The following is a 57,671-nucleotide window of genomic DNA, read 5'->3' on the forward strand; positions in this document are numbered from 1 at the left end:
TACCCCTTCATATTTTACTTCTCGGTCACTATAAAGCTCTTATAGTTACCCATATCCCTCCATACTTTACTTCTCCGTAACTATGAAGCCCTCATAGTTACCCATACCTCTCCATATTTTACTTTTCGGTCACTATAAACCCCTCATAGTTCACCAAATATAAAAAAAGAGTCTGACCGATTTTAAGGTCAAACTCTTTCAATGTTTAATGTTCATTTTGAACAAAATTAGACAGTGCTTCCACTGCTCTCTCTGCATCATCGCCCTCAGCGAGAATATTAACAGCCACACCTGAACCAACGGCTAAACTCATCAGCCCCATGATGCTTTTTGCATTTACTTTTTTACCATCTTTCTCTAAAAAGATATCGCATGAAAACCGGTTAGCTTCCTGTACAAATAATGCTGCAGGTCGTGCCTGAAGACCCGTTTTCAATTTTACTTCCACTTGTTTTTCTACCATTATAAAATCCTCCTCAATTTATTCCTCTATTTTCTTGAAGCCACTTCACCTAAACGTAATTTGTCTGCAATTTCATCTATCTTTCTTAACCGATGATTGATTCCAGATTTACTAATCGTACCGCCAGAAACCATCTCCCCCAATTCTTTAAGGGTTACATCCGTGTAATGCAATCGGAGTTCAGCAATTTCTCTTAACTTATCAGGTAGAATATGCAACCCGACTGTATTGTTGATATAACGGATATTCTCTACCTGACGAATGGACGCTCCGATGGTTTTATTTAAGTTCGCAGTTTCACAATTAACCAGACGATTAACTGAATTTCGCATATCGCGGACAATTCTTACGTCTTCAAACCGCAGAAGAGCATTGACCGCACCAACAATATTTAAAAACTCAGTAATTTTTTCTGCTTCTTTTAAGTACGTAATATAGCCTTTTTTTCGCTCAAGTGTTTTGCTATTTAGACCAAATTTATTCATCAATTCGCATAAGGAGTCATTATGTTCTTTATATAGCGAAGCAATTTCCAAATGATAAGAAGATGTCTCCGGATTATTAACGGAACCTCCTGCAAGAAAAGCACCACGTAAATAAGAACGTTTACAACATTTCTTTTTTACAAGATCACTTGCAATATCATGAATGAAGGTAAATCCTTCACCAAGGATTTTCATATCCTCGAGTATTACCTTAGCCTGTTGCGTTAAGCGGACAATGTAAACATTGTTCTTTTTTAAACGCATTTTTTTCCGAACAAGCAGTTCGACTTGAACATCATAGCTCTTTTTTATTAACGTATAAATCCTTCTTGCAATCGCTGCGTTTTCAGTTTGAATATCAACGATAAGCTTCCGGTTAGAAAAGGACATGGAACCATTCATTCGTATAAGTGCAGAAAGTTCTGCTCGAACACAGCAAGGCTTTAGTTCCAGATTCGTCAATTCTTTTTTCGTTTCCGAAGCGAAAGACATCCCTTCACCCCCTTTACAACCCAGTATTAAGTATTACGCTTCGTAACGCCTTTTGGTTTCACTTATTAGCAAATTATATAAAATCTGGGCAACCTTTTTTGGATCATGTCTTAGTGCTCCATTTTCTTGTATGGCAATGTCTGCATGAACCACTTCAAGACCCAGTTCAAAAATCTGTGTTAAATCATAATGAACAGGATTAGCAAATTCTTCATTGTAGCGGAGTTGGATGTCTTCCGGTATTTCTTGATCGTTAATTAATATTGTATCCATAAAAGCACAGGCCATATGTTCATATATCGCTTTTACATGCTCACTGGCTGTATATCCGTGCGTTTCACCAGCTTGTGTCATTAAATTGCAAATATACACCTTTTTTGCTTGAGAGCGGCAAAGTTCTTCCCCTAATCTAGGTACGAGCAAGTTAGGCAAGATACTAGTATATAAACTTCCTGGACCAATAATAATTAAATCGGCTTGTCTAATCGCTTGTATCGATTCTGGCAGAGGTGTGATCACTTCGGGTGTCAAAAAAACTTTTTTTATTTTTTTCCCTGAAAAGGGAATTTTTGATTCACCTGATACTACTGTACCATCCTCCATCTCCGCATGAAGGACAACACTTTGATTCGCGGCAGGGAGAACCTTCCCGCGAACGTTTAACACCTTACTCATTTCTTGAATAGCGTGAACAAAGTTTCCCGTTATCGATGTCATTGCCGCCAATATCAAATTACCTAGTGAATGCCCAGATAATTCATTAGAGGTCTTAAACCGATGTTGAAACATTTCTTCAACAAGGGGTTCAACATCTGATAACGCAGCTAACACATTTCGGATATCCCCTGGTGGTGGGATTTGCAGGTCATCACGGAGCCTTCCTGAACTGCCTCCATCATCCGCAACTGTCACAATGGCGGTAATATCAACTGGATAATGTTTTAATCCCCGTAATAAAACCGGCAAGCCTGTGCCTCCACCAATGATGACGATTCTTGGTTGTCCTAACTCCCTCATGTAGTCTGATCCTTTCTCCTCTCAATGTCACGGTGTGAAACAAGTGTCTTGTAATCATTCGCAAAAAATTTAGCAAGATATTCTGCCAAAGTAACGGAACGGTGCTGCCCTCCCGTACATCCTATTGCTATCACGAGCTGTGATTTGCCTTCCCGCTTATAATGCGGCAGCATAAAGCTTAGCAAATCAGTAACCTTCTCAATGAATTTTTGCGTTTCGTTCCATTTTAGAACATAACTAGAAACATCTTCATCTAATCCTGTTTTTGGCCTCATGTGATCGATATAATGAGGGTTTGGCAGAAAGCGTACATCAAAAACAAGATCGGCATCAATAGGGATTCCATACTTGAATCCAAATGACATGACATTGACAGTAAAAATTGATTTTTTATTCGTCGTAAATTCCGTTATAATCTTTTCACGTAACTCCCGTGGTTTCATTTGTGATGTGTTGTAAATGAGCTGGGCTCTACCTTTCAATTCATCAAGAAGCTCTCTCTCTAGATTTATTCCTTCTAAAGGCAATCCAGATTGTGCAAGTGGATGAAATCTCCTAGTTTCCTTATATCTTCTAACTAAAGTAGCGTCATCAGCATCCAAGAACAAAATCTGCGGATTTACCCAAGAGGTTTCAGCTAGTTCATCCAGTGCTTTAAATAAATGGTCAAAGAACTCCCTTCCCCTTAAATCCATAACCAATGCTACCTTATTCATTTTATTCCCTGATTCCTTCATTAGTTCGAGGAATTTTGGCAGCAACGTTGGCGGGAGGTTATCTACACAGAAAAATCCTAAGTCCTCTAAACTTTGGATGGCAACTGTCTTGCCGGCCCCAGACATCCCTGTAATGATGACCATTTGCGTTTCGCTCGTTGATCCGGTACTCATCTATCTATTCCCCCTCTAGTTAACTTGGATCTAATCGATAACTGATTAGTTGAAAATCTTTTGTATAAGTAAAAGTACCGTAAATGATCCCTTTTCCATGAATCATATAATCGATAATATGGTAGTCTCCAGCCGCCATTGGCAGATTTTTCAGATTATCGAGCGGCTGCCATTCAAGCATACCCTCTTCTGATTCGTCTAACTGCATTCCATCAGAATTCGTAGCAAAAAAGGAAAACATCATCCATTCAGATAAAACTTGATCGTTTTCTTTTATAATGAACGTAAAAATCCCCTTCAACTGTGGGCTTTTTAAATAGATTCCAGTTTCTTCACGATACTCACGGATACATGAGTCTCTAACAGATTCACCAGGTTCCATTTTACCACCAGGTGCTACCCACCAGCCACGGCGCGGTTTCTTCAGCATCAAAACTTGATTATCTTTAATTAATACACAATTGGTGACTCGCTGCACAACATTCACCCTCTATATAACAAGCTAATTACTGTATATTTATTCTATTTATTATACTCCTTTTGGTAAGCGGTCACAATGAAACAAACATGTTAAAAATATGTAAAATCGAAAAGCGGAAGCGCTCGTTTAGCGACGTATGGACTGGAGCTAGACAAAAAAATAGCACAGGCTCACTGAGCCTGTGCACCATGTGAATATTTTAAAGGGGGTCAATTCTTAATTCTTATTTTACCTTATTAATATTTCATCATTGTTACAGAAGAATTAAATCAGGATTACGTTTATGAAAATTTTGTAAACTTATTGCTTGATTTTTAATTCCTCTTTTATTTCTTCTACATAGTGTTGCGCACTTTGAGCAGCGATACTGCCGTCGCCTGTAGCTGTTACGATTTGCCTTAATGTTTTTTCGCGAATATCACCAGCAGCAAATATTCCTTTTACCTTCGTTTCCATAAGCTCATTTGTTTCAATATAGCCATTTTCATTTGTGATACCTAGGCTTGTAAATGGTTTAGAAAGAGGAATCATCCCGATATAAATAAACACACCGTCTGCTGGAAGCTCTTGTTCCTCGCCATTTTGCGTTGAAACAAGTGTCACGCTGCCAACTTTACCGTCCTTGTCATTTATCGACTTAATCGTATGGTTCCAAATAAAATCAATTTTTTCATTTGCAAACGCGCGGTCTTGAAGTATTTTCTGAGCACGAAGCTCATCACGTCGATGCACAATCGTTACCTTTGAAGCGAAGCGAGTTAAATAAACGCCTTCTTCAACTGCAGAATCTCCGCCGCCAATGACATATAATTCTTTTTGTTTAAAAAATGCACCATCACATACGGCACAATAGGATACACCACGGCCGCTAAGTTCCTTCTCGCCCGGTACTCCAACTTTTTTATATTCAGCACCAGCAGAAATAATAACGGAATAGGCTTTATACTGCTTTGAGCCTGCAACAACAGTTTTTACATCGCCATTGTCGATAATTTCTTTAATATCACCGTAAGCATATTCAGCACCAAACTTTTTTGCATGATCAAACATTTTTGTTGATAAGTCCGGACCTAAGATGCTTTCAAAGCCTGGATAGTTTTCTACATCCTCGGTATTAGCCATTTGACCGCCAGGCATTCCACGCTCGATCATGAGGGTAGATAGATTTGCACGAGATGTATAAACAGCAGCTGTCATCCCAGCAGGGCCGGCACCAGCAATTATAACGTCATAAATTTTTTCTTCAGACATGTGGTTCACTCCTTATATAAAAAAAACGATTAAGTGTAGTATTACCAACTTAATCGTATAAAACAATTGGATTGAAGTCCATTTATCTGCTTATTTCATATGTTTTATTTCATATGCTTATTCACTAGTTTTACATATTTTCCAATGGTTGCTGGTGAAGTATCATAGCGTCTGGCAATTTCTTGCTGTGATATCTTTTCATTGCTAGCCTTATACCAGACATATTCCATTGCTCCAGCCCAGGCACGTTTATTGGTCAAGTTCAGCCCAGATTTGGATATTTCTACAAACACGGAAAACCACATTAAATATAATCCTGACTCAACCGTTCCGATAGGTTGATGACTTTCATAAAGGACCTCAGCAATTTCCTGTGCACCTTTTATTATTGAAGGTGTCCCTGACTTCAGGAATGAGACATAATTCTTTTCCATTGTGGTGAGCTTTTGATTTTCATAAAAACGTTTAGAAATAAAGATTTCTCCTGCTTTTCCTGAAATAGAAGCCAAGAATATCGCAAATAAACGTTCTTCAATATACTCACTTTCTAATTTTTGGAAAATAGAACCAGAGTAATCTTCGAATCCAATCGCAATAGGTTTATTCACACCCCATGGTTCAAAGTCCTCTTTATCAGGGCTATGTTTAAGGACTAGTTTCCAAATGCTTTTTGCAAAGGCTTCATGACCTGTATAATAGGAAGAATAGCTGAGCCAATAATAGAATGGACCGTCACCATCAAAACCATTTTTATATAATTTTTTCAACCAAAAGTATGCAGATTCATATTCACCCACTAAAGCAAAGGTTGCCCCCAACTTAAACTGGTGATCAATGAACATTGGCTGAATTTTCTTTAAGGACTCCATTAAACGAGAGACTGCTTTTGTTTTTCCTTGATAATGCGCAAAAACGAGCCGATTACACAAGGCATGAAGATTTCCTGGATTCCTATCTAGGACATCATCGAGTATCGATTCTGCTTTTTTCGTTTTACCTAAATAGAAATAAGCAAGAGCTAAGTTGTTATAAGCAGACCAATATTCAGGGTATGTTTCAACAACATCATTTAACAGCTCAATGGCTTTTGGAAAATATCCAGATTCCAATAAATCGCGAGCCTGCTCCTGTTTCATGATCAGATCGTCCTGTTCATAAAGTTCATCTTCCAACCCCTCCGCCTCAAACGAAAGAAGCTCGAGAAGATCTTCTGTATCTTCAATAAAATCACCATTTGGATCCAATTCTATATACATCATTGCATGATGATAGGCATCTTTAAAGAAGCCCATATGCGCATAATTATTTGCTAAAAAATAATGGCACTCTGCCATTTCTTGATCAAGATCTTCAAGGATTAAATGCAAGAGTCGATTAGAATTTTCAAACTCACCAAGCTCTGTTGACACGATAGCAAGCTGACAGATTATCATTGGTTCACCCGGCTCCAGCTGCATCGCCCGCCCGAGATACTTTTTAGCTTTTTTAAAATCACGGCGATGGTATGCCTTAATACCCTTCGTGAAATAATATTCTCCAGTCGGAACAAACGACAGGATTTTTCCTTTTTGAATTCTAGCCTTCGCGTCTTTACCCATGGAGACCTCCATCTTTTACAATAAACTAACTTATGTAGTATACCATAACCACAGCTTGTGCGAGAAGAAAATCAACATAATTGAACAAGTTGGAAATAATAAACATACAAAAAACGCTGCATAAACAGCGTTTTTTGCATAAATGGTGACAGGCACCGTTTTATCGACAACGTATTATCGCTTATGTCTTTCTTCTAACGTAGTCAAAACTTCTTTAAATGGCAGGCCTTGTTCGACTAGTAATACTTGCAAATGGTAGAGCAGGTCGGCGGCTTCCCATTTGAGTTCTTGTTTGTCGCGGTTTTTGGCTGCGATGATTACTTCTGCGGCCTCTTCCCCGACTTTTTTCAAAATTTTATCGACGCCTTTTTCAAATAGATAGGTGGTATAGGCACCTTCAGGACGGTCTTTTTCTCTCTCGATGATCAACTTCTCTAATGATTGTAAAATCTGATAGTCCGCAAGACTAGAAGTTCTTTCGGTAATGCCTTCAGAGAAGCAGCTAACTGCGCCCGTATGACATGCTGGTCCCTTTGGCTCCACGAGCACTAGGATCGCATCCTGATCACAGTCATATTTCAAGCTAACAACCGACTGAGTGTTTCCACTGGTTGCCCCTTTATGCCAAAGCTCTTGACGGGAGCGGCTGAAAAACCATGTTTCCCCAGATTCAATTGTTTTTGTCAGTGATTCCTGATTCATGTACGCTAATGTTAATACTTCTTTCGTGTCGGCATCTTGAACAATTGCAGGTACAAGCCCTTTTTCATCAAAACGAATATTCACCGAACACTCACTCCTCTCTCTAGCAAATAGCTTTTCACCTCGTGTACGGATGTTTCTTTATAGTGAAAAATAGAAGCGGCAAGAGCGGCATCTGCTTTGCCGTCTACAAATGCTTCTTCAAAATGACGAGCATTTCCTGCACCGCCTGAAGCAATCACTGGAATCGTCACAGCCTCACTTACCGCTGCAGTCAATTTGAGATCAAATCCGTTTTTCTCGCCGTCACTATCCATGCTTGTCAGTAAAATTTCCCCTGCGCCTAGGTCTGCTGCTTCTTTTGCCCACTCAATGACTTTCCGCTCTGTTGGTGTCCGGCCGCCATGTGTATAAACACGCCATGTTCCAAGGTCGTCATCATACTTCGCGTCAATCGCCACAACGATGCATTGTGTCCCAAAAAAGCCTGCTCCCTCAGAAATGAGGTCCGGATTCAATACAGCTGCCGTATTTAATGACACCTTATCAGCACCAGCACGGAGAATTCGTTTCATATCCTCTAATGAATTAATTCCGCCTCCAACTGTAAAAGGGATGGCAAGCTCTGAAGCCACAGCCTTTACGACTTCTACCATGGTTTTTCTACCCTCAACAGATGCTGAAATATCAAGGAAGACGAGTTCATCCGCTCCTTGCTCATCATAAAATCTTGCTAATTCAACCGGGTCACCTGCGTCCCGAAGCTGAACAAACTGAATACCCTTCACAACTCTTCCTTCTTTTACATCAAGGCAGGGAATGATTCGTTTGGTCAGTGTCATTTTCTCACCTCATTAATAGCAAGTGCTTGTTTCAATGTAAAGCGATTTTCATAGAGGGCTTTCCCGACAATGGCCCCTCTTACACCCTCGGCATGAAGAGCACGCAAATCAGCTAAGCTGCTCACTCCCCCAGAAGCGATGACATCTTTTCCCGTAACCTCAGCCATTTCACATACAGCCGCTATGTTAGGTCCTGAAAGTGTTCCGTCCGTAGCTATATCAGTAAAAATAAATGTCTCGGCACCTGCATCTGCAAACCGTTTACTCAACTCAACAGCTTTCACTTCGGAAGTGGTAAGCCAGCCATGTGTTGCCACATACCCATTTTTCGCATCAATCCCAACAACGATTTGCTTGCCGTATTTCCGAATCATTTCAATCGCAAACTCTGGATTAGAAACAGCGATGCTCCCAATAATTACCCGCGTTATACCATTTTCCAAATAATGAAGGATGTCCATCTCAGAACGAATGCCCCCGCCAATCTGGACATTTACCTTTAGTTGCTTCGCAGCTTCAATAACAAAGGAGTCATTCACCCGTTTTCCATCCTTTGCCCCATCAAGGTCAACCATATGAAGAAAGGAAGCTCCGTCTGCAGCAAACGCTTGTGCCATATCAAAAGGTGAGTCACCATAAATCGTTTCCTTATCATAATCCCCTTGAAGAAGGCGGACACAATTCCCGCCGCGCATATCGATTGCCGGATAAATCGTAATGGTCATAGTACCGTCTTCCTTTCTTCAACGATTTGTAAAAAGTTATTCAGCAATGCCATTCCCAGCTTGCTGCTTTTTTCAGGATGAAATTGCATTCCAAATATATTATCCCTGCCGACAATGGCAGTAACTTCTTCATGATAATCGGCTTTTGCCAAGAGTACTTCTGAGTTATCGGCAGTGACATAGTACGAATGAACAAAATACACATAATCTTCTTCTAACCCATCCAAAAGGGGAGAAGGTTTCGTGAATTCTAGTTTATTCCAGCCCATATGTGGAACCTTGTAGGTTTCTCCAGCAACCGTCTTACCTGTGAAGCGACGAACCTTACCAGGTAATAATCCAAGCCCTTTAGTCAATCCATTCTCATCACTATTTTCAAACAACAGCTGCATACCTAGGCAAATGCCAAGCAAAGGTTTTCCTGTTGCCGCAAACTCCTTAATCGTATCAGCCTGCAAAACTTCCATCGCATCACGGAAGGAGCCAACCCCTGGCAGTAGCAGGGCGTCCGCACTAAGGAGCTCTTCTCGGTCGCCGGAAATAAAATATTCTGCGTTTAACCTTTCTAGTGCCTTACTGACACTAAACAGATTGCCCATGCCATAATCGACAATTCCAATCATCTATAACATCCCTTTCGTTGATGGAACCCCTTTAATGCGAGGGTCGATTGTGGTCGCTTCGTCAAGCGCTCGACCGAGGGCTTTGAAAACAGCCTCAATCATGTGATGCGTATTATGTCCATAATGAACAATGACATGAAGGTTCATACGCGCCTCAAGGGCAAGCTTCCATAGAAATTCATGAACGAGTTCCGTATCAAAGGTACCAACCTTAGCATTAGGGAACTCAGCCCTCATTTCAAGATGCGGGCGATTACTAAGATCAACAACGACCTGTGCCAAAGCTTCATCCATCGGGACAAAGGCATTTCCGTAACGCTTTATTCCCCGTTTATCACCTAGAGCTTCTCGCAATGCCTGTCCAATACATATTCCGATATCTTCGGTTGTATGGTGATCATCTACCTCAATATCCCCTTTTGCATCTACGGTAAGATTAAAATGCCCGTGTTTTGCAAATAAATCAAGCATGTGGCTAAGAAATGGAACCCCGGTTTCAAGTTCGGACTGTCCTTGGCCATCAATGTCTAAGGTTAAGCTAATTTGAGTTTCATTTGTTTTTCGTTCAATGCTTGCGTATCTTTCCATGAAAACGACCCCCTGGCATTAAAATTATTTATTTTCCAGCCTTAACTCCACTGCACGCGCATGGGCTTCAAGACCTTCCATACGGGCAAATTTGGCAATCTTTTCTCCATTATCCATTAAAGCTTTTTCACTGTATATAATGACACTTGATTTCTTTTGAAAATCATCCACATTTAGCGGACTTGAAAATCTAGCCGTTCCATTTGTCGGCAGCACATGATTGGGACCGGCAAAATAATCACCTACTGGCTCCGAACTATAACGGCCGATAAAAATAGCACCGGCATGTCTGATTTTCCCCAGCAGCTCAATCCCATTCTCAGTCAGGATTTCAAGGTGCTCTGGAGCAAGCTGATTCACCGTCTCTACAGCCTCGTCAATGGAGGAGGTAACATAGATGACACCAAAATCTGCAATCGACTTTGAGGCAATTTCCTTCCTTGGCAATAACGCCAGCTGTTTTTCCACTTCAACAGCAACTTCTTCCGCTAATGTAATAGATGGTGTAACCAGGACGCTGCATGCACGTGGGTCGTGTTCAGCTTGTGATAACAAATCAGCGGCAACCTCATCGGCTCTGGCAGAGTCATCGGCAATGATAGCTATCTCGCTTGGACCGGCAATCATATCGATATCGACATCCCCAAAAACCTCACGCTTTGCCAACGCAACAAAGATGTTGCCCGGTCCGGTAATTTTATCAACTGGGGCAATCGATGCTGTTCCATAAGCCAATGCACCAATCGCCTGCGCTCCACCAACTTTGTAGATTTCTTCCACACCTGCTTCTTTCGCTGCCACCAGCACGGCAGCTGGTAGTTTACCGTTACTGTTAGGAGGTGATACCATCACAATTCTCTTCACACCTGCTACCTTTGCAGGGATAACATTCATTAGCACGGAAGAAGGATAGGCAGCCGTTCCTCCTGGAACATAAACACCTACTGAATCGAGCGGAGTTATTTTTTGCCCAAGAATACTACCGTTTTCTTCGGTTGTCATCCATGAAGGTCGAAGTTGTTTTTCATGAAAACGTCTAATATTGTCTGCGGCTTCTCGAACAATGGAAATAAACTCTGAGTCAACTTGTCCATAGGCTTCATCGATCTCATTTTCCGTAGCAAGAAAGGATTCCAACACGACATGGTCAAATTTTTCCGTATACTCTCGTAACCCATCATCACCGTAAGTCCGGATGTCGGAAATAATCTTTTTAACAACCGCAACCTGCTCGGCTGTACCAGAATCAATGGAACGTTTAATTGAAATATAGTCATTCACTTTAACGATTTTCATTTCACTTTACCTCCAAAGAGACAACACCGCTTAACCTAGACACCAATTCATTAATTCGTTGGTCTTTAATTCGGTAACTTACTGGATTGACGATGAGCCTTGATGTGACATCTTTGATTCTTTCATATTCTACGAGGCCATTTTCAACGAGTGTCCTTCCGGTCGAAACAATATCAACAATTCGATCGGCAAGCCCAATTAAGGGTGCAAGCTCGATAGAACCATTTAATTTGATAATTTCAACTTGTTCACCCTGTTCACGAAAATAAGCTGCGGCAATATTCGGGTATTTGGTTGCTACTTTCGGAGCAACATCATTCATGAATGTTCCTGGAAGACCAGCAACAGCCAAATAGCAGGCACTGATTCGTAAATCAAGCAGCTCGTATACATCTCGCTCTTCCTCAAGTAATACATCCTTACCTGCGATACCGACATCGGCAACACCATGCTCGACATAGGTTGCCACATCCATTGGTTTTGAAAGGATAAAACGCATGTTTTCTGCTTCAACATCGATGATTAATTTCCTCGAGTCATCGAACTCTGGTGGCAGGTTATAGCCTGCCTTTTGTAGTAATTCTAATGCTTCTTCAAAAATTCTTCCTTTTGGCATCGCGATCGTTAATTTCGTATTCATCTTTACGCCCCCCCGATTAAAAAGGTGGTATTGGCAAATTTCTTCGTAAAGGCATCGAGATCTTTTACACCGTTAATGTCCTGCAGCACGGTACTCTTCCCTTCAGCTTTCATTTTTTCAGCCAATTGAAAGGCTTCTTTTCGTCTTTCTTGACTAAAAAAAATACATTCTACCGTAGTGTCAAACGCTTGGGATCCCAATGCCTCTAGCAGTCTATCGAGTCTAACCGCAAATCCAGTTGCACTCGCTTTTTTTCCAAATTTCTCAATCAGCCCGTAACGTCCGCCATTTCCAATCGGAAAGCCGACATTTCCTGCATAGGCCTCAAACAAAATTCCCGAGTAATAACTCATATGGCTCACAATCGTGAAATCAAATTTAACATGATCCTTAAGACCAAAATCTGTAATAACCTCCCACAATTCCTTTAGTTGAAGAAGGGATTCCTTTCCATGGCCATCCTCAATAATATCGAGTGCTTTACCAATGATCTCTTCACCGCCTCGTAACTCTAGAAGTTGAAGGAGCCTCTGTTTATCAATCGATGATAACGAATAAGAGTTTACTTGCTCACGATAGCCAACAAAATTCTTTTCATATAAAAATCGTCTAAGAGCAGTGGCTCGTCCATTCGTTCCTAAGATCTGCATAAATAATTCCTGCGCGAAACCGATATGACCAACTGAAACTTGAAATTGACTCAAGCCTGCCTTTTTTAACGAGGAAACGAGCAAGGCGATTACTTCTCCGTCGCTTGAAACAGTTTCATCATTAATAGATTCCACACCGATTTGCTCAAACTCTGCAGGTCTGCCGCCCTCTCGCTGCTGTGCACGGTATACATTACCGGCATAGGCGAGACGAAGGGGAAGATCATTTTCTAAAAGGCGTGATGCTGCTACCCTGGCAATGGGTGCCGTCATATCTGGACGTAAAACGAGTGTGTGCCCATCTTTATCAAGTAATTTAAAAAGCTCTGGGTCAAGAATTGCTGAGGCAGTTCCAACCGTTTCATAATATTCTAGAGTAGGTGTCTCTATAAACTGGTATCCCCATTTTTTAATAGCATCCTCCATCAAGGACCGGACTTGATGTTTTTTTTCATATAATTCTGGAAGCGTATCTCTCATGCCTAAAGGCTTTTCAAACATAAATAAACGGCTCATCTAAATCATCCTTTATTTTCATAATCCTTTAGTTCGCTAATGTGCTAATAAATTAAAGTTTACTCTTTTTTGAAATTTCCGTCAACCAAAAATAGATAAAAAAAAGCTGTGTTAAACGAGTCTGTTGATTTGCGCTCCAGGCACTTCGCTTTCCGCGGGCGGTCGGTGAGCCTCCTCGCCGCTGCGCGCCTGCGGGGTCTCACCCTGACCTGCTAGTCCCGCAGGAGTCTCGTGCCTTCCACGCAAATCAACAGGTTCTTAAATCAACAGTATCTATTAACACAAACTATTTAAAAAAAAGCCAGGTTTCACAACCCAGCTTTATTCATTTCTATTTACTTTTCCCATAAATCGGATCATTGGCCCACCGTTTTTCTAATTCTTCTTTCGAGTAGATGATTTGCATGGGGTTGCCGCCGACAAAAGCACCTGCTGGGACATCTTTATGGACAAGTGTCCCTGCGGAAACGATGGCACCGTCACCAATCGTTACCCCTGGAAGGATGGTTGAATTTGCACCGATCATCACTTCACTGCCAATATTTACCGGACCGAGACGATATTCCTTTATTAAATATTCATGGGCAAGAATCGTTGTATTATAACCAATAACCGTGTTACGCCCTACGCTGATTTTCTCAGGGAACATTACATCCAGCATGACCATTAGAGCAAAAGACGTGTGCTCCCCGACCTTAAGTCCTAAAAAAGTTTTGTAAAGCCAATTTTTCATCCCAAGAAAGGGTGTATAACGGGCAAGCTGAATCACAATGAAGTTTTTGACAACCTTCCAAAAGGGTACCGTTTTGTAAACATGCCATAAGGAGTTTGCGCCTTCAACAGGGAAGCGGCTTGTATTCCTCATCCTTAACTCTCTCCAAGAATGTCTAATAGATCTGACATATTCTCCAACATGTAATCTGGATCATATTTTGCAAGATAGTCTCGACCCTTGATCGTCCAAGCCACCCCTACAGTTTTCGTCCCAGCGTTTTTACCAGCAAGCACATCGTGAAAATTATCTCCAACCATCATCGCTTCTTCAGGTTTCGAGTCTAACTGTTCAAGTGCCAAATAAATCGGTTCAGGATCTGGCTTTACTTTTTTCACATGATCGTATGCTACCACTACATCAAAATACGAATCAAGCTTCATTAAGTGAATACCTTTAAGAGCAACATCGTGCCGTTTCGTTGTAACAATCCCCAGTTTATAGCCTTTTCCCTTTAGAATATCAAGCGTTTCAATGACACCTGCAAATTCCCTCACCATCAAATCATGATTTGCGATATTGTAGGCGCGATATTCCAGTATCATCTCCTCCACTCGATCGGGAGCCATTTTACCAAAAACCTCATTAAGGGTTGGACCCAAGAATGGCAGGACATCTTCTCGTGAATAATTGCCTGGATAGTATCTTTCAAGTGTGTGTAAATAGGTTGAAATAATTAACTCATTTGTATCAATTAATGTTCCATCTAAATCAAATAGGATCGTAGTAATATTATTTTTCATACGTGGGTTCTGCTTCCTTTCTACTCATGATGCCTGATCGTTTCCAGAAAAGGCCGACAATCAGGGTTAGGGCGACGGCGACACCCAGCCGAATCAAAAAGAGCGGCCAGACAGGTATACCGAGTGGAATGAAGATAAGCGTATCTTCTATGACCGCATGGCAGGACATTAGGAATACAAACGCAAGAGTGATATCCTTCTTACTGACTCCATCTTCCTCCACCGCTTGGATCACAACCCCTGCACCGTAGGCAAGCCCAAATAATAAACCTGCTGCCATCGTCGTAGAAGTATTTTCATTCATCCCTAGACTCTTAGTAACAGGCGACATTCCCTGTGAAAATTTCTTCAACCATTGTAAATCCTTTAAGATTTGGATCACAATCATTAGCGGGATAACAATCATTGCTAACTGTAGAATTCCCAGTCCAGCCTTTTCAAGCGCTGAGAGTAAAATGGAACCTAATCCAGAAATTTGGTCATCATTTGTGGCTTGGATTAGACCATATTGGGCCGTTTCGCCGCCCCCCTGCCAAACAAGATTAATTACCATTGCCGAGAAAAATGCAAGTCCCAACCGGGTAACGAGGACAACCCAAAGCTTAATGCCAACTTTCAACGCAACGCCCGACTCGACAATTAAATTATGAGAAAATGAGAGCATTACTGCTAAAATAAAAACTTCTTTTACTGTAAAATCAAGTGTTAAAATGGCACCAATGGCAGCATAAAGATTAAGGAAATTCCCTAAGACGAGTGGAATGGCTGCGTCACCTGATAATCCTATCAGCTTCATGAAAGGGGCAATTCTCTCAATGACCCAAGGCAGGATAGGTGTATACTGCAGGACAGCCACAATAAGGGTTACCGGAAATATAATTTTCCCTAAGGTCCATGTTGTTCTTAACCCTACCTGTAATCCTCTTTTTAGTGAGCTAATCATTTTTCAAAAATCTCCTTTATTTATGCGTAAAAGCTTGGTTGTTTTTGTCTTGGTAACGATCCTTCGCAAGATTTTTCTTTCTGCGGTAAATCAGAATGATAATTGCGCCAATGATCAAAGCGATTGAAATTGTTTGTGCCATTCGTAATCCGCCCAGCATCAAACTATCCGTTCTTAAGCCTTCTATGAAAAAACGTCCTACTGAATACCAAATGACATAAGAGAGAAAAAGTTCTCCACGGCGCAAGTTGACACGGCGCAGTAAAATTAGCAGAAAAAATCCAATGATATTCCATATCGATTCATATAAAAAGGTCGGATGATAGTAAGCTCCATTGATATACATTTGATTAATAATAAACTCTGGCAGCTGCAGGTTTTCGAGGAACGTTCTAGTAACTTCCCCACCATGTGCTTCCTGATTCATGAAATTTCCCCAGCGGCCGATAGCTTGACCTAATATAATACTTGGTGCAGCAATATCAGCAATCTTCCAGAACGATATTCCGCGTTTTTTAGCAAAAACATAAGCTGTAAGGACGGAACCAATCAGCGCTCCATGGATGGCAATACCACCATTCCAAATCTGGAAAATCTGACCTGGATGCTGGGCATAATAGCCCCACTCAAAAATAACATAATAGATTCGTGCTGAAAGAATGGCAATGGGGATCGCCCAAAGCATTAAATCTGCAAATGTATCCTTCGGTAGTCCTCTCTTATCTCCTTCCCTAATAGCAAGAAAAAGAGCTAGCGCTAATCCTGCACCAATAATTAGACCATACCAGTGGACTTGAATCGGTCCTATGGCAAATGCAATTGGGTCAAGCGGTTGAATGGTTGAATTCATTCGAGTTCTCCTTTTTATATGGCTCTATTCTAGCCTTTTATATATTTATTCCTCGTGGTCGCCATCTTCAATAACATCAGAAAGGCGCTCGGTAAATTGCTGTGCCGCATTTACGCCCATCCTTTTTAAGCGGTAATTCATCGCCGCTACTTCTATGATGACAGCAAGGTTTCGCCCTGGACGGACTGGAACGGTGATTTTAGTAATCTCGGTATCAATGATTTTCATCTTTTCTTCATCTAAACCAAGGCGGTCATATTGCTTGGTGGAATCCCAAATTTCTAGGTTAATAACCATAGTAATTCGTTTATTGCTGCGAACTGCTCCTGCTCCAAAAAGTGTCATCACATTAATAATGCCTAAGCCACGAATTTCTAATAAATGCTCAATTAAATCTGGAGAGGCTCCAACAAGTGTGTCTTGATCCTCCTGACGAATCTCTACACAATCATCAGCCACAAGCCGGTGTCCGCGCTTTACTAGTTCCAATGCCGTTTCACTTTTACCCACACCACTTTTACCAGTAATTAATACACCAATCCCATAAATATCAACTAAAACTCCATGGACGGCAGTTGTTGGTGCTAACTTACTCTCTAAAAAGTTGGTAAGCCGGCTTGAAAAACGAGTTGTTTTCATGTTTGAACGGAGGACAGGAACCGATTCACGCTCTGAGGCTTCTATAAGCTCTGTTGGTACATCTAATCCTCTTGTAATGATAATGGCGGGGGTGATGTCCGTGCATAACCGCTCCATTCTTAAGTTACGTTCATTTTGGGATAATCCCTCAAAGAAGGAAAGCTCAGTTTTTCCTAATAGCTGTATTCGTTCTGCCGGATAATACTCAAAATATCCAGCGAGTTCAATTCCCGGTCTTGAAATATCACTCATAGTAATCGGACGATTAATTCCTTCTTCACCGCTAATTAATTCCAGGTGGAATTTTTCATAAATATCCTTTGTGCGTACCTTTGGCAAAAGTTTTCCTCCTTATCAGAAAAGCGGAAGCGCCTGGTCCAGGGGCGACAGGCATAAGACGAGCCGGCGAGAAGGTTGTTCTTTAACCTTCTTGACGGATTGGCTTATGACCCCGAGCCCCTAGGCGCTGTAGCTAGACAGTTAATATAGTGTTAAAATTAATTTCAATTTCTTCTTATTTTAGCACTATTTAAATTTCATACCAACATGGAAGTGATTTGTTATTATATATTCTCGATTTAAAGAGAAAAATAAATAGACTAGGTTTCGTTAACTGGTATAGACAACTAAACCACTTGATACTATAATAAACTCAAAGAAGTATATTTTTTGAAATGGGAGATGAAGATTTTGAGCCTACTTTTAATGGTTCATGGCAAGGCTATTTTAGAAAATGAAGTAGCAGAATCTATCTATATTTTGATTGAAAATGGAAAAATTCAAGCGATGGGTCCCATCCATGCACTTCCTTCTCATTTAACGAATGTTGAAAAAATAGATATCCCTGTAAATCAAAGTGTCGTTCCTGGATTTATTGATGTCCACATTCATGGCGCTGCAGGCGCAGACACCATGGATTCATCGATTGAGGCGTTAGAAACAATCGCCAAAGCACTTCCAGCTGAAGGAACTACAAGCTTTTTAGCCACAACCATTACCCAAAAACACGAAAATATCGAAAATGCCTTACGTAATACAGCACAATATCTAAAAAGCAACAATACGTTGGGGATAGCAGAAATTCTTGGTGTTCATTTAGAGGGTCCATTTATTAATGAAAACCATGCTGGTGCACAGCCGAAGGAATATATTATTAACCCCGATATTGAATTATTTAAACATTGGCAGGCACTCGCCGACGGTAACATTAAGCTCGTAACACTTGCACCAGAACTTGCCAATGGGACAAACTTTGTCCGCTATTTAAACGAAAATGGTGTGATTGCTTCTATCGGTCATTCTGATGCGCGATATGAAGAAATGGAAAGTGCTGTAAATGCAGGAGCCAAACAAGTGACCCATTTGTTTAATGCCATGAGAGGTTTACATCACCGGGAACCCGGAGTCGCTGGCTCTGCCCTTCTTTTTAAAGAATTAATGGTGGAACTGATTGCTGATGGGATTCACGTTCGTCCTGAGGTAATGAAGCTTATTATTAACGCTAAAGGAACAGAAGGCGTGATTTTGATAACAGATGCGATGAGGGCGAAATGCCTAAAGAATGGCACGTATGATCTAGGCGGACAAGATGTAGCCGTCGGAAATGGAAAGGCACTTCTCGCAGACGGAACACTAGCGGGCAGTATTTTAAAAATGAACGATTCCATAAAGAATATTCTAGCAGCTGCAGATATTTCTCTACTAGAAGCCGTTCAAATGGCAAGCGTGAATCCTGCAAAACAATTAAACATTTATGATCGCAAAGGCAGCCTTTCAGTGGGGAAGGATGCTGATTTCACGATATTAACGAATGATTATCAAGTTGAAATGACACTATGCCGTGGAGAAATTGCATTTAGGAAGGGGTAATAAAATGAGACTAATTCGGACAGAAAACTATCAGGAAATGAGCCTTGAGGCTGGGAAAATCATCGTTAAAAAAATTCATTCTAAACCAAATATAACGCTAGGATTGGCGACAGGCAGCACTCCCAAAGGTGTTTACGACTATTTAATTCAGAACCATAAGGAGAATGGAACCTCTTTTGAGCAGGTGAATACGATTAATTTAGATGAATATGCCGGTTTACCTGCGAAAGATCCTCAAAGCTATCATTATTTTATGGGACAAAATTTATTTAATCATATAGATATTAGCGAAGGTCATACGCATATTCCAAATGGAGCTGCCAATGATTTAGACAATGAATGTCGCCGATATGACGAGCTGATAAAAGACTTAGGGGGAGTTGATTTACAACTTCTCGGTATTGGTCAAAACGGGCATATTGGTTTCAACGAACCAGGAACACCCTTTAACAGCCGGACACATCTCGTGACACTTGCACAAGATACTCGAGAAGCGAATTCAAGATTTTTTCATTCCATTACCGACGTCCCAACACATGCGATAACAATGGGAATTGCCTCGATACTCGATAGTAAGGAGATTCTCCTGCTAGTTTCGGGAATAAACAAAGCTGAAGCATTATCCAAGTTTATGAATGGAGAAATAAGCGAGGATTTCCCTGCATCTGCTTTGAAGAACCATAAGAATGTCACTGTAATTGCGGATCGAGATGCATTAAAATATTGTTAGTACTTTTCGCAAGGCTCTTTTCTTAAACTTTATTTCCTTTTTATCACAAAAATTTTTAATTCTGCTTGTTTTGCAGAAAACAACAGTATTTTTTAAGAAAAGAGCTAGCAAACTTTAATCGGAGGAACAAAATAACTATTTCCACGTTAAAATCGGCTTTAAGATTTTAACAACATTCGTTACAAAAACAGCCTTTAACTAGGAGTGTTTGCAGATGATTAACAAAAATTCACCGGTTCCCATTTATCATCAACTAGAAGAGTACATTAAACAGCAAATAGAAAATGGTATTTTAAAGGAAGAAGCCATCATTCCATCAGAACGAGAATATGCACAAATGTTTCAGATAAGCCGCATGACCGTTAGACAGGCAATCAATAACTTGGTGATAGAAGGTTATTTAAAGAGGCAAAAAGGCAGAGGAACTTTTGTAAATAGGAAAAAGGTTGAACAAGAACTACAGGGAATGACCAGTTTTACTGAGGACATGCGCTCTAGGGGAATGAGTCCAAGCAGTACCCTATTATCTTTTCAAATCATCCCTGCTGACAATAAAACGGCTTTAAATCTTAAAGTTGAGGAAAATGAGTCTGTTTATAAAATCAAGCGAATCCGATTAGCCGATGGTTCACCCATGGCAATTGAAACAGCCTATATTCCCGTCAAACTCGTTCCTGGACTTACAGAAGCAAACAGTAATCTATCTCTATACCAGTATATTGAGGACAATCTTTCTCTTTCCATAAGCGAAGCCACTCAAGAAATTGAGGCTTCTAATGCTGGTAGTTTGGAAGCAGAAACATTGGAAATTTCGATTGGGGATCCTCTCCTCTTGATTAAACGGATTTCTTATTTACAGGATGGAGTTCCCTTTGAATTAGTAAAATCCGCCTTTCGTGCTGACCGCTACCGATTTATCCATACCATGAAACGATAAAGAGCAATTGACCACAATAGGTCAATTGCTCTTTATTTCACAAGTTTAGCCATTTAAATGTCCAATTTTGTTTCGAAAACATATGATAATAGTGAGTAACGAATAAAGGGACATAAGGAGAGTGATCTAATGAAAATCATGCTTGATGCTGGTCACGGCTATAACACTGCTGGAAAACGAAGTATCGATGGAATGCGGGAATACGAATTCACTCGAAAAGTAGCAGCATTTGCGAGTGAAATGTTATCAGCCTATCAAAATGTTTCTGTTTATTTCGCCCATTCAGATTCTCGAGATGTACCTTTGCAAGAACGAACAAATGCTGCAAATCGACTTAACGTCGATGCCTATGTGTCCATTCATGCTAATGCTTTTGGAACAACCTGGAATGATGCCAATGGTATTGAAACCTACGTGTATACGACTAACCATCAAGAGACCTATCAGCTGGCACAGAAGGTTCATAGCAATCTTATTGCTTTAACCGGTTTAAGAAATCGCGGAATCAAAACTGCAAATTTCCACGTTCTTAGAGAAACAAAGATGCCTGCTATTCTAGTTGAATGTGGATTCATGACAAACAGAAATGAAGCAGCGCTAATGCGTACAGATGCATTTCAAAGAAATTGTGCCCGAGCTATTGTCAATGGACTCGCAGCACAATACAATTTGACAGCAACACAAACATCTCCACCACCTAGTACTACACCTACTCCGCTCAGTAATTCCACACCGCCAAAATCTGGTTTATATAAAGTTCAAGCTGGTGCTTTTTCCGAAAAGAGTAATGCAGATGCCCATCTAAGGAAGCTTAAATCTGATGGATTTGAAGCATTTGTCTTCACTGATGGTTTATACAAAGTACAAGCTGGTGCCTTTACCGAAAGAAATAACGCTGAACAACTCGTAGCCCGTTTAAATGCGAAGGGATACCAGGCTTTTATAGTCATAGATTAACGAAAAAAACTAGCGCAAAATACTGCGCTAGTTTTTCTTGGAAGCTTTAAGAATCGTATTATTTACTATCAAAGTTACAACCGACATGATGATTGCGGCCAGAAGCGCCATACCGAAACCTGTAATGTCAAACGCATCTCCCATCAAATAATCGGTTATCTCAAGGGTGATCGCATTTATGACAAACAGAAAGAAACCTAATGTTAAGACTGTTGCAGGTAAGGTTAAAATGACTAATATCGGACGGACGATAATATTAATAATCGATAGCAAGAAGCTCGCGCCCAGTGCAGCTGAAAAGCTTTTCAGCACAAAGCTTTCAGAAAAATAGCCCGCAATTGCCATGAACAAAACTGCATTGATTAAAATCCCAATCAACCATTTCATCTATCATGTCTCCTATTAGTTGTTTACTCCATCCGATTTATGAAGGGTAATCGACCCGGTTTTCGTATCGACAAATATTTTTAACATTCGTTCTGGGTGGTTGACAGACTGGAAGCGAAGCATCTTTTGAATCATTTCGCTCTTTTCTTCAAGAACCTGAATTCCATCAAGTTTAATGTTGAAACCACCAAGATTTGTCTTTAACTCTCCGCTCGCTGCCACACCATCAGGAATAAACAAATCGATCCCACCTGTAGTCGCCTTAGCAGCAATTAATTCACAGCGATTTCCAGTTAGGTTATAGGTAGTATTCCCATTAAATGTTTGAGATTCTACCTTTCTAAAGTCACCATCAAGTTTAATCGCACCATTAATGGTTTCTACCTCAAGGTCATCAATCGTGCTAGTTTTTAGTGTAATATGGCCATTTGCGGTTTCAATTTCCGCTTTTTTCCCATTTATTCCGACTAGCTCGATCTTTCCATTGGCTGTTTTCATCCGTAAATCATTGATGGTTAGTTCTTCACCTGAAATGGACCCATTAAAAATTCTTACCCGTGCCCGTTCGTATTCAGCTTGAGGGACATAGACCACCGCATCGACCTTCATCCATTTTTGCTGGGTCATGAACCGCAATTTTTGCCCATCAATCGCAAACAAGATATCCTTTAAAAAATTCTCCCTAGCTTGGTCAGCGTTATCTACTCGATAAACCTTTGCCTGACATTCAATTCTGACATCCTTTTGGTCCCATGGTACTAGTTTCAGTGATCCATTGGCAAGATCAATATCCATATCACGTAAGTAGACATCGCCCTGGTGAAAGATGTGTGAGATTTCCACAGACTGGCCAAAATTCAAATCAAGGTCAAGGTCCTTAATTTTTTTCAAAGCTGTATCAACAAAATCAAAAATTTTATCCTTCGTCGTGTGCACCTTTCCCTGTGTGCTTTCTTCCTTTTTGGCTTCTTCAAACGTATAGGCAGAGGAAATCTCTTGGGCAATTTGTTCCTGCTTTTGTTCAATGGATTGCCCTGCTTTCTCAAGTTCCTCGAGTAAGACTAGCGCCTCATCGACATTCAATTTTCCTTCTTCGACCATTTTTAAAATCCGTTTTCTTTCTTCCTTCATCGTTATCCACTCCAAAATTAGTTTTCAATAAAATCTATTCCATCGTGAAGACTTTTACGCCTTTAATCACATTCCAGATCGTTACAATTAGACCAATTAAGACCATAATTCCAACAGTGACCAGGGTAAAAACAGGAATAGCTTCATTGTTAATGGCATTTATATCAGTAAATAGTGCAAAAATAAGCAGCGGCACTGGAATAAGTGGTAGTAAATGTGATACGAATGCTTTTTTGGCATGGCTTTTAGTTACGTCATCCCCAGAGGCAAACATGACAACAAGTGGAAAAAGAATCCCTGCAAAAAAAATACTAAAGTAACATAAACCAGACAGAACCTTTCTTGTTTCCATTTCCATCAACTCCTTATTCCTTTTCTACGGATATAGAAATTGAAAGTTTCATTTTTTGAAAAAAATAACAGTTCTCTTTTATACCTACATAGACGTCAATGGTATGATGACCATTTTTCATGATTATTTTGTGCGTTTCGGTCATCATCGATGTTATGATGACCAGTTTTTATGAATTTTTTGTGCGTTTTGGTCATCAATGATGATATGATGACCTTTTTCATGATTTTTTCATGCATTTCGGTCATCATCGATCGTATGACGACCTTTTTTATGATTTTTCCATGAGTTTTGGTCATCAGCGAAATGGGCCGAGAAAAATCCCCTTCCTCGACAATCCAAAAAAGCTAAAACCTAAGGTTTTAGCTTTTTGCAATGGTTTCTTTTTCTAAAATTTGCTCTTTCATTCGCAGCCGGTCACGCTCTAAGACTGGTTTTAAATATTTGCCTGTATAGGATTCGGGTACTTCAGCGACCTTTTCTGGTGGTCCTGCTGCAACAATGGTACCACCTTTATCCCCGCCTTCTGGGCCGAGATCGATAATATAGTCGGAAGCTTTGATGACATCTAAATTATGCTCAATAACCAGGACAGTATCCCCACTCTCAACCAAACGCTGGAGAACGACCAATAACCGTGAAATATCATCGACATGAAGGCCAGTTGTCGGTTCATCCAGGATGTAAAGGGTTTTCCCATTTGAGCGGCGATGAAGTTCTGAAGCTAGCTTCACACGCTGCGCTTCTCCTCCTGAAAGGGTTGTTCCTGGTTGACCTAATTTAATATATCCTAGGCCGACATCAAAAATCGTCTGCAGCTTCCGATTGATTTTTGGAACGTTTTCGAAAAACTGGACAGCCGCCTCCACAGTCATATCTAGAATTTCAGCAATATTTTTTCCTTTATATTTCACTTCAAGTGTTTCACGGTTGTAGCGTTTTCCATGACATACTTCGCACGGAACATAAACATCAGGCAGGAAATGCATTTCAATTTTGAGTATCCCATCTCCCTTGCAAGCCTCACAGCGTCCGCCCTTCACATTGAAACTAAACCGGCCCTTTTTATAGCCGCGGACCTTTGCTTCATTTGTTGTTGCAAACAAATCGCGGATATCATCAAAGGCACCAGAATAGGTTGCTGGATTGGAGCGCGGTGATCTTCCGATTGGTGATTGGTCTATATCAATGATTTTGTCTAGATACTCAATCCCTTTGATTTCTTTATGCTCACCAGGTTTTGTTTTCGCACGATGAAGCTTCTGCGCAAGCGATTTTTGCAGAATTTCATTGATTAATGTACTTTTTCCAGACCCAGAAACACCCGTCACCGAAATAAACATCCCTAATGGAAGCTTTACATTTACATTTCGCAAATTGTTCTCTGAAGCCCCTCTGATTTCGATAAATCTGCCATCCGGCTTACGTCGCTCTAGTGGCAGCGGGATAAACTTCTTGCCTGATAAATATTGCCCTGTCAACGAATTCGGGTCGGCTAATACCTCAGCAGGTGTGCCCGCAGAAATAATTTGGCCACCGTGCACCCCGGCCCCAGGTCCAATATCAATTAAATAGTCAGCAGCCATCATTGTATCTTCGTCATGCTCAACAACAATTAACGTATTGCCAATATCCCGCATTTGCTTAAGCGTTTCGATTAACCGGTCATTATCACGCTGATGAAGTCCAATCGATGGTTCGTCTAAAATATAGAGAACACCCGTTAGCTTCGAACCAATTTGGGTCGCCAAACGAATTCGCTGCGCTTCCCCTCCTGAAAGAGTCCCTGAAGCACGTCCTAAACTTAAGTAATCAAGTCCCACGTTCAAAAGGAAACCAATGCGCTCATGAATCTCGTTAAATATTAGCTTACCTATTTGCATCTCTTTTTCCGATAGTTCTATTTCATTAAAGAATTGATAGGTTTCTTCAATAGACAAATCAGTAATTTGGGAAATATGACGCCCTGAGATAAGTACAGCCAAGCTTTCCTTTTTCAAACGATTGCCCTTACATGTCGGACATGGCTGCTGCCCCATGTATTTCTCCATTTGCTCACGGATATAATCAGAGCTTGTCTCCTTATATCGGCGTTCTACATTACGAATGACGCCCTCAAATTCAATATTACCCTCACGGATTTGACCCCAATCATTCTCATAACGGAAATAGATTTTATCACCTTTTACCCCGTAAAGAATCTTTTCGATAAGATGTTGGGGAATGTCTTTGTACGGCATGTCCATATCGATACCATAATGATTACAAACAGCTTCAAGCAGCTGTGGATAATACTGTGAACTCGTCGGCTCCCATGGAGCAATCGCATGTTGTTTTAAAGAAAGATCCTTATTTGGGATCACAAGGTCGACATCTACCTCAAGCTTGGAGCCGAGTCCATCGCACTCTGGACAAGCACCAAACGGACTATTGAAACTGAACATCCGCGGTTCTAATTCTCCGATTGAAAAGCCACAGTGAGGACAGGCATGGTTTTCGCTAAAAAGGAGTTCCTCTTCACCCATAACATCAACGATTACTTTTCCTGCTCCAAGTCGTAACGCTGTTTCAAGCGAGTCTGCTATCCTTGCAGCAACGCCCTCTTTAACGACAATTCGGTCAACGACAACCTCTATCGAATGCTTTTTGTTTTTATCTAATTCAAATTCATCACCAAGGTCGAGCATTTCCCCGTCAACACGGACACGCACAAAGCCTTGTTTTTTTATATCCTCGAGTACTTTTACATGCTGGCCTTTTCGACCAGAAATAACCGGTGCAAGAATCTGCATTTTGGTTCGTTCTGGATATTCCATTATTCGGTCTACCATCTGTTCAATGGTTTGCGAAGATATCTCAATATGGTGGATGGGACATGTCGGCCTGCCCACACGAGCGTACAGTAATCGTAAATAATCATATATCTCTGTTACTGTTCCTACCGTTGAACGGGGATTCTTACTCGTTGTTTTTTGATCAATCGAAATCGCCGGAGACAATCCTTCAATGGAATCAACATCTGGCTTATCCATTTGCCCTAGGAATTGCCGTGCGTAAGCCGATAGAGATTCCACATAGCGGCGCTGTCCTTCTGCGTAAATCGTATCAAAAGCCAAGGAGGACTTCCCTGAACCGGATAGTCCTGTTAAAACAACAAGCTTATCTCTCGGAATGGTGACATCTATATTTTTTAAATTATGGGCTCTGGCGCCTTTTACAATCAATTTATCCATAACCATGTTACGTCATCCTTCCGCTTTTAACTCTAACAGTAAATCACGAAGCTCTGCAGCTCGTTCAAAATTAAGCGCTTTGGCTTCTGTTTTCATTTCTTTTTCCATGGTAGCAATTAGCTTGTCTTTTTCTTTCTTTGACATCTTGCCGAAGGATGCTGTTGGTTTGTAATCTTCCTGTTCCTCGGCCGCATGTGTCGCACGGATAACATCACGAATTCCCTTTTGAATCGTCATAGGCGTTATGCCGTGCTTTTGATTATATTCTTCTTGGATTTTGCGACGCTCTCTCGTTACATTAATCGCTATTTCCATTGAATTGGTCATTTTGTCTGCATACAGGATGACATGACCATTCGCATTACGAGCAGCACGGCCAATGGTTTGGATTAATGAACGTTCCGAACGAAGGAATCCCTCTTTATCCGCATCGAGAATCGTAATGAGTGAAACCTCAGGGATATCGAGTCCTTCTCTGAGCAGGTTAATCCCGACAAGGACATCATACTTGCCTAGCCGCAGTTCACGAATAATTTCGATACGTTCAAGTGTCTTTACCTCAGAATGCAAATATTGAACTTTGATTCCAATTTCTTTTAAATAATCCGTTAAGTCCTCTGACATTTTCTTAGTCAGAGTCGTAATCAAGACACGTTCATTTACTTTTATTCGCTCGTGTATTTCAGCGATAATGTCATCAATTTGTCCTTCTATTGGGCGAACTTCTATCGTTGGATCAAGTAATCCAGTTGGTCGAATAATCTGTTTGATCATTTCTGGAGTATGCTCCAGCTCAAATGGACCAGGAGTTGCCGAAACAAAGATTGCATTGTGAATATGTTTCTCAAATTCATCAAATGTCAACGGTCTGTTATCAAGTGCAGACGGCAGACGGAAGCCGTGGTCAACTAGCACCTGTTTCCGTGCTCTATCACCATTAAACATCCCTCTTACTTGCGGGAGGGTAACGTGTGACTCATCGACAATCATTAAGAAATCCTCTGGAAAGTAATCGATTAATGTATAGGGTGTGGAACCAGCTGGCCGAAGCGTTAAATGTCGGGAATAGTTCTCAATACCCGAGCAAAAGCCCATTTCGCGCATCATTTCAAGATCATAACGCGTTCGTTGTTCAAGCCGCTGAGCTTCTAACAATTTATTATCTGCCCGCAGTTCTTCAAGGCGCTCTTCCACTTCTTTTTCGATATTTTCAATCGCCTTAAGTAACTTTTCTTCTCCAGTTACGAAGTGGGAAGCTGGGAAGATGGCAACATGTTCACGTTCACCCATGATTTCGCCAGTCAGCGCATCGACTTCACGAATCCGATCGATTTCATCGCCAAAAAATTCAACCCGCATGCAATGTTCATCACGGGAAGCTGGGAAGATTTCAACAACATCTCCGCGGACCCGAAAGGTACCCCGCTTAAAATCAATATCATTTCGTTCATATTGGATATCAATTAACCGATGTAGTAACTGATTGCGCTCAATCTCCATGCCTCTCCTAAGCGACAAAACCATTTTTCCGTATTCTTCTGGAGAACCGAGACCGTAAATACAGGATACACTGGCAATAACGATGACATCTTTCCGCTCAAATAAGGAGGACGTCGCCGAGTGACGCAGCTTATCAATTTCATCGTTGACGCTTGAATCCTTTTCGATAAATGTATCTGTCGATGGAACGTAGGCTTCAGGTTGAAAGTAATCGTAATAACTGACAAAATACTCAACAGCATTATTCGGGAAAAATTCCTTAAACTCACTGTAGAGCTGTCCCGCTAATGTTTTATTATGAGCAATCACTAACGTTGGCTTATTTATTTCTTTGATTACATTGGAAACAGTGAATGTCTTTCCTGTTCCGGTTGCGCCCAGTAACGTCTGATAGCGTTTGTTCTCCTTGATCCCCTGGACTAGCTGCCGAATGGCTTCAGGCTGATCACCTTGTGGTGAATACTTCGAAACTAATTCAAATTGGTCCTTCACAGATTTCCCTCCCGCTATTTCAATCACTTTCTAGCTTTTAAACATGCAAAAAGTCCGGGACGGTGCCGGAAAGTGTTCCTTTAAAACTAATAGTATCATTCTAACACATTTCACTAAAAACAAACCACTAATATGCGAACGAACATTCGTTTTTTTGGTGGAATTTCATTTTTCGGGAGAAAACGTGGAATTATCAGCCGAATATTACCATTTATTGGGCATAAAACCCCATATCCCCACCAATAGCAAAAAGCCTGTCATTTGATTGACAGGCTGCTATATATTTTTGTTTATGTTTGTTTGAAAACTCTGTGCTTCATTTTTTCCGCAAGCCAAAAACCAGCTGTTAAAGAAAATGCATCAATTACTATAAGTAGAAATGTGTTTGTGTAACCCTTATAAACAGAAGCTGCTATAAGTCCTACAGTTAAGGCAAGACCGATGTAGCGATTATAAGTGACCCGGCTGAAAAGCAAAACGAGCAATCCTGGCATAATAAACGCAGACAAGTATCTAATAACCTCTTCCAATGGGTACACCTCATTTATTCGTTTCTGTTAATATATTTTAGAAATATATTTATAAAATTGCAACAAAAATGATAATGATTTAATTAGTTACATGTTCCATGCGGGCTAGGGCAGCCAACTTCAGCCTTTTCAACTTGGATCGTACTATGCTCAATATGAAACTCATCATGGAGAATTTTTTGCGATTGAGCCAGTATCTCATCATGAATAGCTTCATCTACAATCGTAATGTGACAGCTCAATACTGGATACCCTGAAGTAATCGTCCAGATGTGTAAATCATGGACTTCCTTAACTTTAGGAATTTTACTAAGTGCTTCTTTTACCTGCTGGATATTAATTTGTGTTGGTGCACCTTCCATCAAGATATGGAAGGAATCCCTCGTGACACGAAAACCACTAATAATAATTAAAACCGCGACAATGACACTGGCAATTGGATCGGCAATCGTCCAGCCGAAAAACATAATAAGCAAGGCAGCTACAATGGCGCCGACCGACCCGAGCATATCGCCCAGTACATGTAAAAATGCACTGCGGACATTGAGGTTATCATCCTTGTCACCACTCATTAAAATCCAAGCAGCGATAATATTTACGACTAATCCCGTTACTGAAATGATTAACATGCCTGTACTTTGCACCTCAGGCGGGGCAAAGAAACGCTGAAAGGCTTCATAAAAGATATACAAGGAAATAAGGATCAGCGTAAGTCCATTCAATGCAGCTGCAATGATTTCAAACCGCTTGTAACCATACGTTTTTTCCTGTGATACTTGTTTTTCTCCCAGTTTAATCGCGAAAAAGCTTAACCCAAGTGCAGCCGCATCGCTAAGCATATGGCCTGCGTCAGATAATAAAGCTAGGCTGTTGGTTAATACACCGCCAATGACTTCAACGACCATAAAAGCAGCAATCAAAATAAATGAACTTAGCAGTGCTTTTTTATTACTTGTATGTGAATGTCCATGTCCATGTCCATGCGAATGCCCATGAGAGTGTCCATGATGATGTCCCATAAAAATACCTCTCCCAACTAGAGTTGTCTCTTAGTTTTTTCTTTCCTCTATTTTGCCATACATACTTACTTTCTGACAGATACCTCTTGCTAATGCTCAAAAGCGATATGAATGAGTTGTTTCACATGGTCATCATCGAGAGAATAGTAGACTAACTTTCCCTCTTTACGGTATTTTGCAAGTCCCATGCTCTTCAGATGGCGTAAATGATGGGAGGCAGTTGCTGTTGTAGCTCCAACAATCATGGCCACATCACAAACACAAAGCTCTTCTTCAAGTGTGAGCGCATAAGCTATTTTCAGTCGTGTTTCATCGGATATTGCTTTAAACAGCTTTGTTACTTCAACGATATTACTTTTTTCAATTAAGGGCTGCAGCCGTGAGGTTTTGTGGCTGTCTACACAGGTAACCTCGCAAATATCGCGATCTTTCATTCCATCACCTCGTCATATATTCAAATCTTTATTTGATTATATAATATTCAAACATCTATTTGAATGTCAATGATTTTTTCAACAAAAGCCTTATTCTTCCCTTTTTATGTATTTCCAACTTATGGTACAATATTACTAGATTAAAACTGTTATTAACTTAGTAATATCACCTTTTCAAAAAGGGGGAATTCAGTGATGACGATTGTTACAAATAGGAAACATTTATGGTTTTTTGGGCTGCTTACCTTGATTATCTGTTCGAATGTTCTTCTTTATCGTTTGGACCTAATGCAGCCGCTCCCAAACGAGGTTGCCCTTGGAACATTGGTTGATTTCATGATTATCATTCCACTGCTCACCTATTTTTTTATTATTCGAAAGCGGTATTCTTTAAAAAGTCTTTTATTTGTCGTGTTGGCTGGATATGCTGCAGCGGCATTGATCGTCCCGCAAGGCTACTTTTCTTCTTATTCTTTTGTTAAATACCTTTTAATTGCCGGCGAGGGTGCCTTTTTACTGGTTGAACTTTTTATCGTGTTTAAATTGCTTAGCAAGTTGCCAGCAATTTTTCTGTTTTATAAAAAGAAGGAAAATGAAATACCAGCATTCTCATACCGTATTGAGCAGGCATTGGCACATCATATGAAAACCAATCGATTCCTAGAAATCATCTCCTCTGAAATAAGCATGTTTTATTACAGCCTATTTTCATGGCGGAAAAAGCCCGTTATTGATGGTCAAGTATTTACTTTTCATAAAAAGACAAGTGCTGTCGCCTTTTATATCATGCTCATTCATGCACTAGTTCTGGAATCAATCGGATTTCATTTTTTTCTTCATTCTTGGAATCCCATTGTTGCCATGGTTGTTCTACTATTAAATGGCTATGGTTTATTGTTCTTTTTGGCGGAAATCCAAGCGATTCGCCTGGTCCCTTTCATTCTTACGGATCACCATTTATATTTACAGGTGGGAATGATGAAACGACTGAAAGTACCACTTGAAGAAATTAAAAGCGTTCACTACTATCAAGGTCCAGAGAAGCTAACAAGAGAAGAAACAAAGCAGCTTTTTGATGCTGTACTTCCGGATATTATGAAAGAAAAACCTTCTATTGAAATTGAGTTTTTTACAAACCAAGAAGCTAAAATGATGTACGGGTTTACAAAAAAGGTAAACAAGGTTCACCTTCGGCCAGATGAACCACATGAATTTCTTAATTTTCTTCAGCGAAAAATAACAGAATAATACTGGGATTAACTTCCCCATTTTTTTCAAAAAAATAGCAAAACCAGCTTGAAATTAACTCAAGCTGGTTTCTTGTTCCATTGCTATACTACCATTCCGCAATGCTTCCATCCTTGTGGCGCCAAACCGGATTTTTCCAGTTATGGCCAATCACTGCTTGTTTTCTTACAAATTCTTCATTGATTTCAATCCCTAATCCTGGTCCTTGCGGGATGCTGACATAGCCGTCTTTATACTCAAATACGGATTTATCAACGATATAATCCAGCAAGTCACTGCCTTGGTTGTAATGGATCCCTAAACTTTGCTCTTGAATAAAGGCATTGTGTGCTGTCGCATCCACTTGCAGACAGGCTGCAAGTGCAATCGGTCCTAATGGACAATGAGGTGCAAGTGCGACATCATACGCTTCAGCCATCGTGGCGATTTTCTTACATTCGGTAATTCCGCCTGCATGGGATACGTCCGGTTGAATAATATCAACATATCCATCCGCCAGCACTGATTTGAAATCCCAGCGTGAAAACATCCGCTCTCCTGTTGCAATCGGGATCGATGTATGTTGAGCAATTTCTTTCAGCGCTTCATTATTTTCTGCCAATACTGGCTCTTCAATAAACATCGGACGGAACTGCTCCAGTTCTTTTGCTAGAATCTTAGCCATCGGTTTATGTACCCGCCCGTGAAAATCAATGCCAATTCCTACATACTGTCCGGCAGCCTCACGAACTGCAGCAATTCGTTCCAGCACTTGATCAATTTTTTCATAGGAATCAATATACTGTAATTCTTCCGTTCCATTCATTTTAACAGCAGTAAAACCCACATCGACGATCTTTTTTGCCGCCTCACCCACATCGGATGGACGATCGCCGCCAATCCAGGAATACACCTTAATCGAGTCTCGGCAGGCACCGCCCAGCAGCTGATAGACAGGGGCATTAAAGTACTTTCCTTTAATATCCCAAAGCGCCTGATCAATTCCCGCAATCGCACTCATGATGATGGGGCCGCCGCGATAAAATCCGGAACGATACATCATGTTCCAATGATCTTCAATTCGGAGTGGATCCTTGCCAATTAAGAATTCCATTAATTCCTCAACACAAGCCTTAACCGTGGCCGCTTTTCCTTCGATTACCGGTTCACCCCAGCCAACGATTCCTTCATCCGTTTCTATTTTTAAAAATAACCAGCGTGGAGGAACTTGAAAAAGCTCATAACCGCGTATTTTCATCTGCAAACACTCCTTTTAGTGCCTTCTATAGAAAAATATCTCACTCTGTAAAACCCAAATTATAGTAATTTGTTAAAATATCCGCTGCCCCAAATACAACTGAAAGTTCTACCTGCTTGTCCTCAGCCTCAATGATTCTCCACTTATTACTCATATATCTTAGTAAATGGGTAAAGGCCTTTCGTAACGGGTTTGAACCTCCTACAATCATCCAATCGATATGGTCCGTATTTTCCATTGATTGAGAAAGAGCCTGAAGATCATTATAGATAACAGATCCAGCAAAATAATTGGCCCGTTGATTTTCATCAAGCTCTGCAAATAAATCCAGTAGGCGAATATGATAAAAAGTCCTTGTTAGACCATATTGTTTCGCCGCTTCATAACCATATTCAAGCATTTTCTGATCAATGTTTCCAATAAGGCATGAATCCAAGGAATCCGAAAGAATGGTCTCCTTCTGGATAGCCTGCAGGGTTTCCCCTCCTAATGTCGATAAACAATTCAACAAATCCTTATTTTCATCCACAGCCACAAATTTTGTATGAGAGCCGGGGAGAACAATCACTCCCTTACCTTTCACATCAAACTGTTTCAACAAACCAAAGGACTCTACTTCCTCCCCGCGCATAACATCAAACTGGTTAATAGCGGAAGTCACATCCTTATCATTATTCATTGATTGAACTGTGTTTTTCATCCCTGGAATAAATACACAAGGGATTTGGAGAAATTCTTCAAGTTTTGTCACTTTTGCATACTTTGCAAAGTCAGCCATTCCTGCAGGGCTAGGGATATGAGGGACTTCATAAATCCCTAAATTGGAAGTAATCATCCCCGATGCAGCCATATATTCAATATCAGTGGGTATTAATTGATTTTTAGTTAATAATCTTTCCAGTCCCTGTTTTAATTGGGCTTTTAGGTTGGTATTGCTGCCTGATATGGCTGTGTCCCTTACACCAATTCGTATTTTTTCGGTATCAAGGACTTTGCATGATGTTTGGTCGTATAGCCTTAGTCTAGAATTGGTTGTACCAGAATCAATCAGGATTACCTTCACATTCAACACCGCTTTTCTCATCAATTCAATTTGGTGATGGAACTTGACTGACAATTTCTACGAAGCTAGCTGCCCGTCTTTCAATTTCTGTAAAATCACCTTGTTGTACTAGTTTTTCATCCACAAGCGAACTGCCAATTCCTAAGCAATGCGCTCCTGCCTGTAAAAATAAACCTGCATTCTCTAAGGTGATTCCCCCGACAGCCATTGCTTCTACAAAGGGCAACGGTCCCTTTAAGTCAGTCAAATACTTGGGACCAAGCTGTCGAATCGGGAAGATTTTGACCATTTTCGCTCCGTATTCATATGCCGTTAACACCTCAGTCGGAGTCATAACTCCTGGGATAATCGGCACATGATAACGGTTGGCGATTTCAATGGTCTCCTTTTTCAAGGTTGGGGTAAGGAGAAAGCCTGCCCCAGACATAATCGCCAGTCTAGCAGTCTCTGAATCTAATACAGTCCCTGCCCCAATCAGCAGCTCTGGATACTTCTCTTTCATCCGTTCAATACCACTAAGAGCACCAGGGGTATTCATCGTGATTTCAACCGCACGAATACCTCCCTGAAAAAGGCTTCTAACTGTATTTTCTAATCCCTCTAACGAGTGACTACGGATAATTGCTACCAGTTTTGCTTTTCTTATTTCCTCTAATGGCGAGGTGCTCATTTGACTTCATCTCCTATTAGACTAGTAAATTAACCTTTGACACTGCCTCCCGTTAGCCCAGCAATAATATACTTTTGGCAAAAGAGCGCCAAAATAAGAACCGGTGCTGTAATAATCACAGAAGCGGCCATCAAACCACCCCAGTTTATCTCGGAATAGGAGATAAAATTAAAGATAGCGATCGGTAAGGTCTTCGTATTGTCGCCTGCTAGAATCAATGAAAACATAAAGTTATTCCATGAAAAAATAAACGCCAAGATCGATGATGTCACAATTCCAGGTCCCGAGATAGGAAGCATCACTCGAACAAATGCACTAGGGATAGAACAGCCATCAACACGGGCAGATTCCTCAAGTTCATGAGGCAGTCCTTCAAAAAAAGGAATCATAACCCAAATAATAAACGGCATCGTCACAAGCATATGACTGAGAATTAGGGATGTATAGGTATCGATTAATTGCAACTTCGAGAAAATAATAAACCAAGGAATAAGGAAAGAGATACCAGGAACAATTCTGGCAACTAGTATTAAAAGTCCAAGACCCTCCTGCTTGTATCTTGCAATGGAATAAGCAGCCGGCAGCCCCAGAATTAGGCCAAATATCGTCGCTCCTATACCAACAATAAAACTGTTCCAAATAAATGAAAGAAATGAATACTCATTAAAAACGCTTAAATAATTACTGAAATTAGCGGTAATTTCAAATAGTTTAGATGTATCTAGTATCTGTACTTGCGTTTTAAATGACGCAAGGATCATCCATAGGAAAGGTAGTAAAAACAAAAACAGGGATAAGTAGACACCAACATGAGTTACGATGGATCTAACGGTTATGGATTTTTTTCTACTCATAGATTAACCCCCGCTCTCTTCCGTAAAAGGATTGTGAAAATGCTGATGCTAAGGACAATAATGAAGAAAATCATTAGCAAGGCTGATGCCTGGCCAATTTTAAAGTATTGAAATCCTAAAACGTATCCATAAATATTAATGGTCTGGGATGATGTTCCCGGTCCACCCTGGGTTGTAGCATATATAATATCGAACGTTTTCAATGCATCAATCATCCTTAGCAAGATGGCCGAATAAAGGGTCGGCTTCAATAAAGGAAGGGTGATTTTTGTAAAGGATTGCCACGTACTTGCTCCATCAATCATCGCGGCTTCATAAGGATCCTTTGGAAGCGAAACGAGACCTGCCAATACAATTAAAGCAATCATTGGTGTCCATTCCCAGATGTCAATAAATATTAACGATGGCATAACGAGACTCTGAGATGTTAACCATTCCTGACCTGGAATCCCTAATTTTTCTAAAAAGACATTGGCGATCCCGATATTAGGTTCATAAATTAAAACCCAGATTAAACCTACCGCAACAGGAGTTGCCACCATTGGCAATAGAAAAAGTGTTTTTACCAACCCTTTGCCGACAATATTTTGGTTCATCAGAATGGCAAGTCCTACACCAAATACCGTTTCAAGGGTTACGGCAACAATGGTAAAGTAAAACATTAGTTTTAACGATTTTATAAAAAGTTCATCTTGAAATAATTCGAGATAATTTTGAAAAGCCACCCATAGCGGTGGGGTAATATTCGACATACTCCATTCATGAAAACTTAGCCAAAATGTATATCCTACAGGCGCGACCATCATTAGTGCTACAAAGATCACAGCAGGCATGGTAAAAACCCACTTAATGTTGCGATCAATCCAATTTGTCATACTTCTCCTCCTCTAACAAATGATAATGGCCTTTAAAATAAACGGACTCCCGAGAGCATCCAGAAGTCAACCCCAGATTGCTACCGAAAGCCGTTTGAAATAGGTTATATCCGTTTTTTATTTACTCTGAGTCAATAATCTTTTGGAATTCTCCATCTGCTTTTTCTGCAGCTGCTTTAATGTCTTTCCCTTCAATTCCTGCTAAGATGACATCTCCAATGACGTCGCGAGCAGCACCTACGTTAATAAGAACTGGACGATCGTAAGGAACTGCCTCAGCTTCACCATTTACTCCAATGGCTGCAGCCAAATCTTTCGGGAATTTTGCTGTTCCTTCAGCGGATTCCCAGACAGAAATACGTGCACCAGGATTACCTTCAGCTTGAAGCTTTAGAACCATTTCTTTACTTTCAGCCCATTTAATAAATTCCCATGCAGCATCTTTCTTTTCGGAATTAGCTCCGATACCAAGTGCCCACGAAGTGATATTATAAGGCTTTGACCCTTTCGGACCTGCAGGGAATGGAGCGAACCCAACTTTATCTGCTACCTGTGATTTAGAAGGATCAGTTGCATTGGTAAATAAGGATGAAGCATCCGTATAGAACACCGCTTGCCCTTGAGTGAACACGGCCATCGCTTCTGGCCAGCTCATGTTTAACGTACCTTTAGGACCGTATTTATTGAGCATGTTTCCGTAGTAATTAAACGCTTCAATCGCTTCAGGCGATGTAATCGTTGACTTGCCATCCTTCATGAAATCGCCGCCAAAAGCATACAGGTAGCTAGAGAACTGAGTAACTGCTGCAGCACGCTTTCCACGAGAAACAAACCCGGCAACTCCATTTGGATCATGTAATTTCTTTGCCGCTGCTTCAAGTTCTTCAAGTGTTTTTGGAACTTCAATCCCAGCCTTCTCTAATAGATCCTTACGGTAGTATAAAACCTGGGTTTCTGTTACGAGAGGCAATCCGTAAAACTTATCTCCATCCTTAACACTTCCAAGAGATGATGGAATGAAGTCATCAGTGTAACCCTTCTCTTTGCCGACGTAACTGCTCATATCGGCAAAGTATCCGCTCTTGTTGTACATCTTTCCATCTTGAAGTGGACGGAACATTACGACGTCAATACCCTTTGAGTTAGAAGCAAACTCAACAGATGTTTTTTGTGTTAGTTGATCCTCAAAGTAGCTATCAATTTTTACCTTGATTCCTGTTTCTTTCTCGAATGCAGCTAAGTCATTTTTAATAGACTCTGTCCATGGATGGTTTGCTGCCACCACACGAATCTCCTGGACCTTTTTCTCCGTTTTATCTGCTGGTTTAGAATCAGATGCTTTATCTGTCCCACCGCTGCAGCCCACGAGCGCAGCACTAATCCCTACAGCTAATGCAAGATAACCAGCTGCCTTCTTAAAACCTACGAAACTATTTTTCATAATCTTCCCCCTCTTTTTAATAGCAAAATAATTGTAAAAAGTGATAGCGGTTTCATTATATGGCAAAAAAATTTATTGCAAATTCTAATGCAGCAAAGGATTTAAGCGCTATCAAAATATTTAAATGGTAGTGACACCATATAATGACTAAAAAAATTATTCGTTATTATGAAGCTATTAATTTAGGTTATCTATATCCAATACTGCCTGATATTTCCCTAGCGGTCTCGAGCAGCTTCTTAACGATCCTATCCTTGTGCTTTAGCATTCGTTCTTTCGGACCTGCTACACTGATCGCAGCCTGAATGGTTTGGTCAACCCCATAAACAGGTGCAGCAAGACAATAAAGTCCTTCTTCATTTTCTTCATCATCAATAGAGTAACCCTGTTCAGCGAACGATTCTAACTGCTTCAAAAGGGTTTCCTTTTTCGTAATAGTCTTATCCGTGATAGGCTCAAGTCTTAACTTGCGTAAAATTTCGCTTGTCCTGTTTTCCGGAAGAAAGGTTAAAAATGCCTTACCCAAACCAGTACAGTAGAGAGGTTTGCTTTTTCCCGGCTCCGCAGTCGTACGTATAGAACGATTACTATTTATTTTTGCTATATACGCCAGTTCTGATTGATCTAAAATGGCCATAAATACAGTTTCCTGAACCTCATCCATTAATTCTTTTAGAAAAGGCAGCCCTTGCGTATAAAGATCTAGTGAATCCTTAGCGGCACCACCAAGCTGGATTAATTTAGGTCCAAGCTTATATTTTCTAAAATGATCAGCGATTAGGTAGCTGTTTGTATATAGCGTCTCAATCAAACCAGAGGTACTGCTTTGCGGAAAGGAAAGTATACTGCTAATCTCCTTTATGGTTAACCCCTCTGGATGTTGGGCAAGTAAATCAAAAACCTTCAAAACACGTTCAGCTGATTTTACCGACATATTTCCACCCTCCTTAAATCACATATGTGATATAACATCATATATATGATTTAACAAACTAAGCATACTATACCTCTTAGATTCTTGCAATAACTAATTTCACAATTTCGACAATTACTGCAGAAAGGCTGTGTTTGATTTAGGCTCTACATAAAAAAGTTTACATACTCTCTTGGGGAGGTTCTTTATCGAAGGGGATTCGATGATTCTGGTTCATTCAAAGAATGCACAAAATGTCTTCGGATGGATAATGTAAACTCTGCAATAAAATATAGCATTACCGCTGGCCAAATCCATGCCCACAAAAATTCGGCTGCTTTATAAACTGACTCAATGGCGGGATGAGCCCATTTTAAACAGGCTAAGGATAACAGAATCCAACAAAGTGAAAATGGTAAGCAAATATGTCCATGTACTTGTAAGGGCATATCTGAATAATCCCACCATTGACGTTGAAAAAGCTTTTGCAGGAAAACTCCGCTTACATACTCAATAAAGGTAGGAATAAAAAAGCATAGCAAAAGAACAACTCCCCAATTTGTTTCCGGACCTATTAAATAAACCAAGAGCACAGGGGCAAAACCATACATAGGCTTAAAGGGTCCAAGAAAAAAATTCGGTTTAAAAAACTTCCGTTTTGTAACATAACTATAGCTATTTTCTAATAACCAGCCAATCATTGAATAGATAGTGAAATAAAAAATAACAGTTGAAAAGCCTTCAAAGTTGATATTTGTTGGAGCGTAAAAATCTAGAAAGCTAATCATATGGCTAATACCGCCTTTCTTGGGTTTGAAATTTCCATTTTAGGGTTTGCACCCACGCTACCAAATATACCAAAATTGCAAAACTTCAAGTGTTAATGTACAAATAAATAAAGGTTGGTTTCGTAAAGAATGTTGTTAAAATCTTAAAGCCGATTTTAACGTGGAATTTGGTATTTTGTGTTTTAGAATTTAGTTTGCTAGCTCTTTTCTTATTAAATATATTCTATATTCTGCAGAAACTTAGAATAATCATTAAATTTTGTTCTAATTAGCAACAAAGTTTAAGAAAAGAGCCTAAAGAAAAGCCAAAGGAGCTCATCCTTTGGCTTGATCTTTATCCTATTCTTTCATCAAACTTTCTATCGTCCTGTACAAACAGAATGCCCAACTCATAATGATCACCTTCATACAAAGCTCGTTGAACGAAACGGATTTCACCATTTGTATCTAAAACTTCCAGCTTACAATGGGCACGATTTTTTTGTAGAGCTTCATAAAATACTTGCTCACCCCGTACAGTAACACCATTGACCTTTGATACTAATTCACCCACCTGAAATCCCATTTTATCGGCAGGTGATTCAGGGATAATCCCAATAATCATTAAGCCATTATTTTTCTTTGAGAAGTAAAAAGGTAAATTATCATCCTTCAGACGTAGCAGTAAGGAGATCATTTCACGTCCGATGATCGCTAAGGCTACAACCCCAATTGAAATAATTGGAAACCAATAACCGATAGCTGCGAGTATCAATGACAAACTTCCAAGTGCGATCACTCTCCGACCATGTACCTGTAGCGACTGCTTTGGCAGCATTCCTTGAATTTGCTGGTGAAATCCAACAGCAAACGGGACAAGAATAAGGGAGTAGGACTCCGCTCCGATCGGAAAGACTGGCCACCAGTCAACCGGTAATGTTAACACATCTCCAGGGATAAGCAAAAACAGCGGAACCATCCAAAATCGTTTCACTTCATGGACCCCGACATTTTGCCCGCGCCTGCTTTTTACTAACTTGGGGGATGATCCTTTACTAGCATTTTTAAGAATAAGGATTCCTTCTGCTATTAATAAAAGTGCCAACAGAATGACCAAGGAAGGATAGACCTTTTCATCAATTGCCTGAAATGCCTCTTTAAAAATTGGAATGTTTAGGTTATATTCCGCTATGAGTATCGTTCCAAAAAATGCAGCTCCAATTGTGTAAACTGGGGACATTAATCGAATATTCGTGGTTAAGCTCCATAATAATGTAAAAGCAGCGATAAGGAGGATTGCTGCAAATGGAACGGTCAAACCAGTCGTAACAATTATTATAGAAAGCACTAGACCCAAAATGACTCCTAGTGGAAACAACTGTCTAAGTTCAAAATATGCATCAAATGTCCTTGTATTGAAATTTTTCCGCTCCCGTTTCACTCGTAAAACTCCCAATATCCCTGATAAGAAAATGAGATAGTAAAAAACAGGCTGAAGAAAAAGTTTCCCTGTCCCTTTTAACAGCTCAAAAAGCCATACTTGCACCAATCCTGCCACCTGCCTCTATCATAAGTTCTACTATTCTAGCTCCTAAAGATTATTTTACCAAACTGAAAGAATAAAGCCTATTGCTAGTTTCTTTTAAAAACAAAAAAATGTCGAATTCTAAACAAGAATGTATCACTACTTCCTATGTTCAGCGAAATTCGTCAATATTTCCATGGAAATTATCGACATGCCCCTTGCATTCTATAGTTTTTTGTCGCAAACAAAAAACAGAGGCAATGCCCCTGTTTAGTTTATTTTACAATTAGTCTCAAAGCCGTTTGCAACTGAATGTCATTTTTCTCTTTTTTCATTTCTTTACTTGCTTCTTCTTCCAGCTTTGCGGCTGTCTTCACATCAATTCTTCCTGTTGCCTGCAGATTGCTGTTTTTCTGGAAGGCTTTGACTGCTACTGTTGTTTCCACACTAAAATAACCATCTGTTCTGCCCGGAGCAAACCCTAAACCTGCCAATATTTCTTGTGCACTTTTCACCTGCTCATTATTCATATCTTCCACAAGCGGTTCATCTATTTGCAGTGGATGTGTATTAAAAATCGCCGGCTGCTTAGCTTCTACATCCGGTTTTATCCCTTTCTTGTGAATCCAGTTCCCATCAGGTGTGAGCCATTTAAATAAAGTCAATTTGATATTACTGCCGTCTCCCATTGGAACAGCTTGCTGTACCGTTCCTTTGCCAAAAGTCGTTTCTCCGACCAACGGATACCCAGCTGCTTCTTTTAATGCTCCTGCAAGTATTTCTGATGCTGACGCACTGCCTTTATTTATTAGGACTGTTACGGGATAATCCTTTTTCTCTGTTAGGTTTGAGAAGTGTCGTTCCTTGTCCCCATTTCGTTGCTCAATTTGGATAAGCGGCTTATCCTTTGTAACAAATTCTTTTAAAATATCCTCTACGCTTACAAGCAGCCCGCCCGGGTTTCCACGAACATCTATGATTAATCCTTCAATATCCTTCTTCTCTAGCGAACGTAACTCCGCTTTAAAATCGGAAGCTGTCTCTTTTGAAAATGAAGTAATTTCAATATATCCAATCTTTTTCCCATCTTGATTTTTCACAGATGCATGTATGGTCTCGAGTGGAATCTCATCACGAGTCACTTCTATGGTGATGGGATCCTTTAGCCCTTTTCGAGAGATGTCTAATTTAACCTTTGATCCCTTTTTACCACGAATTTTCAGAGTGGCTTTATTGAGGTCAAGCCCCTCAACACTTTTCCCATCCACTTTTAAAATCTCATCATTTGGCTTTAAGCCCGCTTTTTCAGCAGGAGAATTTTTAAATGGAGAAATAATGACGATTTTTCCATCAACCATCCCCACTTCTGCACCAATGCCTTCAAAAGATGAGTCTAACGCTTGGCTAAATTGCTGAGCGGTTTCCTTATTCATATAAACAGAATAGGGATCCTCTAAAACAGTGAGCATTCCCTGAATCGCACCCTCAATGAGTGTCTCACTATCGATCTTTTCAACATATCGGCTCTGAATTAACTCATATGCCTGACTGACTTTTAGTAGGTCTTCAGTATCCGTTTGATCCGCAGCAACTTGTTCCTCTTTGGTTAAGGTTTGTTCAAGGGCTGAGATCCCTTCTGTTTGTCCAAACCATTGCATTCCTGCATATGTGCCCCCTGCTCCCGTTAGAAGCGAACCAACTACCATCAGGGCAATCCATTTACTTTTCATCCTGTCCCCCCTCATGTGCAGCAGCGATTGACTGTCCTAATCACAACTTCCTGCTCGTTTATTAACTAATATGTAAGAGAGGGACGAGTTATGCTAAATGAGCCCTTTCATCGAAAAAAAAGGAAGAAGCGCGGCTTCTCCCTTTTGCAAATTATGGCATTGGAACAATTCCAACTGGATTGATTGCGTTACTCTTGCTTCCATTCCATCCGCCTCTATGAAGTTCAAAGTGTAAATGTTTACCAGATGAATCACCGGTATTACCCATAATGCCAATTGCTTGGCCTTTTGATACAACCGCTCCAGAACTAACATAGCGAGTTTCCATATGCGCAGATACAGTTGTATACGTTTGACCATTGACAGAGTGAGCAATAAATACGACATTGCCGTAGCTGCTAGAATAATAGGATTGGATCACAACACCATCAGCAGCGGCCAAAATTGGTACTCCTGCTGCCCGATTGGCAATATCAACACCAAAATGCATTGTACCTCCACGAGCTCCAAATCCAGATGTAAACCTTCCATTCGCAGGTTGGGTAAATGCCCCGCTAGAAACTGGCGGCGCAGTTACTGTTGTACCGCCACTTGAACCGGCGGTATTATTTGCAGCGGCTGCCGCGGCTGCTGCTGCTGCCGCTGCTTCGGCGGCTAACCTCGCTTCTTCTTGGCGTTTCTGTTCAAGCGCGATTGCTTGTTGAAGGGCTGCTGCTTGGGCTGCAAGGATTTGAGATTCTTCTTGAAGCTCCATTTTATGCTCATGAATCTCTTCTTCTTGTTGTTTAAGGGAAGCTAATAATTGATCCTTTTCAGCTCTTTGCGCATTTAATTGCTTATTCATTTTTTCTAAATCCGCTAACATGGTTTGGACGCTCGCAAGCTCTTCTTCAACCTTGATTTGATTTTCCTCTAGACTCTTTTTATCAGCCTCATGCTGCTTTAATATATCTTGGTCTGCTGCCATAATCGTTGCCACTGCACTAGCCCGGTCAATAAAATCACTGAAGTTTCTTGAACCCATTAACACATCAAGATAGCTAACCATTCCACCTGTTACTTGATAATTTCGGGCACGCTCCTTCAAAAGCTCATTACGCTTTAGAATTCTATCTTTGGTAATTTTAATCTCTTCTTCTAATCTAGTGATTTCTGCTTTCGTTTCCTCCAGCTTGGCCGTTTTTTCACCAATTTTTTTGTGAGTATCATCGATTGAAAAATCAAGGCGTGTCATTTCTTCCTTTACACCTGACTGTTGTTCTTTTAAACTATTAATCTTTTGATCTGCATCATTAATATCAGATGATATTTCTGATTTTTCTTTTTGAATTTGATTTTGCTGATTCTTTAAACTTGAAATAGATTCAGCTTCAACGATTCCCCCAAAAATACTGCTTAATCCGACCGTTCCTGCAATTGCTAGTGTGAATACTGTTTTTTTCACAAACGTTTTCTCCTTCCCCACTTTTACTTATGTACGGGTAAATCGTTATTTATTTCATCATCATAAGCAGGAAGGGCTCACTTTCAATGCCCTTCCTGTAAAAATTAAACTTTCAAGAACTTCCTTACAGACATCATGCTTCCCCAAACTCCAATCAATCCGCCCATTAGAATCAAAACTCCGGATACCTGATAAATAAACGGATCATATGGAAGAATTTGAATAAAGTTGCCAACTAGTTTTGGTGCAAGATAATCATAAGCATTGTAGTAAGCAATCGAAATGAGGATAATTGGCAAGATAGCTCCAAGGATACCAAGCCATAACCCTTCTAAGAAGAATGGCCACTTAATAAAGCTATTTGTTGCTCCTACCAACCTCATAATTTTTATTTCTCTTCGTCTAGCAATGATCGTAATCTTAATGGTATTAGATATTAAGAAGACTGCTGTGAAAAATAAACCTGCAATTAGAACAATACCAACGTTACGACTTGCTTCTATAAAATTAAATAATTTTTCAACTGTTCCCTTACCATAGACAGCCTTTGTGACATACTCTAGTTTTGCAATATCCTTTGCTGCTCTCATGGTTTCTTTCGGGTTTTTCGTTTTTACGATAAATACATCGCTAAGCGGATTGTCTTGTTCAAAAAGTTTAAATGCTTGTCCATCTTCACCCATGCTCTGAATTAAATCTTGAAGCTCCTGCTCTTTGGGTGAATATTTCACACTTTGTACTTCTGAAATCTTTTCAATCTCACCTTTTAATTTTTGCTGGTCTTCTTGATTCGCAGCAACGTCGATGTGAACGCGAATTTGGACGTCCTCTTCTATGGTTTGTGCCACTTTATTGAGATTCATCATAATAACGAAAAAGACACCAACTAGAATGAGCGTTACCGTAACGGCACTTACAGATGCGAACGTCATCCATCCATTTCTTCCAATACTCTTAAAGCTTTCACGCACATGACGTCCAAGAGTTCTAATTTTCATAACCGTAATCACCTCTTTGTTCATCACGGGCTATTTTTCCAGATTCAATCGCAATAACACGATGTTTAATGGTGTTAACGATTTCTCTGTTATGTGTAGCCATTACAATCGTAGTTCCTCGATTATTAATTTCTTCGAAGATTTTCATGATTTCCCATGATGTCTCCGGGTCAAGGTTTCCTGTAGGCTCATCCGCAATCACTATTTTTGGAGAATTTACAATCGAACGCGCAATGGAGACACGTTGTTGCTCTCCTCCGGATAACTCTGTTGGAAGCATTCTTGCTTTATGCTTAAGGTTAACGAGATCAAGAACTTCCATCACGCGCTTCTTAATAAACTTAGGCTGAGCCTCAATAACCTCTAGCGCAAAGGCTACATTTTCATAAACGGTTTTCATTGGCAATAGTTTAAAGTCCTGAAAGACAACACCAAGATTCCGTCTAAAAATGGGTACCTTCTTATTCTTTAGTTTAGCAAGGTTTACGCCATTCATTGTAATGGTCCCTGAGGTTGGTGCCTCCTCACGATACATCATTTTAATGAACGTCGATTTCCCTGCACCACTTGGACCAACCACATAAACAAACTCACCCTGATTAATTCGTACATCAATTCCATTTATCGCAGTAACCCCATTTGGGTATTTTTTAAATACATCTTGCATTTCTATCATTTTTAGATCACCTTTATAAGTTAGTTTCGAACAATTGTTTCGACAATAACCTTTTATTTTCTTGCATAAAAACAAAATCCTAGACAAAAAATGCAGGATTTCGCACAAATTCATTATAACACTCAATACATGTAAAAAAAGCGGTAAAATTATTACAGTTTCTTTTCAAAACCTACATAACTTATTATTTTCACCCAATATTATTCGACAAAAGTTAACACTATCTTAATAAACCACCATAGATTCACAAAAAAATAAAAAACGTCCTGTAGAAATCACAGAACGTTAACATTTATTACTTTTTAGTTGCTAGCCAATCTGCAACCTTATCAAGGTCATCGCCTTCGATTAGGCCACCAGGCATTCCGCCGTTCGTACCATCTTTAATAATTGCGGCAATATCCTCTTTAGATTTACTTGCACCTACAGCAGTAAGGTCAGGTCCCATACCGCCCTTTAAGTCCCCGCCGTGACAGCTTGAACATTTTTGTGAGTAAATTTTTTCAGCATCCCCAGCTTGTGCTGTGTCGCCACCCTCGTCATTCCCGCCGCCGCAAGCAGCTAGAACCAAAACAAGAGCTGTACCTAACAACATTCTAAGTAGATTTTTCTTCATATTCATTCCCCCTAAGAAAAAATTTCCATACGAAGTTATTATACCCAGTATTACGCTCTTTTGAAACCTTCTCCTAACACTTCGGAAGCGTCCATAACAACGACAAATGCAGAAGGATCAAGACTTTTGACTAATTGTTTCAATTTTGTGAACTCCCGTTGATCCACTACACACATGAGCACAGGCCTCTCATTGTCAGTAAATCCTCCATATGCAGATAGTTTTGTCACTCCACGATCAATTTTATTAAGAATTCCCTCACGAACTTCTTCTTGCTTGTTTGTGATAATCATCGCTGTCTTTGACCTGCCAAAACCAACCTGGACGATATCAATTGTTTTACTTGTCACATATAGGGCAATGAGCGCATACAATCCGCGTTCAATATCAAAGACAAGTGCTGCTGCAATGACGATCAATCCATCTATCAGGACGACGCTTGTCCCCAAGGTAAGCCCCGTGTACTTTGTAATAATCTGAGCAGCCAAGTCTGTCCCGCCTGTTGAAGCATTTCCTCTAAATACAATTCCTAAGCCAAGTCCAACTCCGATTCCCCCGAACAAAGCTCCAAGCAGGGCATCATTCGTCCATGGCTCTATATTTTTTGTTAAAAAAACGATAAACGGTAAAAATAGTGTTCCCACTAGCGTTTTTAGGCCAAACTGTTTTCCTAGTAAAATTACTCCAGCTATAAACAACGGAATATTAAAAGCCCATTGGACATAAGCAGGTTCCCATCCAAGCACGTTTAGTAAGATTGTACTGATTCCGCTGACGCCTCCAGAAGCAATTTGATTGGGCAGGAGAAATACATTGAATGCCAGCGCGATAATAGCCGATCCAATCAAGACGTTTATATATTCTAATGAATTTTTAAATTTAGGTGCTGCTTGTTTATTTCTTCTCTTCATCGGACGATTCCCCTCTAAATTTCCATTTCACTATAATGTTTCTTTTTTTATCGAAGTGAGTATAGCATGGCAATTATTCGATGTAAATGGCACTAAAGTGAAGCATTAAAGGGTTAAATTTATGATAGTATTTGTTAATAAAATACTTTTCATGTGGAATTCTAAGGATAGTATTTCTTTCCTAAAAAACGGTAGAATTTTCGAATAGAGGAGGTGATAAGTATAGAGCAGCAGTTAATAAAAATGATGGAGCAAATGAATAATCAGTTTGAGAAAATGGACAATCGCTTTGAAGCAATTGATAAAAAGTTTGATGTTATTGATAAGCGGTTTGATCAAATGGATACACGGTTTGACGCAATGGACAATAGATTAGCTGCAATGGATACACGGTTTGATAAAGTAGAGTCTAAAATTGAATTTCTTCAAGAAACAGTTGAAAATAATGCTATCGAATTCAGAAGTCACTTTAGGCACATAGAAGAGAAACTCGACAATCATGATAGAATGTTTGTTATGGTTTCAGATGAACTGAATGGTAAAAGGTAGAATAAAATTAAATTCTCCTATCTTCCCCATAATTCTCCCACCTAGATCGGTAAACTAAATCCCAAAAGTAAAGCCTTTGCCGACTTATTGGCAAAGGCTTTTATTAAGGCTCTTTTCTTAAACTTTTTTGCTTTTAGGAGCAAAAATAAATATGTGCTGTGCTTTCGCAAAAAACTGCATAATTTATAAGAAAAGAGCTTGCAAACTATATTCACAGGCGCAAAAAAACTATTGCCACGTTAAAATCGGCTTTAAGATTTTAACAACAATTCTTACGAAAACAGCCTATTAATATTATGAAATTCTTGAGCGCAGGAAAACGGGTGGAATACGTAGGAACGGATTTGACTTCACTATTCGACCTCCTATCACTGATCCGTAGTCTAATTCTTTATTAAACTCCTTCGCCTTCAAACTCACCTTGGTGGCAAAATTCACAATATACATCTGATGGGGCCTTCGGTTTCCCCGCAACCGGCTTTTTATTATCATGACAGACAAAACAGCTTTTTCTTTCTTCCGACGTGCCTGAATTATGACGATGCTTATCATATAACCATGAATAACGATCCTTGTGATTATTAGGCATAGTAGCATGACACACGTAACAAAAATAATTGCTGCTTGTTGATCTCGTCACTGAATATTCATCTTTATTATTTGATACAGGTTGATCTATTTTAGATAATAAGATTCTAATATCCTGTCGTTCCAATTTTTTGACCCATAACGAGTTTTTGTGGCAATTAAGACACTCTTCTAGCTTTTTTACTGCATTCTGACCATGATTAATAGACCAGTCCGTATTCTCATGGTTTTCAGGAACTTTGATTTGCTGGTGGCACGTCTTGCATTCCATCGAAAGCTTTACATCTGTTTGCTGCTGGCCAAGTGCTTCGAGGATTGTTTTTTGGGTATTCTCAGGCAAATTTCTCTCTAGGACACCTGCTTCCATCTCTGGAGAAGACTTAATAACGGCAGTTACTTCCGCAGCTTCTTCTTGTTCCTTAGAATGTTTATTTTCGGGTAGGACATAGTCTGTATCCTTCCAAGGCTCTTTTCCTTGATTCACTTTATCGTGACAATCAATACAGGTCCCCATATTTGGCTTTTCATATTCTTTACCCATTAATTTTTTGGCGTTTTCATTTGTCCAAGCATCATAGGTAGAAGAGCCGTTAATACCCCTTTCAACTATTTTAGCGTGGGCCACTCCGCTGTGGCAGTTGATACAGGAGATCCCTTTTTCTACATGCTCGTTGTGATTAACAATTATATCACCTGTTGCAGTGACTAAACGGTTTCTCGAGTGGCATTGTTCACAGCTTTCATTTGTTACAGCGACTGTTTGTACAATCGGGTCTGGCGGCCCCACGATATGATAGTATACTTCTTTAAGAGATTCTACTTTATGTACAACTAAGTTTTTTGCACCCGGTTCAATATGGCACTGTGTACATTTTATTTCATTATGGGCACTAGCCTGAAAGGTAACATGTTCTGGTGCCATCTCGTGACAATTCGCGCAGAATGATGGTGTCGAGGTGTAGCTGATGGCTCCATATAATAAACCAATCATGCCAATAAAGCAGACGATAAAAACATCCAGCAGCCGCCACCTTTTTACAAATTTCCTGTTTGTTCTCTCACTCCCGTTGCCTTCACGAGAATGATCAGTTTCTTGGTCAGATTCTTGTTTGTTATTTTTCCATAATTTCATACTTATCACCTTCTTACATTCCTATCTTACCAAAAATTAATTACTCGAGGTAGGTATTTCCAGTAATTATTGGTAAAATTACAGGTCTAAAGTCGGTTAATAAGATAGTAACATTAACCTAGTTTTGATGGTGTAAATGTTATTTTAAGATACTTTTATCCAATGGAATACCTGGAAAATAAAAAAACTTGCCTTTACAGCAAGTTTCTCTAAATGATTATGAAATTCTAGAACGAAGGTAAGCGTCTATAAACTGATCGATATCTCCGTCCATTACTGCCTGCAAGTTTCCACTTTCAGCACCCGTCCGATGATCTTTTACCATGGAATAAGGATGGAATACATAGGAGCGGATCTGACTTCCCCAGCCGATTTCCTTTTGTTCCCCGCGAATTTCTAGCAATTCTTTCTCTTGCTGCTCAATTTCACGTTGATATAGCTTCGCTTTCAACATCTTCATTGCTGCATCACGGTTCTTAATTTGTGACCGCTCATTCTGACAAGTAACGACAACACCTGTTGGCAAGTGAGTAATCCTTACGGCCGAGTCCGTTGTATTAATATGCTGACCCCCAGCCCCACTGGCGCGATACGTATCTATTTTCAAATCCTCGGTCCGAATATCAATTTGAATTTCTTCATTAAATTCTGGCATCACTTCACAGGAGACGAAGGAAGTATGACGGCGGCCAGAAGAGTCAAACGGTGAAATTCTCACCAAACGGTGTACACCTTTTTCTGCCTTTAAATACCCATAGGCATTATGACCTCTAATCCCCAAGGTTACACTTTTGATCCCCGCTTCATCACCTGGAAGGTAATCAAGAGTTTCTACCTTAAAACCCTTCTTTTCTGCCCAACGTGTATACATTCGCAAAAGCATCGAGCCCCAATCCTGTGACTCCGTTCCGCCCGCGCCTGGATGCAGCTCTAGGATGGCATTATGTTTATCGTATTCTTCGCTTAATAACAGCTGAAGCTCAAATTCATTCAATCTAGCTGTCAGTTTGATTAGCTCTTCCTCAAGTTCAGTCTGTAATTCATCATCACTTTCTTCTTTGACAAGCTCATAGCTTATTTCTAGATTCTCAAATGTTTCGAACAAATCATTAAATTCATTTACCTGATCTTTCAGTGCATTGGCTTCACTAATGACAATTTGAGCCTTGTCTTGGTCATTCCAAAAATCAGGATAAAGCATTTGATCATCGAGCGCAGCTATTCGTGCTTCCTTATTTTCAAGGTCAAAGAGACCCCCTAAAGTCCGCTAAACGTTTAGCTGTTTTCTCAAGTTCGTTTCGAATTTCTGCTAATTCCATTTCCTTCACCTCTATAAAAATTACGTCTGTTTGTAGCTTATGTCTTGGTCGTTCATTTGTTCCTTATCCATTATAGCCTGTATGTAGGGGGAATATCAAAAATGAATATATAATAAGAATGTCTCAAGGATTCAAACCTTTAGTCTTGTGGATAACTTCACTTATCAACAGCGGATTTTTTAATTTTTTTTAGAATGGCTGTGGATATGTAAAGCTATCTACAGATTTTTCGGAAATATCCAAAAAATCTATCCACATATCAACATATTAACAGTACTTATTAACACTTTTAAAAGTTTGCTAAAAAAAAACGAGAGGAACTCCTCTCGTCTTAGGGTAATTACATAATACTACATACATCAAGTTCTTTTCACTTTTTTCTTTTAAATAGCTTCCTCCGCCGTAATCCAAATAATTTTTTGACATCAATATTTTGATATAAAATTATTAAGAATTCACAACTAACTTCTGAATTAATATGGTAATTTTCCAGGTGAATGAGCAGCTTCGATAAATGTCTTCGATTCTCCACCATGACAAGTAGAACACCTTACATCTTTATCCTCAATTGGTCGGTGACCAACTATGTCCACATCTCCATTTATTTCTTTAAATTCTGCTTCTCTTCCATAAATTTCAACAGATTTGTTATGACACTTCAGACAAAAGTCGCGCTCTTCTGATGGTAGCCAATTACCTTCAGTTTTATTAAAGGTATCATCAGTTTTCATATTACCGAATTGTTCTCTCAGCAATTTAATATTGTTTGACCCATGTGTATCATGACACTCTGCACAAGGGATAGGACCATTTAATTTACTTCCGTCAATATTTGTTTGTTTACCCTCAGGAATTGTAAAATAATGTCCTGAGTTTGTTTGTAAGTAATATTTTTCTATATTTTTATTTTTGTCCGTGCTATGACACCGTAAACACAGTGAATAATCATTTATCGTTTGAGAGTTAGGATCTGTAATTTTAGTCGATTTTGCCCCTGCTGTAGTTACGGACTTATTATATGAAAAAACTTCATAAACAACATCAGGATACTTATCTCGGTCATAAATTGTGTCATCCTCATGACATGTAATACAAGATGTTTCTAAGCTATCTACTATGAGAGTTTCCAATCCTTTTTCCGGATGAGCTTCCTTATGCTTATAAACATAATGGTCTTTTAGCAGATTTTGATTTTCTTCTGACCAACCCGAATGAGGGTTGTGACATGATGTACACGATTCTGCTTGTTTCAATTCATTTGTTCCTGATTCAGTGTATTCAGCTGGATTATTATGATGATACTTTTTATCAATTTGGTCAATTATCGGGGCATTCATTGTCCCATCATGACATGCCATACAATAGTTTGAAGATGGATCTGCTTGCAGCTCCTCCTTGAATTTATCCTTGTAGGAATTACCAGCTAAAGTATTAGGAGAACCTTCATGTGTACTATGACAAGCAGCGCACATATTTGTTTTCGCAATATAATGACCATGTGGATTATCAGATTCAGACATATTACTCATCGTTGTAAATTTAAATGTTTTCGCATACAAAGGGTTGTTCGCATCATCCACAAGCAATGAATCGATGTAGACTTTATATGTTGTATTTATTTTCCAATCTAAAGGATTATTGCTAGGTGTAAAAATAATATCATACTTATACTTTCCATCTTGGATTCCTAGGTCAATAATTTCAGGAGTACCATCTAACTGTTTCGTTCCTAACACTACATTAATAGGGTTATAAGGATCAGTAGGTGCGTTTATTTTATTTACCAATTGAATCATTGGCTGATCGTCAGCAACAGTTATTTTTATTTTTGCATCTAGAGGCACTCTAGTAAAATCCTCTCCAGTAAGGGTCCTGTTATCAGGGAGGATAATCCCTGTATCAGTTACAAATGGTCTTGTAGTGTTTATAGTAAACGTAACATTTTGATTAGCTACCATCGTAACCTCAGAAGGTGGATTTTCTTTAATTTCAATGGACAGATTATGGATTCCTTCTGATAAGGTTGTTGAAAAAGTCCAAGTTTTTTCTGTCCCGTTTTCGACAATTTTCCATTCCTCTGCACTTGTGATGGAGTCTGAGAGTACGATCTCATTCTCGTAGGCTGTAAAAAGAAGTCCCTCCTTAGTAACATTGTCATCCGTGTATGTTCCAGTTAGGACTACTTTTGTTGTATTAAGCACTCCATTAGGGGTAGGGGGTTCAATTGATATAGTAGGTTTATCTCCAATAGCCGAAAATACATTAGTAGACGGAAAAGAGAAAATCGAGGCACCTACTATAAGTATTATTAAGAAACTATAAAAGATTTGCTGAAATTTCATGACATTTTTCTTCATCAGTTCTCAACTCATTTTCTGTTAATTTATGTTTAGTTATTATGCTAAAGTTATTTTCTACAGGGTTTATATGTATATTATAACAGTGAATACAAAGAAAAAATGGGGCAAAAATGAAGAGATTTTTTGACAGATTTGTGACTATGTGGAATAATAAAAACAAGGTAACAATATAACTATTGCTACCTTGTTTACTAATATAATAAAATCAATTTTCTTTTAAGCTAACAAGTAGTGGCGCTATTTGTTGGCTTTTTTATGGTTTATAAACACCTGGTTGTAATGCATTGTAATTACTCCAAGTTGTTTCGTCACTTGCGATTGAACCATCATGACATCCGAAACATACAGCCATACCAGTGTAACGCTTAAGTGCAGATGATGGGTTTGGATCTTTCAAGTAATCTGTAGCAGCAACTTTAGCAGCATTTGCATCACCAGCATATTTAGCAGGATCAAATGGTGCTCCAACAGCTGTTAATTCTGTAAGACCTCTATCTACAGAGTCCTTCATGATTGTTGCATCAGTACCGTGTGCATAGTGACAGCGTACGCAAGTCAATCTGTCTGTATCTGTTTGGTGACGGTGAGCATCTGTAAATACGCCTGTATCAGCATTTGCATAAGTTGCAGATAGATAGTCAGTGTGACAAGAAGCACAGAATTTACTCATTTGTACTCCACTGTCTTTTACATAAGTCGGTGCAGCACTATCAAAATAATCATAGTTGTTTGTAACTTTATCAACAGCAGAACCAATTAAGAATGAAGCTCCATCAATGCTTGCTGCGGTTGTGTCACCATTCTTGCTATATGCGAAGCCATCTTTCCAAACATAAACGAAGTCTGCAGTTGCAGGTTTTTCAGTACTACCTACTTTTAATGCAGTATAAATTGGGTTATTACGGTCACCATTATAACGAATCCAAAGTGAAGAGTCTGAAATATATTTCTTACCTTTATAATCCCATTTGTAAGTTGAAATCACTACAGAATCTGCAGGAACCCCAGCTTTCTTAAAGAATACGTTATCATCAGCTGATTTAGTATCATCTACTTGAGTTGCTACTACTGTTTCTCTTACAAGGATGTAATCCCCAACGTTTGAAGATGGAAGGGAAGCTTTTTCATAGATGCTACGGTCTTTAAAACTCATACCGCCATTTGTGTTACCGTTTTTATTAACAGCATCAGCACCAGTAATGATGTTTTCAGTCTTAATCCAACCAGCAGGGTCAGCTTTCAATAAACGAGTGCTATCAGATCCGTGTGGATTGTGACAGCTTGCACATGTAAATTCTTCTGCCCATTTTCCTTCTTCATTATGATTTCCACCTGGGGCAGCTTTAACATCAACAGTTCCATCTGATAAGTGAACTGACATATTACCATCATGAGATCCGCCGAATGTACCAGCGTTTGTTGGGCTGCTAAATACTGAATTGGCTCCCATTGTACCGTCATGACAGGCAGCACAAGTGCTATATGTTCCATCTCTGAATAATAGATAGTGGTCTTCACCAGTATGTGTTTGGTGACAGCTTGCACATGAGTTTGTGTTATTTTGGTAAGATCCGTGCATTTTTTGGCCAGATCTTTTTTTGCTTAATCCTTCAAAACCAGTTTCGTTCGCGTTGATCATATTAGTACTATGGTCAACTTCTGAAGTGTCAATAATTGCATTATTGCTTTCTGCTACAAGTAGATCAGAACTTGCAACAACAACAGTTGGGTCAGCAGCCTTATAAACTAATTCAGCAGTGTATCTTGCTCCAACTGTTAAAGCTTCAGTAGTATAGCTAAATGTTTGAGGATCTGCGTCAACTGCAGTTGTAAAGTCTTGCGCAGTTCCAATTACAGCATTATTCGCATCTCTTACTGTCACAGTAAAAACTGTACCAGCTTTATCAGTAGATAGAGCTTTAAATGTCACAGTATAAGTGTTGTCTGCATTTTGAGTAGCCGCAAAATTAAATGGGCTTTTTGCAAATGCAGCATTGCTTAGCATTCCCACTAAAATTAATGCTAACAGTAGTGAGAAGCTTAGTTTAATCTTACTCATTTCTAAAAACCTCCCTGTTTTTCTCTCTCTTTTTCTCTCTCTAAAACCATACTTCTACGAACTTATAATCCTTAAATCTAGTTTTGAGCATCACCTCCTTTAAGAATTTAGTAGACTTAAAAGTAAACGGCAACTCGTTGGTTAAATGTATCTGTAATATAAAGCTGACTTTTTTCATCAATAAATAGGCCATTTGGAAGGAAGAATTGATCATTTTCTGAGCCTAGTCCACCAAATTGATAGACTTGTTCACCTTTTTTATCAAAACCATAAACAAAGTGAGTCATATTATCGATCATATAAAGTGTTCCTTTGGAATCTACAGCCAATCCTCTTGGATTAACAAACTTTGATTCACCTTTTGCATCTTTGTTACCATTAATGACACGTACGAATTTTCCCTTTTCATCATAGACAACAACCCTTAGATTACCTGAATCTGAAACATATATATTTTTGTCCTTGTCAATGGTAATCGCGTTGGGAGCATTAAACACATCTTCTTGGCTAGAGGCGGAAGAAATTTCAAGTAATTTCTTACCGTCCAGATTAAATACGATGACTTTTTTACTTTCGATATCTGTAACATATAGTTTGTTATCAAAAATCCTTAACCCAGCAGGACTTGTAATTGCTGGTGTAGTACTATCTTTTTCCTCGAAATATTTAATAAACTTTCCTTTTTTCGAGAAAATAGATATCTTTCCATTATATAAATCTGCTACATAAACATTTCCGTCCTTGTCACCTGTAATACCATAAGGGAACTTAAATTCCCCTTCACCTTCACCCTCTTTACCAAACTTAAATATCGAGGTACCACTGCTATCAAAGACCTGGACTTGCTTATTGTTAGTATCCGTTACATACACGTATTCACCAATTTTCGAGACATCCATTGGTTTATCTAACGGAGATTTGAAATCCCCCTGTATAAAGTAACTAAAATTAGGCGCACCGCCTTTAACATTATTAGCAGCTTTATCAACTTCTTGACCTAGATTTAAGAAATAGATTGCAGCAAACAAGACAACGCTCAATCCAACAATTGTGCCCATCCATATATAAGCGGTTCTTCTTTTCAATGAGTTCAACTCCTTACATTCTAGTTTTTATCTTTAGATGTTAATCTATCTAGTGCATTCAAAGCTGGTTTAAAAAGAGGATCATAAGCAAGTGCTTCTTTATAAATTGCTTCAGCTTCCTCTTTCTTTCCTTGATCTTCTGCTACTAGTCCGATTTCATAGATCGTATCTGTATTTCCTACATTTAAACGATCTGCTTCTGCTAAAGCTTCATTTGCTTCTTTATACATTTTTAATTTACGATAACTTTTTCCCTTCATAAGGTGTCCTTTGTAATCCTTAGGAGAGATTTCAGTCGCTTTAATAGCATTTTGTAGAGCATCATCATTTCGATCTTGTCTATCATATACAATACTTAAATTTAAATAGGCATCAAAATAATTTTTATCCAAAGATTTAGCTGTTTTAAATTGTTTAATTGCTTCATCGTAGTCTTTATCTAAAAAATATGCATAGCCAAGTTGAACCCTGCTTTCAGGGTCATTGGGATTCTCTTTTACTTCTCCTTTATAAAACTTAAGCTGTTCTTCAATTTGTTTTGAATCGGTATTATCCCATAGGAATCTATCACTAATGAAATAACCGGCTACCAAACATATTGCTAGTGTTCCAACTAATAACAATGATGATTGCCACCATGTAAACCGGTCATTTTTTACTTTTTTTTCAGGCTCTTTGGTTTCAAGTTGTTCCTTTTCTTGCATACGAACCCTCCTACTCTACTTAAATGCACTTTAATCTTCTTTATGGCAAGATTGACATTTCTGTTCGTTGTGACATAGATAGCATGTCTCTGAAACTTTTGCACCCTCAGCTACCTTTATCGGATGAGTC

At 39.6% G+C, this 57,671-nt stretch carries 57 protein-coding genes (1 of these 57 running past the window's edge); 6 read left to right on the forward strand and 51 right to left on the reverse strand.

The features are described 5' to 3' along the window. Positions 1-205: 205 nt before the first annotated feature. From V7124_RS09935 to hprK, 20 genes are all read right to left on the reverse strand, one after another. Positions 206-463, reverse strand: coding sequence for an HPr family phosphocarrier protein (locus tag V7124_RS09935; protein WP_335488609.1), 258 nt, complete (start codon positions 461-463; stop codon positions 206-208). A gap of 26 nt (positions 464-489) precedes the next feature. After that, on the reverse strand, positions 490-1,440 hold the full coding sequence (gene whiA / locus V7124_RS09940) for a DNA-binding protein WhiA (protein WP_335413120.1): 951 nt from the start codon (positions 1,438-1,440) through the stop codon (positions 490-492). A 33-nt stretch (positions 1,441-1,473) separates the two neighbouring features. After that, on the reverse strand, positions 1,474-2,457 hold the full coding sequence (locus tag V7124_RS09945) for a gluconeogenesis factor YvcK family protein (RefSeq protein ID WP_335488612.1): 984 nt from the start codon (positions 2,455-2,457) through the stop codon (positions 1,474-1,476). Next, positions 2,454-3,347, reverse strand: coding sequence for an RNase adapter RapZ (rapZ, locus tag V7124_RS09950; protein WP_335488615.1), 894 nt, complete (start codon positions 3,345-3,347; stop codon positions 2,454-2,456). Before rapZ ends, V7124_RS09945 begins: the two co-directional genes overlap by 4 nt. Positions 3,348-3,366: 19 nt before the next feature. Beyond that, entirely contained in the window at positions 3,367-3,825 is a 459-nt protein-coding gene (locus V7124_RS09955) for an NUDIX hydrolase (RefSeq protein WP_335413124.1), read from the reverse strand. A gap of 303 nt (positions 3,826-4,128) precedes the next feature. After that, complete coding sequence (gene trxB / locus V7124_RS09960; protein WP_335413126.1) at positions 4,129-5,079, reverse strand: thioredoxin-disulfide reductase; 951 nt, start codon at positions 5,077-5,079, stop codon at positions 4,129-4,131. Positions 5,080-5,183: 104 nt separating this feature from the next. Next, positions 5,184-6,677, reverse strand: coding sequence for a tetratricopeptide repeat protein (locus V7124_RS09965; RefSeq protein WP_335488617.1), 1,494 nt, complete (start codon positions 6,675-6,677; stop codon positions 5,184-5,186). A gap of 174 nt (positions 6,678-6,851) precedes the next feature. After that, positions 6,852-7,463, reverse strand: a complete 612-nt coding sequence (gene hisIE / locus V7124_RS09970) for a bifunctional phosphoribosyl-AMP cyclohydrolase/phosphoribosyl-ATP diphosphatase HisIE (RefSeq protein ID WP_335488620.1) — start codon at positions 7,461-7,463, stop codon at positions 6,852-6,854. Then, the gene (hisF, locus tag V7124_RS09975) at positions 7,460-8,221 is read right to left on the reverse strand and encodes an imidazole glycerol phosphate synthase subunit HisF (protein WP_335488622.1); all 762 of its coding nucleotides are present in this window, start codon (positions 8,219-8,221) and stop codon (positions 7,460-7,462) included. Before hisF ends, hisIE begins: the two co-directional genes overlap by 4 nt. Next, entirely contained in the window at positions 8,218-8,946 is a 729-nt protein-coding gene (gene hisA / locus V7124_RS09980; RefSeq protein ID WP_335488625.1) for a 1-(5-phosphoribosyl)-5-[(5-phosphoribosylamino)methylideneamino]imidazole-4-carboxamide isomerase, read from the reverse strand. Before hisA ends, hisF begins: the two co-directional genes overlap by 4 nt. Beyond that, positions 8,943-9,569, reverse strand: coding sequence for an imidazole glycerol phosphate synthase subunit HisH (gene hisH, locus V7124_RS09985; RefSeq protein WP_335413137.1), 627 nt, complete (start codon positions 9,567-9,569; stop codon positions 8,943-8,945). Before hisH ends, hisA begins: the two co-directional genes overlap by 4 nt. Further along, complete coding sequence (gene hisB, locus V7124_RS09990; RefSeq protein ID WP_335488628.1) at positions 9,570-10,157, reverse strand: imidazoleglycerol-phosphate dehydratase HisB; 588 nt, start codon at positions 10,155-10,157, stop codon at positions 9,570-9,572. It lies immediately after the preceding gene. 24 nt (positions 10,158-10,181) lie between these two features. Then, the gene (gene hisD, locus V7124_RS09995; protein ID WP_335488631.1) at positions 10,182-11,453 is read right to left on the reverse strand and encodes a histidinol dehydrogenase; all 1,272 of its coding nucleotides are present in this window, start codon (positions 11,451-11,453) and stop codon (positions 10,182-10,184) included. A 1-nt stretch (position 11,454) separates the two neighbouring features. After that, the gene (hisG, locus tag V7124_RS10000; RefSeq protein WP_335413143.1) at positions 11,455-12,093 is read right to left on the reverse strand and encodes an ATP phosphoribosyltransferase; all 639 of its coding nucleotides are present in this window, start codon (positions 12,091-12,093) and stop codon (positions 11,455-11,457) included. Positions 12,094-12,095: 2 nt separating this feature from the next. Next, on the reverse strand, positions 12,096-13,259 hold the full coding sequence (locus V7124_RS10005) for an ATP phosphoribosyltransferase regulatory subunit (protein WP_335488634.1): 1,164 nt from the start codon (positions 13,257-13,259) through the stop codon (positions 12,096-12,098). A 331-nt stretch (positions 13,260-13,590) separates the two neighbouring features. After that, positions 13,591-14,124, reverse strand: coding sequence for an acyltransferase (locus V7124_RS10010; RefSeq protein ID WP_335413146.1), 534 nt, complete (start codon positions 14,122-14,124; stop codon positions 13,591-13,593). A gap of 2 nt (positions 14,125-14,126) precedes the next feature. Further along, positions 14,127-14,774, reverse strand: coding sequence for a pyrophosphatase PpaX (ppaX, locus tag V7124_RS10015; RefSeq protein ID WP_335413149.1), 648 nt, complete (start codon positions 14,772-14,774; stop codon positions 14,127-14,129). Then, the gene (locus V7124_RS10020) at positions 14,764-15,717 is read right to left on the reverse strand and encodes a nucleoside recognition domain-containing protein (protein ID WP_335488637.1); all 954 of its coding nucleotides are present in this window, start codon (positions 15,715-15,717) and stop codon (positions 14,764-14,766) included. The genes ppaX and V7124_RS10020 overlap by 11 nt, the downstream gene beginning before the upstream one ends. A 16-nt stretch (positions 15,718-15,733) precedes the next feature. Then, positions 15,734-16,567, reverse strand: a complete 834-nt coding sequence (lgt, locus tag V7124_RS10025) for a prolipoprotein diacylglyceryl transferase (protein ID WP_335488641.1) — start codon at positions 16,565-16,567, stop codon at positions 15,734-15,736. Between the two features lie 45 nt (positions 16,568-16,612). Beyond that, the gene (gene hprK, locus V7124_RS10030; protein ID WP_335413155.1) at positions 16,613-17,545 is read right to left on the reverse strand and encodes an HPr(Ser) kinase/phosphatase; all 933 of its coding nucleotides are present in this window, start codon (positions 17,543-17,545) and stop codon (positions 16,613-16,615) included. A gap of 342 nt (positions 17,546-17,887) precedes the next feature. Here hprK and nagA point away from each other — a divergent pair, with 342 nt between their 5' ends. The 4 genes from nagA to V7124_RS10050 all read left to right on the forward strand — a co-directional run bounded on the left by nagA (position 17,888) and on the right by V7124_RS10050 (position 21,699). Then, complete coding sequence (nagA, locus tag V7124_RS10035; RefSeq protein ID WP_420490522.1) at positions 17,888-19,075, forward strand: N-acetylglucosamine-6-phosphate deacetylase; 1,188 nt, start codon at positions 17,888-17,890, stop codon at positions 19,073-19,075. A gap of 4 nt (positions 19,076-19,079) precedes the next feature. Next, positions 19,080-19,805, forward strand: coding sequence for a glucosamine-6-phosphate deaminase (gene nagB / locus V7124_RS10040; RefSeq protein WP_335488647.1), 726 nt, complete (start codon positions 19,080-19,082; stop codon positions 19,803-19,805). 214 nt (positions 19,806-20,019) lie between these two features. Continuing rightward, positions 20,020-20,742, forward strand: coding sequence for a GntR family transcriptional regulator (locus V7124_RS10045; protein WP_335488649.1), 723 nt, complete (start codon positions 20,020-20,022; stop codon positions 20,740-20,742). A gap of 129 nt (positions 20,743-20,871) precedes the next feature. After that, entirely contained in the window at positions 20,872-21,699 is an 828-nt protein-coding gene (locus V7124_RS10050; protein ID WP_335413163.1) for an N-acetylmuramoyl-L-alanine amidase, read from the forward strand. A gap of 27 nt (positions 21,700-21,726) precedes the next feature. On the opposite strand, the gene V7124_RS10055 is transcribed toward V7124_RS10050, so the two are convergent. The 9 genes from V7124_RS10055 to V7124_RS10095 all read right to left on the reverse strand — a co-directional run bounded on the left by V7124_RS10055 (position 21,727) and on the right by V7124_RS10095 (position 30,777). Continuing rightward, entirely contained in the window at positions 21,727-22,086 is a 360-nt protein-coding gene (locus tag V7124_RS10055; RefSeq protein WP_335413166.1) for a phage holin family protein, read from the reverse strand. A 15-nt stretch (positions 22,087-22,101) separates the two neighbouring features. Next, the gene (locus tag V7124_RS10060; protein ID WP_335488652.1) at positions 22,102-23,217 is read right to left on the reverse strand and encodes a DUF4097 domain-containing protein; all 1,116 of its coding nucleotides are present in this window, start codon (positions 23,215-23,217) and stop codon (positions 22,102-22,104) included. Positions 23,218-23,251: 34 nt separating this feature from the next. Next, the gene (locus tag V7124_RS10065; protein ID WP_335413170.1) at positions 23,252-23,569 is read right to left on the reverse strand and encodes a DUF4870 domain-containing protein; all 318 of its coding nucleotides are present in this window, start codon (positions 23,567-23,569) and stop codon (positions 23,252-23,254) included. Between the two features lie 95 nt (positions 23,570-23,664). Continuing rightward, positions 23,665-23,868 (reverse strand): hypothetical protein, encoded by a 204-nt coding sequence (locus tag V7124_RS10070; RefSeq protein WP_335488655.1) that lies wholly within the window; start codon positions 23,866-23,868, stop codon positions 23,665-23,667. 63 nt (positions 23,869-23,931) lie between these two features. Beyond that, positions 23,932-26,808 (reverse strand): excinuclease ABC subunit UvrA, encoded by a 2,877-nt coding sequence (gene uvrA / locus V7124_RS10075; protein ID WP_335488658.1) that lies wholly within the window; start codon positions 26,806-26,808, stop codon positions 23,932-23,934. 6 nt (positions 26,809-26,814) lie between these two features. Further along, positions 26,815-28,794, reverse strand: a complete 1,980-nt coding sequence (gene uvrB, locus V7124_RS10080; protein WP_335413175.1) for an excinuclease ABC subunit UvrB — start codon at positions 28,792-28,794, stop codon at positions 26,815-26,817. Between the two features lie 290 nt (positions 28,795-29,084). Beyond that, a complete protein-coding gene (locus V7124_RS10085; protein WP_335413177.1) occupies positions 29,085-29,324 on the reverse strand; it encodes a CsbA family protein in 240 nt (79 codons plus the stop codon). A gap of 83 nt (positions 29,325-29,407) precedes the next feature. Then, complete coding sequence (locus V7124_RS10090; RefSeq protein ID WP_335488660.1) at positions 29,408-30,343, reverse strand: cation diffusion facilitator family transporter; 936 nt, start codon at positions 30,341-30,343, stop codon at positions 29,408-29,410. 89 nt (positions 30,344-30,432) lie between these two features. Then, on the reverse strand, positions 30,433-30,777 hold the full coding sequence (locus V7124_RS10095) for an ArsR/SmtB family transcription factor (protein WP_335488663.1): 345 nt from the start codon (positions 30,775-30,777) through the stop codon (positions 30,433-30,435). 195 nt (positions 30,778-30,972) lie between these two features. On the opposite strand from V7124_RS10095, the gene V7124_RS10100 reads away from it, so the two are divergent. After that, complete coding sequence (locus V7124_RS10100; protein WP_335488666.1) at positions 30,973-32,025, forward strand: hypothetical protein; 1,053 nt, start codon at positions 30,973-30,975, stop codon at positions 32,023-32,025. 88 nt (positions 32,026-32,113) lie between these two features. On the opposite strand, the gene dgoD is transcribed toward V7124_RS10100, so the two are convergent. From dgoD to V7124_RS10175, 15 genes are all read right to left on the reverse strand, one after another. Further along, a complete protein-coding gene (gene dgoD, locus V7124_RS10105; RefSeq protein WP_335488669.1) occupies positions 32,114-33,262 on the reverse strand; it encodes a galactonate dehydratase in 1,149 nt (382 codons plus the stop codon). Positions 33,263-33,302: 40 nt separating this feature from the next. Further along, positions 33,303-34,379: a 2-dehydro-3-deoxygalactonokinase gene (locus V7124_RS10110; protein WP_335488672.1), complete on the reverse strand. Its 1,077-nt coding sequence runs from the start codon at positions 34,377-34,379 to the stop codon at positions 33,303-33,305. Further along, positions 34,351-34,995 (reverse strand): bifunctional 4-hydroxy-2-oxoglutarate aldolase/2-dehydro-3-deoxy-phosphogluconate aldolase, encoded by a 645-nt coding sequence (locus V7124_RS10115; RefSeq protein WP_335488675.1) that lies wholly within the window; start codon positions 34,993-34,995, stop codon positions 34,351-34,353. The genes V7124_RS10110 and V7124_RS10115 overlap by 29 nt, the downstream gene beginning before the upstream one ends. Before the next feature lie 29 nt (positions 34,996-35,024). Next, positions 35,025-35,849 (reverse strand): carbohydrate ABC transporter permease, encoded by an 825-nt coding sequence (locus tag V7124_RS10120; protein WP_335413190.1) that lies wholly within the window; start codon positions 35,847-35,849, stop codon positions 35,025-35,027. After that, a complete protein-coding gene (locus tag V7124_RS10125; RefSeq protein WP_335413192.1) occupies positions 35,846-36,724 on the reverse strand; it encodes a carbohydrate ABC transporter permease in 879 nt (292 codons plus the stop codon). Before V7124_RS10125 ends, V7124_RS10120 begins: the two co-directional genes overlap by 4 nt. Before the next feature lie 121 nt (positions 36,725-36,845). Then, entirely contained in the window at positions 36,846-38,165 is a 1,320-nt protein-coding gene (locus V7124_RS10130) for an ABC transporter substrate-binding protein (RefSeq protein ID WP_335488678.1), read from the reverse strand. A gap of 187 nt (positions 38,166-38,352) precedes the next feature. Beyond that, complete coding sequence (locus V7124_RS10135) at positions 38,353-39,099, reverse strand: IclR family transcriptional regulator (RefSeq protein WP_335488681.1); 747 nt, start codon at positions 39,097-39,099, stop codon at positions 38,353-38,355. A gap of 185 nt (positions 39,100-39,284) precedes the next feature. Next, complete coding sequence (locus V7124_RS10140; RefSeq protein WP_335488684.1) at positions 39,285-39,866, reverse strand: putative ABC transporter permease; 582 nt, start codon at positions 39,864-39,866, stop codon at positions 39,285-39,287. 334 nt (positions 39,867-40,200) lie between these two features. After that, entirely contained in the window at positions 40,201-41,394 is a 1,194-nt protein-coding gene (locus V7124_RS10145; protein WP_335488686.1) for a PDZ domain-containing protein, read from the reverse strand. 251 nt (positions 41,395-41,645) lie between these two features. After that, positions 41,646-43,100 carry a S41 family peptidase gene (locus V7124_RS10150; protein ID WP_335488689.1) on the reverse strand — a complete coding sequence of 485 codons (1,455 nt, stop codon included), beginning with the start codon at positions 43,098-43,100 and terminating at the stop codon, positions 41,646-41,648. A 151-nt stretch (positions 43,101-43,251) separates the two neighbouring features. After that, entirely contained in the window at positions 43,252-44,544 is a 1,293-nt protein-coding gene (locus V7124_RS10155) for a murein hydrolase activator EnvC family protein (protein ID WP_335488692.1), read from the reverse strand. Positions 44,545-44,648: 104 nt separating this feature from the next. After that, positions 44,649-45,542, reverse strand: a complete 894-nt coding sequence (gene ftsX, locus V7124_RS10160) for a permease-like cell division protein FtsX (protein WP_335488695.1) — start codon at positions 45,540-45,542, stop codon at positions 44,649-44,651. Beyond that, positions 45,532-46,218 carry a cell division ATP-binding protein FtsE gene (gene ftsE, locus V7124_RS10165; RefSeq protein WP_335488698.1) on the reverse strand — a complete coding sequence of 229 codons (687 nt, stop codon included), beginning with the start codon at positions 46,216-46,218 and terminating at the stop codon, positions 45,532-45,534. The genes ftsX and ftsE overlap by 11 nt, the downstream gene beginning before the upstream one ends. Positions 46,219-46,513: 295 nt before the next feature. After that, positions 46,514-46,834, reverse strand: coding sequence for a cytochrome c551 (gene cccB / locus V7124_RS10170; protein ID WP_335488701.1), 321 nt, complete (start codon positions 46,832-46,834; stop codon positions 46,514-46,516). A gap of 50 nt (positions 46,835-46,884) precedes the next feature. Continuing rightward, entirely contained in the window at positions 46,885-47,745 is an 861-nt protein-coding gene (locus V7124_RS10175) for a YitT family protein (RefSeq protein WP_335488704.1), read from the reverse strand. 246 nt (positions 47,746-47,991) lie between these two features. Here V7124_RS10175 and V7124_RS10180 point away from each other — a divergent pair, with 246 nt between their 5' ends. Then, positions 47,992-48,294, forward strand: coding sequence for a hypothetical protein (locus V7124_RS10180; RefSeq protein ID WP_335488706.1), 303 nt, complete (start codon positions 47,992-47,994; stop codon positions 48,292-48,294). A gap of 394 nt (positions 48,295-48,688) precedes the next feature. Here V7124_RS10180 and V7124_RS10185 read toward each other — a convergent pair whose 3' ends face one another. The 7 genes from V7124_RS10185 to V7124_RS10215 form a co-directional block, all read right to left on the reverse strand. Then, positions 48,689-50,014, reverse strand: a complete 1,326-nt coding sequence (locus V7124_RS10185; protein WP_335488708.1) for a cytochrome c3 family protein — start codon at positions 50,012-50,014, stop codon at positions 48,689-48,691. 217 nt (positions 50,015-50,231) lie between these two features. Beyond that, positions 50,232-51,333, reverse strand: a protein-coding gene (gene prfB, locus V7124_RS10190) for a peptide chain release factor 2 (protein ID WP_335488711.1) whose coding sequence is annotated in 2 segments (ribosomal slippage) — positions 50,232-51,260 and positions 51,262-51,333 — 1,101 coding nt in all. Because the reading frame shifts where the segments join, the coding sequence is not laid out codon by codon here. Positions 51,334-51,806: 473 nt separating this feature from the next. Next, on the reverse strand, positions 51,807-53,690 hold the full coding sequence (locus V7124_RS10195) for a multiheme c-type cytochrome (RefSeq protein WP_335488714.1): 1,884 nt from the start codon (positions 53,688-53,690) through the stop codon (positions 51,807-51,809). A 256-nt stretch (positions 53,691-53,946) separates the two neighbouring features. Further along, complete coding sequence (locus tag V7124_RS10200) at positions 53,947-55,752, reverse strand: cytochrome c3 family protein (RefSeq protein WP_335488717.1); 1,806 nt, start codon at positions 55,750-55,752, stop codon at positions 53,947-53,949. A gap of 116 nt (positions 55,753-55,868) precedes the next feature. Continuing rightward, a complete protein-coding gene (locus tag V7124_RS10205; RefSeq protein ID WP_335488720.1) occupies positions 55,869-56,837 on the reverse strand; it encodes a 6-bladed beta-propeller in 969 nt (322 codons plus the stop codon). A gap of 20 nt (positions 56,838-56,857) precedes the next feature. After that, positions 56,858-57,541, reverse strand: coding sequence for a tetratricopeptide repeat protein (locus tag V7124_RS10210; protein WP_335488723.1), 684 nt, complete (start codon positions 57,539-57,541; stop codon positions 56,858-56,860). Between the two features lie 30 nt (positions 57,542-57,571). After that, a protein-coding gene (locus V7124_RS10215; RefSeq protein ID WP_335488726.1) for a NapC/NirT family cytochrome c crosses the window boundary here: on the reverse strand, positions 57,572-57,671 show its 3' end. 1,064 nt of this gene lie beyond the right edge of the window; only the last 100 of its 1,164 coding nucleotides appear in the window; its start codon lies off the right edge, out of view; the stop codon is at positions 57,572-57,574.

The organism is Neobacillus niacini (genome assembly GCF_036961885.1).
Classification (GTDB): Bacteria; Bacillota; Bacilli; order Bacillales; family Cytobacillaceae; genus Neobacillus; species Neobacillus niacini_H.

Excerpts from the sequence above, each read along its gene's own strand:
- V7124_RS10115 (WP_335488675.1), bottom strand. The coding sequence starts at position 34,995 with ATGAGCACCTCGCCATTAGAGGAAATAAGAAAAGCAAAACTGGTAGCA.
- V7124_RS10095 (WP_335488663.1), bottom strand. The coding sequence starts at position 30,777 with ATGAAAGATCGCGATATTTGCGAGGTTACCTGTGTAGACAGCCACAAA.
- hisD (WP_335488631.1), bottom strand. The coding sequence starts at position 11,453 with ATGAAAATCGTTAAAGTGAATGACTATATTTCAATTAAACGTTCCATT.
- V7124_RS10010 (WP_335413146.1), bottom strand. The coding sequence starts at position 14,124 with ATGAGGAATACAAGCCGCTTCCCTGTTGAAGGCGCAAACTCCTTATGG.
- hisH (WP_335413137.1), bottom strand. The coding sequence starts at position 9,569 with ATGATTGGAATTGTCGATTATGGCATGGGCAATCTGTTTAGTGTCAGT.
- V7124_RS10175 (WP_335488704.1), bottom strand. The coding sequence starts at position 47,745 with ATGAAGAGAAGAAATAAACAAGCAGCACCTAAATTTAAAAATTCATTA.
- nagB (WP_335488647.1), top strand. The coding sequence starts at position 19,080 with ATGAGACTAATTCGGACAGAAAACTATCAGGAAATGAGCCTTGAGGCT.
- V7124_RS10055 (WP_335413166.1), bottom strand. The coding sequence starts at position 22,086 with ATGAAATGGTTGATTGGGATTTTAATCAATGCAGTTTTGTTCATGGCA.
- rapZ (WP_335488615.1), bottom strand. The coding sequence starts at position 3,347 with ATGAGTACCGGATCAACGAGCGAAACGCAAATGGTCATCATTACAGGG.
- hisG (WP_335413143.1), bottom strand. The coding sequence starts at position 12,093 with ATGAATACGAAATTAACGATCGCGATGCCAAAAGGAAGAATTTTTGAA.
- V7124_RS10135 (WP_335488681.1), bottom strand. The coding sequence starts at position 39,099 with ATGTCGGTAAAATCAGCTGAACGTGTTTTGAAGGTTTTTGATTTACTT.
- V7124_RS10130 (WP_335488678.1), bottom strand. The coding sequence starts at position 38,165 with ATGAAAAATAGTTTCGTAGGTTTTAAGAAGGCAGCTGGTTATCTTGCA.
- ppaX (WP_335413149.1), bottom strand. The coding sequence starts at position 14,774 with ATGAAAAATAATATTACTACGATCCTATTTGATTTAGATGGAACATTA.
- hisB (WP_335488628.1), bottom strand. The coding sequence starts at position 10,157 with ATGGAAAGATACGCAAGCATTGAACGAAAAACAAATGAAACTCAAATT.
- V7124_RS10125 (WP_335413192.1), bottom strand. The coding sequence starts at position 36,724 with ATGACAAATTGGATTGATCGCAACATTAAGTGGGTTTTTACCATGCCT.
- V7124_RS10185 (WP_335488708.1), bottom strand. The coding sequence starts at position 50,014 with ATGAAATTATGGAAAAATAACAAACAAGAATCTGACCAAGAAACTGAT.
- V7124_RS10100 (WP_335488666.1), top strand. The coding sequence starts at position 30,973 with ATGACGATTGTTACAAATAGGAAACATTTATGGTTTTTTGGGCTGCTT.
- V7124_RS10005 (WP_335488634.1), bottom strand. The coding sequence starts at position 13,259 with ATGAGCCGTTTATTTATGTTTGAAAAGCCTTTAGGCATGAGAGATACG.
- hisA (WP_335488625.1), bottom strand. The coding sequence starts at position 8,946 with ATGACCATTACGATTTATCCGGCAATCGATATGCGCGGCGGGAATTGT.
- ftsX (WP_335488695.1), bottom strand. The coding sequence starts at position 45,542 with ATGAAAATTAGAACTCTTGGACGTCATGTGCGTGAAAGCTTTAAGAGT.
- V7124_RS10140 (WP_335488684.1), bottom strand. The coding sequence starts at position 39,866 with ATGATTAGCTTTCTAGATTTTTACGCTCCAACAAATATCAACTTTGAA.
- V7124_RS10120 (WP_335413190.1), bottom strand. The coding sequence starts at position 35,849 with ATGAGTAGAAAAAAATCCATAACCGTTAGATCCATCGTAACTCATGTT.
- V7124_RS10045 (WP_335488649.1), top strand. The coding sequence starts at position 20,020 with ATGATTAACAAAAATTCACCGGTTCCCATTTATCATCAACTAGAAGAG.
- V7124_RS10070 (WP_335488655.1), bottom strand. The coding sequence starts at position 23,868 with ATGACCAAAACTCATGGAAAAATCATAAAAAAGGTCGTCATACGATCG.
- V7124_RS10200 (WP_335488717.1), bottom strand. The coding sequence starts at position 55,752 with ATGAGTAAGATTAAACTAAGCTTCTCACTACTGTTAGCATTAATTTTA.
- V7124_RS10065 (WP_335413170.1), bottom strand. The coding sequence starts at position 23,569 with ATGGAAACAAGAAAGGTTCTGTCTGGTTTATGTTACTTTAGTATTTTT.
- nagA (WP_420490522.1), top strand. The coding sequence starts at position 17,888 with ATGAAGATTTTGAGCCTACTTTTAATGGTTCATGGCAAGGCTATTTTA.
- V7124_RS10090 (WP_335488660.1), bottom strand. The coding sequence starts at position 30,343 with ATGGGACATCATCATGGACACTCTCATGGGCATTCGCATGGACATGGA.
- V7124_RS09965 (WP_335488617.1), bottom strand. The coding sequence starts at position 6,677 with ATGGGTAAAGACGCGAAGGCTAGAATTCAAAAAGGAAAAATCCTGTCG.
- V7124_RS09945 (WP_335488612.1), bottom strand. The coding sequence starts at position 2,457 with ATGAGGGAGTTAGGACAACCAAGAATCGTCATCATTGGTGGAGGCACA.
- trxB (WP_335413126.1), bottom strand. The coding sequence starts at position 5,079 with ATGTCTGAAGAAAAAATTTATGACGTTATAATTGCTGGTGCCGGCCCT.
- dgoD (WP_335488669.1), bottom strand. The coding sequence starts at position 33,262 with ATGAAAATACGCGGTTATGAGCTTTTTCAAGTTCCTCCACGCTGGTTA.
- uvrA (WP_335488658.1), bottom strand. The coding sequence starts at position 26,808 with ATGGTTATGGATAAATTGATTGTAAAAGGCGCCAGAGCCCATAATTTA.
- V7124_RS10020 (WP_335488637.1), bottom strand. The coding sequence starts at position 15,717 with ATGATTAGCTCACTAAAAAGAGGATTACAGGTAGGGTTAAGAACAACA.
- V7124_RS10210 (WP_335488723.1), bottom strand. The coding sequence starts at position 57,541 with ATGCAAGAAAAGGAACAACTTGAAACCAAAGAGCCTGAAAAAAAAGTA.
- hisF (WP_335488622.1), bottom strand. The coding sequence starts at position 8,221 with ATGACACTGACCAAACGAATCATTCCCTGCCTTGATGTAAAAGAAGGA.
- ftsE (WP_335488698.1), bottom strand. The coding sequence starts at position 46,218 with ATGATAGAAATGCAAGATGTATTTAAAAAATACCCAAATGGGGTTACT.
- V7124_RS10050 (WP_335413163.1), top strand. The coding sequence starts at position 20,872 with ATGAAAATCATGCTTGATGCTGGTCACGGCTATAACACTGCTGGAAAA.
- V7124_RS10150 (WP_335488689.1), bottom strand. The coding sequence starts at position 43,100 with ATGAAAAGTAAATGGATTGCCCTGATGGTAGTTGGTTCGCTTCTAACG.
- whiA (WP_335413120.1), bottom strand. The coding sequence starts at position 1,440 with ATGTCTTTCGCTTCGGAAACGAAAAAAGAATTGACGAATCTGGAACTA.
- V7124_RS10195 (WP_335488714.1), bottom strand. The coding sequence starts at position 53,690 with ATGAAGAAAAATGTCATGAAATTTCAGCAAATCTTTTATAGTTTCTTA.
- V7124_RS09935 (WP_335488609.1), bottom strand. The coding sequence starts at position 463 with ATGGTAGAAAAACAAGTGGAAGTAAAATTGAAAACGGGTCTTCAGGCA.
- cccB (WP_335488701.1), bottom strand. The coding sequence starts at position 46,834 with ATGAAGAAAAATCTACTTAGAATGTTGTTAGGTACAGCTCTTGTTTTG.
- V7124_RS10180 (WP_335488706.1), top strand. The coding sequence starts at position 47,992 with ATGGAGCAAATGAATAATCAGTTTGAGAAAATGGACAATCGCTTTGAA.
- lgt (WP_335488641.1), bottom strand. The coding sequence starts at position 16,567 with ATGAATTCAACCATTCAACCGCTTGACCCAATTGCATTTGCCATAGGA.
- V7124_RS10060 (WP_335488652.1), bottom strand. The coding sequence starts at position 23,217 with ATGAAGGAAGAAAGAAAACGGATTTTAAAAATGGTCGAAGAAGGAAAA.